This window comes from Pseudomonas sp. GW821-FHT01D09 (assembly GCF_059422465.1).
Genome location: NZ_JBWKWY010000016.1, coordinates 1 through 57,671, shown reverse-complemented (window position 1 = coordinate 57,671; position 57,671 = coordinate 1). Strand labels below are relative to the sequence as shown.

General features: G+C 61.9%; 48 protein-coding genes, 1 other RNA gene, 2 pseudogenes and 1 riboswitch (1 of these 52 running past the window's edge). Of the genes and pseudogenes, 17 read left to right on the top strand and 34 right to left on the bottom strand.

From position 1 onward, the window contains the following. Both AC07W7_RS15810 and AC07W7_RS15805 read left to right on the top strand, forming a co-directional pair. Positions 1-145, top strand: the end of a protein-coding gene (locus tag AC07W7_RS15810; RefSeq protein ID WP_495039652.1) for a GNAT family N-acetyltransferase. Its footprint begins 338 nt before the window's first position; only the last 145 of its 483 coding nucleotides appear in the window; the start codon falls outside the window, past its left edge; its stop codon occupies positions 143-145. Between the two features lie 108 nt (positions 146-253). Further along, the gene (locus AC07W7_RS15805; protein WP_495039651.1) at positions 254-997 is read left to right on the top strand and encodes a YkgJ family cysteine cluster protein; all 744 of its coding nucleotides are present in this window, start codon (positions 254-256) and stop codon (positions 995-997) included. Here AC07W7_RS15805 and AC07W7_RS15800 read toward each other — a convergent pair. From AC07W7_RS15800 to AC07W7_RS15785, 4 genes and pseudogenes are all read right to left on the bottom strand, one after another. After that, entirely contained in the window at positions 994-2,133 is a 1,140-nt protein-coding gene (locus tag AC07W7_RS15800) for a methyl-accepting chemotaxis protein (protein ID WP_415640228.1), read from the bottom strand. The genes AC07W7_RS15805 and AC07W7_RS15800 overlap by 4 nt on opposite strands. Positions 2,134-2,286: 153 nt before the next feature. Further along, positions 2,287-2,568, bottom strand: a pseudogene (locus tag AC07W7_RS15795) (PAS domain-containing protein); the annotation flags it as partial. Between the two features lie 96 nt (positions 2,569-2,664). Beyond that, on the bottom strand, positions 2,665-3,879 hold the full coding sequence (locus AC07W7_RS15790) for a transporter substrate-binding domain-containing protein (RefSeq protein ID WP_495039650.1): 1,215 nt from the start codon (positions 3,877-3,879) through the stop codon (positions 2,665-2,667). Positions 3,880-4,025: 146 nt separating this feature from the next. Continuing rightward, positions 4,026-4,259 (bottom strand): hypothetical protein, encoded by a 234-nt coding sequence (locus AC07W7_RS15785; protein WP_076963491.1) that lies wholly within the window; start codon positions 4,257-4,259, stop codon positions 4,026-4,028. Between the two features lie 215 nt (positions 4,260-4,474). Here AC07W7_RS15785 and AC07W7_RS15780 point away from each other — a divergent pair, with 215 nt between their 5' ends. The 5 genes from AC07W7_RS15780 to AC07W7_RS15760 all read left to right on the top strand — a co-directional run bounded on the left by AC07W7_RS15780 (position 4,475) and on the right by AC07W7_RS15760 (position 12,428). Continuing rightward, the gene (locus AC07W7_RS15780) at positions 4,475-5,638 is read left to right on the top strand and encodes an efflux RND transporter periplasmic adaptor subunit (protein WP_495039649.1); all 1,164 of its coding nucleotides are present in this window, start codon (positions 4,475-4,477) and stop codon (positions 5,636-5,638) included. Next, on the top strand, positions 5,635-8,727 hold the full coding sequence (locus tag AC07W7_RS15775; RefSeq protein ID WP_495039648.1) for a multidrug efflux RND transporter permease subunit: 3,093 nt from the start codon (positions 5,635-5,637) through the stop codon (positions 8,725-8,727). The genes AC07W7_RS15780 and AC07W7_RS15775 overlap by 4 nt, the downstream gene beginning before the upstream one ends. Before the next feature lie 9 nt (positions 8,728-8,736). After that, positions 8,737-9,414, top strand: a complete 678-nt coding sequence (locus AC07W7_RS15770; RefSeq protein WP_076963494.1) for a heavy metal response regulator transcription factor — start codon at positions 8,737-8,739, stop codon at positions 9,412-9,414. Then, on the top strand, positions 9,404-10,768 hold the full coding sequence (locus AC07W7_RS15765) for a heavy metal sensor histidine kinase (RefSeq protein WP_076963495.1): 1,365 nt from the start codon (positions 9,404-9,406) through the stop codon (positions 10,766-10,768). The genes AC07W7_RS15770 and AC07W7_RS15765 overlap by 11 nt, the downstream gene beginning before the upstream one ends. A 337-nt stretch (positions 10,769-11,105) precedes the next feature. Further along, entirely contained in the window at positions 11,106-12,428 is a 1,323-nt protein-coding gene (locus tag AC07W7_RS15760; protein ID WP_495039647.1) for an OprD family porin, read from the top strand. 216 nt (positions 12,429-12,644) lie between these two features. On the opposite strand, the gene lpxC is transcribed toward AC07W7_RS15760, so the two are convergent. From lpxC to rsmI, 18 genes are all read right to left on the bottom strand, one after another. Beyond that, positions 12,645-13,556: a UDP-3-O-acyl-N-acetylglucosamine deacetylase gene (gene lpxC, locus AC07W7_RS15755; protein WP_029297841.1), complete on the bottom strand. Its 912-nt coding sequence runs from the start codon at positions 13,554-13,556 to the stop codon at positions 12,645-12,647. 112 nt (positions 13,557-13,668) lie between these two features. Then, positions 13,669-14,859, bottom strand: a complete 1,191-nt coding sequence (gene ftsZ / locus AC07W7_RS15750) for a cell division protein FtsZ (RefSeq protein ID WP_057444456.1) — start codon at positions 14,857-14,859, stop codon at positions 13,669-13,671. Positions 14,860-14,923: 64 nt separating this feature from the next. Further along, positions 14,924-16,183, bottom strand: a complete 1,260-nt coding sequence (gene ftsA / locus AC07W7_RS15745) for a cell division protein FtsA (RefSeq protein WP_029297837.1) — start codon at positions 16,181-16,183, stop codon at positions 14,924-14,926. A gap of 15 nt (positions 16,184-16,198) precedes the next feature. Next, positions 16,199-17,065 (bottom strand): cell division protein FtsQ/DivIB, encoded by an 867-nt coding sequence (locus AC07W7_RS15740; RefSeq protein WP_495039646.1) that lies wholly within the window; start codon positions 17,063-17,065, stop codon positions 16,199-16,201. A 4-nt stretch (positions 17,066-17,069) separates the two neighbouring features. Next, positions 17,070-18,029, bottom strand: coding sequence for a D-alanine--D-alanine ligase (locus AC07W7_RS15735; protein WP_099167637.1), 960 nt, complete (start codon positions 18,027-18,029; stop codon positions 17,070-17,072). Then, positions 18,026-19,477 (bottom strand): UDP-N-acetylmuramate--L-alanine ligase, encoded by a 1,452-nt coding sequence (murC, locus tag AC07W7_RS15730; RefSeq protein WP_076963499.1) that lies wholly within the window; start codon positions 19,475-19,477, stop codon positions 18,026-18,028. Before murC ends, AC07W7_RS15735 begins: the two co-directional genes overlap by 4 nt. After that, positions 19,470-20,540: an undecaprenyldiphospho-muramoylpentapeptide beta-N-acetylglucosaminyltransferase gene (murG, locus tag AC07W7_RS15725; protein WP_169866234.1), complete on the bottom strand. Its 1,071-nt coding sequence runs from the start codon at positions 20,538-20,540 to the stop codon at positions 19,470-19,472. Before murG ends, murC begins: the two co-directional genes overlap by 8 nt. Continuing rightward, on the bottom strand, positions 20,530-21,753 hold the full coding sequence (gene ftsW / locus AC07W7_RS15720) for a putative lipid II flippase FtsW (protein ID WP_057958504.1): 1,224 nt from the start codon (positions 21,751-21,753) through the stop codon (positions 20,530-20,532). The genes murG and ftsW overlap by 11 nt, the downstream gene beginning before the upstream one ends. Further along, on the bottom strand, positions 21,750-23,096 hold the full coding sequence (murD, locus tag AC07W7_RS15715) for a UDP-N-acetylmuramoyl-L-alanine--D-glutamate ligase (protein ID WP_495039645.1): 1,347 nt from the start codon (positions 23,094-23,096) through the stop codon (positions 21,750-21,752). Before murD ends, ftsW begins: the two co-directional genes overlap by 4 nt. Positions 23,097-23,102: 6 nt before the next feature. Continuing rightward, positions 23,103-24,185 carry a phospho-N-acetylmuramoyl-pentapeptide-transferase gene (mraY, locus tag AC07W7_RS15710; protein WP_029297824.1) on the bottom strand — a complete coding sequence of 361 codons (1,083 nt, stop codon included), beginning with the start codon at positions 24,183-24,185 and terminating at the stop codon, positions 23,103-23,105. Beyond that, positions 24,185-25,555 carry a UDP-N-acetylmuramoyl-tripeptide--D-alanyl-D-alanine ligase gene (locus AC07W7_RS15705; RefSeq protein ID WP_169866232.1) on the bottom strand — a complete coding sequence of 457 codons (1,371 nt, stop codon included), beginning with the start codon at positions 25,553-25,555 and terminating at the stop codon, positions 24,185-24,187. The genes mraY and AC07W7_RS15705 overlap by 1 nt, the downstream gene beginning before the upstream one ends. Further along, positions 25,548-27,011: a UDP-N-acetylmuramoyl-L-alanyl-D-glutamate--2,6-diaminopimelate ligase gene (locus AC07W7_RS15700; RefSeq protein WP_076963504.1), complete on the bottom strand. Its 1,464-nt coding sequence runs from the start codon at positions 27,009-27,011 to the stop codon at positions 25,548-25,550. The genes AC07W7_RS15705 and AC07W7_RS15700 overlap by 8 nt, the downstream gene beginning before the upstream one ends. Then, positions 27,011-28,753 (bottom strand): peptidoglycan D,D-transpeptidase FtsI family protein, encoded by a 1,743-nt coding sequence (locus AC07W7_RS15695; protein WP_162843722.1) that lies wholly within the window; start codon positions 28,751-28,753, stop codon positions 27,011-27,013. The genes AC07W7_RS15700 and AC07W7_RS15695 overlap by 1 nt, the downstream gene beginning before the upstream one ends. After that, positions 28,753-29,046: a cell division protein FtsL gene (ftsL, locus tag AC07W7_RS15690; protein WP_076963506.1), complete on the bottom strand. Its 294-nt coding sequence runs from the start codon at positions 29,044-29,046 to the stop codon at positions 28,753-28,755. The genes AC07W7_RS15695 and ftsL overlap by 1 nt, the downstream gene beginning before the upstream one ends. Further along, positions 29,043-29,990: a 16S rRNA (cytosine(1402)-N(4))-methyltransferase RsmH gene (rsmH, locus tag AC07W7_RS15685; RefSeq protein WP_076963507.1), complete on the bottom strand. Its 948-nt coding sequence runs from the start codon at positions 29,988-29,990 to the stop codon at positions 29,043-29,045. Before rsmH ends, ftsL begins: the two co-directional genes overlap by 4 nt. Next, positions 29,987-30,442, bottom strand: a complete 456-nt coding sequence (mraZ, locus tag AC07W7_RS15680) for a division/cell wall cluster transcriptional repressor MraZ (protein ID WP_003171868.1) — start codon at positions 30,440-30,442, stop codon at positions 29,987-29,989. Before mraZ ends, rsmH begins: the two co-directional genes overlap by 4 nt. A gap of 354 nt (positions 30,443-30,796) precedes the next feature. After that, an RNA gene (gene rnpB / locus AC07W7_RS15675) (RNase P RNA component class A) lies at positions 30,797-31,150 on the bottom strand. A gap of 95 nt (positions 31,151-31,245) precedes the next feature. Further along, a complete protein-coding gene (rsmI, locus tag AC07W7_RS15670; RefSeq protein WP_076963508.1) occupies positions 31,246-32,118 on the bottom strand; it encodes a 16S rRNA (cytidine(1402)-2'-O)-methyltransferase in 873 nt (290 codons plus the stop codon). A gap of 219 nt (positions 32,119-32,337) precedes the next feature. Here rsmI and AC07W7_RS15665 point away from each other — a divergent pair, with 219 nt between their 5' ends. The 4 genes from AC07W7_RS15665 (at position 32,338) to AC07W7_RS15650 (ending at position 35,796) form a co-directional block, all read left to right on the top strand. Next, the gene (locus tag AC07W7_RS15665; RefSeq protein WP_169866228.1) at positions 32,338-34,149 is read left to right on the top strand and encodes a penicillin-binding protein activator; all 1,812 of its coding nucleotides are present in this window, start codon (positions 32,338-32,340) and stop codon (positions 34,147-34,149) included. Next, entirely contained in the window at positions 34,149-34,520 is a 372-nt protein-coding gene (locus AC07W7_RS15660; RefSeq protein ID WP_076963510.1) for a YraN family protein, read from the top strand. The genes AC07W7_RS15665 and AC07W7_RS15660 overlap by 1 nt, the downstream gene beginning before the upstream one ends. Before the next feature lie 104 nt (positions 34,521-34,624). Then, entirely contained in the window at positions 34,625-35,218 is a 594-nt protein-coding gene (locus tag AC07W7_RS15655; RefSeq protein ID WP_003171862.1) for a phosphoheptose isomerase, read from the top strand. Continuing rightward, positions 35,215-35,796, top strand: a complete 582-nt coding sequence (locus tag AC07W7_RS15650) for a BON domain-containing protein (RefSeq protein WP_076963511.1) — start codon at positions 35,215-35,217, stop codon at positions 35,794-35,796. Before AC07W7_RS15655 ends, AC07W7_RS15650 begins: the two co-directional genes overlap by 4 nt. Positions 35,797-35,865: 69 nt before the next feature. Here AC07W7_RS15650 and AC07W7_RS15645 read toward each other — a convergent pair whose 3' ends face one another. The 8 genes from AC07W7_RS15645 to AC07W7_RS15610 form a co-directional block, all read right to left on the bottom strand. Continuing rightward, entirely contained in the window at positions 35,866-36,627 is a 762-nt protein-coding gene (locus AC07W7_RS15645; RefSeq protein ID WP_076963512.1) for a YiaD family glycine zipper/OmpA-like lipoprotein, read from the bottom strand. A 166-nt stretch (positions 36,628-36,793) separates the two neighbouring features. Continuing rightward, a complete protein-coding gene (locus AC07W7_RS15640) occupies positions 36,794-37,438 on the bottom strand; it encodes an MBL fold metallo-hydrolase (protein ID WP_076963513.1) in 645 nt (214 codons plus the stop codon). Between the two features lie 12 nt (positions 37,439-37,450). After that, a complete protein-coding gene (locus AC07W7_RS15635) occupies positions 37,451-39,640 on the bottom strand; it encodes an OsmC domain/YcaO domain-containing protein (RefSeq protein WP_495039644.1) in 2,190 nt (729 codons plus the stop codon). A 72-nt stretch (positions 39,641-39,712) separates the two neighbouring features. Then, the gene (locus AC07W7_RS15630; RefSeq protein WP_495039643.1) at positions 39,713-42,451 is read right to left on the bottom strand and encodes a winged helix-turn-helix domain-containing protein; all 2,739 of its coding nucleotides are present in this window, start codon (positions 42,449-42,451) and stop codon (positions 39,713-39,715) included. A 274-nt stretch (positions 42,452-42,725) separates the two neighbouring features. After that, entirely contained in the window at positions 42,726-44,090 is a 1,365-nt protein-coding gene (locus AC07W7_RS15625) for a DUF1329 domain-containing protein (RefSeq protein ID WP_099167619.1), read from the bottom strand. 42 nt (positions 44,091-44,132) lie between these two features. Further along, the gene (locus AC07W7_RS15620; RefSeq protein WP_076963517.1) at positions 44,133-46,004 is read right to left on the bottom strand and encodes a DUF1302 domain-containing protein; all 1,872 of its coding nucleotides are present in this window, start codon (positions 46,002-46,004) and stop codon (positions 44,133-44,135) included. A 335-nt stretch (positions 46,005-46,339) separates the two neighbouring features. After that, positions 46,340-48,022 (bottom strand): fatty acid--CoA ligase, encoded by a 1,683-nt coding sequence (locus AC07W7_RS15615; RefSeq protein ID WP_495039642.1) that lies wholly within the window; start codon positions 48,020-48,022, stop codon positions 46,340-46,342. Between the two features lie 146 nt (positions 48,023-48,168). Further along, a complete protein-coding gene (locus tag AC07W7_RS15610; RefSeq protein ID WP_076963519.1) occupies positions 48,169-48,798 on the bottom strand; it encodes a LysE family translocator in 630 nt (209 codons plus the stop codon). 84 nt (positions 48,799-48,882) lie between these two features. Here AC07W7_RS15610 and AC07W7_RS15605 point away from each other — a divergent pair, with 84 nt between their 5' ends. The 3 genes from AC07W7_RS15605 (at position 48,883) to AC07W7_RS15595 (ending at position 51,722) form a co-directional block, all read left to right on the top strand. Beyond that, complete coding sequence (locus AC07W7_RS15605) at positions 48,883-49,848, top strand: 2-hydroxyacid dehydrogenase (protein ID WP_495039641.1); 966 nt, start codon at positions 48,883-48,885, stop codon at positions 49,846-49,848. A 30-nt stretch (positions 49,849-49,878) separates the two neighbouring features. Then, the gene (locus AC07W7_RS15600) at positions 49,879-50,877 is read left to right on the top strand and encodes a methyltransferase (RefSeq protein WP_495039640.1); all 999 of its coding nucleotides are present in this window, start codon (positions 49,879-49,881) and stop codon (positions 50,875-50,877) included. Positions 50,878-50,927: 50 nt separating this feature from the next. After that, positions 50,928-51,049, top strand: a riboswitch (yybP-ykoY riboswitch). Positions 51,050-51,137: 88 nt separating this feature from the next. Next, positions 51,138-51,722: a TMEM165/GDT1 family protein gene (locus AC07W7_RS15595; RefSeq protein WP_038443301.1), complete on the top strand. Its 585-nt coding sequence runs from the start codon at positions 51,138-51,140 to the stop codon at positions 51,720-51,722. Between the two features lie 122 nt (positions 51,723-51,844). On the opposite strand, the gene AC07W7_RS15590 is transcribed toward AC07W7_RS15595, so the two are convergent. Beyond that, on the bottom strand, positions 51,845-52,663 hold the full coding sequence (locus tag AC07W7_RS15590) for a M48 family metallopeptidase (protein ID WP_076963522.1): 819 nt from the start codon (positions 52,661-52,663) through the stop codon (positions 51,845-51,847). A 192-nt stretch (positions 52,664-52,855) separates the two neighbouring features. Here AC07W7_RS15590 and AC07W7_RS15585 point away from each other — a divergent pair. Further along, positions 52,856-54,163, top strand: a pseudogene (locus tag AC07W7_RS15585) (methyl-accepting chemotaxis protein); the annotation flags it as partial. 15 nt (positions 54,164-54,178) lie between these two features. Beyond that, positions 54,179-55,021 carry a methyl-accepting chemotaxis protein gene (locus AC07W7_RS15580; RefSeq protein WP_373562105.1) on the top strand — a complete coding sequence of 281 codons (843 nt, stop codon included), beginning with the start codon at positions 54,179-54,181 and terminating at the stop codon, positions 55,019-55,021. 127 nt (positions 55,022-55,148) lie between these two features. Here AC07W7_RS15580 and AC07W7_RS15575 read toward each other — a convergent pair whose 3' ends face one another. The 3 genes from AC07W7_RS15575 to AC07W7_RS15565 are packed head-to-tail and all read right to left on the bottom strand — an operon-like array spanning position 55,149 to position 56,261. Then, entirely contained in the window at positions 55,149-55,769 is a 621-nt protein-coding gene (locus AC07W7_RS15575) for an SOS response-associated peptidase (RefSeq protein WP_076963524.1), read from the bottom strand. A 36-nt stretch (positions 55,770-55,805) separates the two neighbouring features. After that, positions 55,806-56,066, bottom strand: a complete 261-nt coding sequence (locus AC07W7_RS15570; protein WP_495039639.1) for a putative signal transducing protein — start codon at positions 56,064-56,066, stop codon at positions 55,806-55,808. A gap of 12 nt (positions 56,067-56,078) precedes the next feature. Beyond that, positions 56,079-56,261, bottom strand: a complete 183-nt coding sequence (locus AC07W7_RS15565) for a CPXCG motif-containing cysteine-rich protein (protein WP_076963526.1) — start codon at positions 56,259-56,261, stop codon at positions 56,079-56,081. A gap of 143 nt (positions 56,262-56,404) precedes the next feature. On the opposite strand from AC07W7_RS15565, the gene AC07W7_RS15560 reads away from it, so the two are divergent. Beyond that, positions 56,405-57,571, top strand: coding sequence for a 1-acyl-sn-glycerol-3-phosphate acyltransferase (locus tag AC07W7_RS15560; RefSeq protein ID WP_076963527.1), 1,167 nt, complete (start codon positions 56,405-56,407; stop codon positions 57,569-57,571). Positions 57,572-57,671 lie beyond the last annotated feature (100 nt).

Here is a 57,671-nt window from a genome sequence, read left to right as displayed (position 1 = left end):
GTTGCTGCACAGCTTCCAGGTGTTCAAGCAGCGCGGCGAGCCCTATGTGGACCTCAAGGTGTTGGAGGGCAATCTGCGCGCACGCCAGCTGTATGAGAGTGCCGGCATGGTGTTTGTGCTACGCGACGCGGTCAGCGAAGACTGAGCGGTGCTGGCGCATAATTTGCTTCCAGAGTTCCTGAACGGCAGATAGAGGTCAAAACCCGTCACCGTTCAAGAGAGCCCTCTGACCTGGCCTGGTAGCAGATCCTCCATGAATACTCAGTTTTCCTGCGTTGGTTGCGGCAAATGCTGCACCGACCATCATGTCCCCCTGACCCTCGACGAGGCCCGCCAGTGGGCGGCGGACGGCGGTAATGTCATCGTGCTGGTGGAGGGGTTCCTGGGCAACGGCCTGGGCCTGCCACTGCAACAGCGCGAGCATGCCGAACGACGTTCGGTGGTGGTGCCCAGCGGCACGACCCAGGCATTTGTGGCAATCACCTTTGCCGCCTACAACGCCGGGCCCTGCCGGAATCTTGACGAAGACAACCGCTGCGGCATCTACGAGCGGCGGCCGCTGGTCTGTCGCATCTACCCGATGGAGATCAACCCGCATATCCCGCTGAACCCGGCCGCCAAGGACTGCCCGCCGCAATCCTGGGAACAGGGCCCGGCGCTGATCGTCGGCGGCGAGCTGGTGGACCGGGAACTGGCCGAGTTGATCCGCCGCTCGCGCCAGGCCGACCGTGACGATGTGCAGACCAAGGAGGCGGTGTGCGCCCTGCTGGGGATTCGCACCACGGCGCTCAAGGGCGATGGCTTTACCGCGTACCTGCCGGACATGGGCGCCTTTGCCCAGGCCATTGCGCTGGCGGTGGAGCAACCGGCCGTGGCCAATGAGTGGGTGTTTCATGTGTCCGGGATGGATATCGCCGAACAGTTGCTCGAGGCCGGGGCGCAGATAGCCACCGAGGTGCCGGCCAACTATGCGTTTATCTCCCTGCGCGCCGCCTAACGGCGCTTGCCCCAGAACTCTTCCGCCAGCCGCCGCAGGTCTTCTGCCAGTGCCGCCACGTCGCCCGAACTGAGCTGGCTCTGCTGGCCGGCGCTGACGGTGGCCTCGCCGGCATCGCGAATGCCGACGATATTGCGATTGATGTCCTCGCTCACCGCGCTCTGCTCCTCCACCGCCGTGGCGATCTGCACACTCATGGCGGTGATCTGGTTGACCCGCTGGCTGATGCCATCCAGGGCCGACGCGGCGCGCTGGGCATGCTCAACACTGGCTTCGACATGCTGGCTGCTTTGCTCCATGACCATCACCGCATCGCGGGCGCCGCCCTGCAGGGTGCTGATCATGCGCTGGATTTCATTGGTCGATTGCTGGGTACGTTGCGCCAGGCCGCGCACTTCGTCAGCCACCACCGCAAAACCACGCCCCTGCTCGCCCGCCCGCGCCGCCTCGATGGCCGCGTTGAGGGCCAGCAGGTTGGTCTGCTCGGCAATCGCCCGGATCACCTCCAGCACGCTGGAAATATCCCCGCTGTGGCTTTCCAATTGATGGATCACGCTGGTGGCCCTGGCCAGTTCCTGGGACAGGCGCAGCACCGCATCACGGCTTTCGTCCACCCGTTGATGGCCTTCGCGGGTCTCGCTGCCGGCCTGGTCCGCCGCCTTCGAGGCTTGTTGGGCATGGCTGGCGACTTGCGCCACACTGGCCGCCATCTCCTGGATGGCGGTGGCCACTTGGTCGGTCTGACTCTGCTGGCCCAGGGTGCTGGCGTGGCTGCTGTCCAGTTGCTGGACCAGGGCCGCCGCGTGCCCGGATAAACGCTGCGACGCATCGCCAATCCGGCCGACCACCGCGCCCACCTGGGCTTCGAGCATCTGCATGGCGAATTCGATTTGCCCCAGTTCATCCGCACGCCCGGTATAGATCGCCTGGCTGACGGGGTTGTCGGCAATCTGCCGCGCCCGCTCGCTCAATTGCCTCAGGGGGCGCAACAGCAGATTGATGCCCAATACGCCCGCCGCACCCACCGCCGCCAGGCCCAGCACTTGCAACGCCCACGAATAACTGGCCAACCCGGCCCCCACGCCCCAGGTCAGGGCGCCTGTGGCGCCGGTGACCAGCGACAGCTTCAAGGGCATCTCCAGCACTGGCCGCACGCGCCGAGTCCCCGCGCGCAGGCGGGCATAAGCGCGCTCTGCCGCCAACACCCGCCGTGCATCGGGCTTGGTGCGCACCGACTGGTATTCCACCGCCACACCGTCACGGGTAACCGGCGAGGCATAGGCGCTGACCCAATAGTGATCGCCGTTTTTGCAGCGGTTCTTCACCATGCCCATCCACGAGTGGCCGCTTTTGAGGGTCTGCCACATATGGGCAAAGGCCGCCGACGGCATGTCTGGATGGCGTAGCAGATTATGTGGCGCGCCCAGCAGTTCCTCGCGGCTGTAGCCGCTGACGTCGATAAAATCCTGGTTGGCATAGGTAATCGAACTGCCTAAATCAGTGGTCGAGAGGATGTTGGCGTCTTGGGCAATGTCCACACTTCGACCCGTGACCGGGAGATTGATCTTCATGAAAAGCGCGCTCGGGGTTGTTGAGGGAGTCGGCAGGGGCACCGACTCTAAGCGCACCGGTTGAGCAAATACTGATCCAGCTCATGTTCCACGCATTTAGTTGCCCACGCCCCGCCGCATCGCAGGCCCAAGGGGCTCCTCGGTCAGGGCCACGCACTCCATCGCCACCCGCGCCCCGTGTGGCAGCCTACGGATGGCCAGTACGCTGCGGGCCGGCAACCGGCTACGGGCGAAGTAGCCCAGGTACACCTGGTTGACCAGGGCCAGGTCATCCAGGTCAACCAGCATCAAGGTGCACTTGACCACCCGGTCCAGCGACGACTGATGGCGTTCCAACAGGTCGTGCAGGGTGGTCATCACCTGTGTCATCTGCGCGCCCGTGCCCCCTTTCACCAGGTTGCGGTTCGCGTCCACGCCCAAAATAGTCGAGATATACAGCATGCTCCCCACCCGCACGGCCTCGGAAAAGGGCAGCTCCAGCTCACTGGGATAAAATTGCGGCCCGTGCGTGTCTTGCACAGTGGCGGCCTCGGGTTCTTCCTGCTGATAGCTCTGGAGAATGCGCTGGTGCTCGCCACTCTGCTTGAGCTGCTCCAGTGCCCGGTTAAGGTCACGGCGCAACTCGGGGTCGGACTTGCGCACGCCAATGGCCACGGCGGTGCCCAGTTGTTGGCCGGTGACCGGCGGGCCGACGAAATCGAAAGATTGCCCCTGCTCGGTGTCGAGCAGTTCCTGGCGGATTTCTGCGGTGCCTTGCAGCGTTGCATCGATATCACCGGCCACCAGGCTGCGGATCAACTGGTCGTTGAGCCAGAAACTCTTGATGATCACACCGGCCGGCGCCCATTGCGCCAGGGCGAACGCTTCGCGATTGCTGCCGGTCAACACCCCCACGCGCTTGCCCTTGAGGGCACGTACCGTGGGCATCAGCCCGGAATACCGGCGTGCCACCAAGTGAGTGGTCAGGGGGTACAGATCATCGCTGAAGTCGATCAACTGCCGGCGTTGTGGGGTAGACGCCATACCCATGATTGCATCGAAACGCCGGCTTTCAAGGGCGCCGATGCTATGGGTGAACACTTGATCGACCCAGGTGCAGCGAACATCGAGTTGCGCACACAAGGCATTGCCCAGCTCGATGTTCAAGCCAACCAATTGCCCTTGGGCATTGCGGCTTTCATAGGGCGGAAACAACGGGGAGATCGCAAAGCGGATCTCGCTGCGCGGCGCTGCACCTGCCGCCGCCCCTACCAGAAAGCTGCCCGACAGCAGCGACCCAATGGATAAAACGAAGATCTTTGCCCAAGCCATGAAGACATCCCTTTCTTGAAAGACCCACTCCTTCACCCCATGCGGCTGCCAACCAGGCGCGGCGCAGGGGGTATCGAGCAGCTTTCAAGAAAAGGTCATGGGCCGACAAGGCGAAAAGTCAGCAATGGCTGTAGGCACAACTGCCGTCAGCGTTTACCCATCGAACGGCGGGTGCCGGGCGGCGCCATGCCGGGGGTCTTGGTGTGGCCGTTCTTGGCGCCGTTTTTGTACCACGGCTGATTGCTGTCCTTTGCCCCGGCCAGTTCACCCGGTTTGAAGGGGAACTTGAAGGCCGGGATCGCCGGCTTGGCTTCACTGTCGAGGCAGTCTGGATCAGCGAGTTCGGCGCTTTCAACAGGCGGTTGGGTCGGGCAATTCATGGAAGCTCCGGGGCGTGCAAAAAATGACGCGGGCCCGACTTGCGGGCCACACTGGCGCGCAGTATACCTGCGCGCCCTGGTTCTTTAACCACTGCCGGTACGAATGGTCGACCTTTGCTGACCGCGCTGTCAGTTAACGGTCACTTTGCTGACCGGGTTTGCAGGCTATAAAGAGCCTCCACTCTTCCCATTCCCTGTCTGGACGCCGCAAGCCCATGCCCATGCATCGCAAAACCACCTGGATTGTGCTCGCCGTCGTGGCCCTGGCGGTCGTGGCCTGGGTAGCGACCCGACCGGCCAAGACCAAGCTGGCGGCCTCCAGTGCAGTCCCGGTGCGGGTGGTCAGTGTCGCGCAGCAGGATATCCCGCGGTTTGTCAGCGGCATCGGCTCGGTGCTGTCGCTGCACAGTGTGGTGATTCGCCCACAGGTCGACGGCATCCTCACCAAACTGCTGGTCAAGGAAGGACAATTGGTAAAAACCGGCGACCTGCTGGCGAGCATCGATGACCGGGCGATCCGCGCCAGCCTCGACCAGGCCAAGGCTCAGTTGGGCGAAAGCCAGGCGCAGTTGCAGGTGGCGCAGGTCAATCTCAAGCGCTACAAGGAATTGAGCATCGACGACGGCGTGTCGAAGCAGACTTACGACCAGCAGCAAGCCCTGGTCAACCAGCTCAAGGCCACGGCCCTAGGCAACCAGGCGGCGATTGATGCGGCCCAGGTACAGCTTTCCTACACACAGATTCGCTCCCCCGTCAGCGGCCGGGTGGGGATTCGTAATGTGGATGAGGGCAACTTCCTGCGCACCACGGATGCCCAGGGCCTGTTCTCGGTGACGCAGATCGATCCCATCGCCGTGGAATTCTCCCTGCCGCAACAGATGCTGCCGACCCTGCAGGGCCTGATCGCCGCGCCACACCCGGCCAGTGTCGATGCGTTTCTCGGCGCCGACACCGATAGCCCGGCGGCGCTCTTGCTCGGCGAAGGCCGCCTGAGCCTGATCGATAACCAGATCAGCGCCAGCACCGGCACCATCCGCGCCAAGGCGGTGTTCAGCAATGCAGCGCAAACGCTGTGGCCGGGGCAACTGGTCACGGTGAAGATCCAGACCGCCCTCGACAAGGCCGCCTTGGTGGTGCCACCCACCGTGGTCCAGCGCGGTATGGACTCGCACTTCGTGTACCGCCTCAGTGGCGACAAGGTGGACGTGGTGCCCGTGCACGTGGCTTACCAGAACAGCGACCTGACGATTGTCACCGGCGTGCAGCCCGGTGATGTGCTGGTCAGCGACGGCCAGTCACGCCTCAAGGCCGGCGCCCGGGTGGAGGTGCTCAAGGAGCCGCCCCGGATCCAGACGGCCCAAGCGCAGGCCCAGCCATGAAGGGCGGCGCGGTATCGGCCTGGTGCGTCGACCACCCGGTCGCCACCCTGCTGCTGACTTTTGCCCTGGTGCTGCTAGGGTTGATCGCCTTCCCGCGCCTGCCCGTCGCGCCCTTGCCGGAGGCCGAGTTCCCGACGATCCAGGTCACCGCCCAACTGCCCGGCGCCAGCCCCGACACCATGGCGTCCTCGGTGGCCACGCCCCTGGAAGTGCAATTCAGTGCCATCCCCGGCATGACCCAGATGACGTCCAGCAGTGCCTTGGGCTCCACCCTGCTGACCCTGCAATTTACCCTCGAAAAAAGCATCGACACCGCCGCCCAGGAAGTACAGGCGGCGATCAACACGGCCGCCGGCAAGTTGCCCAGCGATATGCCCAACCTGCCGACCTGGCGCAAGGTCAACCCGGCGGACAGCCCGGTGCTGATCCTCAGTCTCAGTTCCAACAATATGCCCGGCACCGAACTGAGCGACTACGTGGAAACCCTGCTGGCCCGGCAGATCAGCCAGATCGACGGCGTCGGCCAGATCAGCATCACCGGCCAGCAGCGCCCGGCGATTCGCGTGCAGGCCTCGCCGGACAAACTCGCCGCCATCGGCCTGACCCTGGCCGATATCCGCCTAGTGTTGCAGCAATCGAGCCTGAACCTGGCCAAGGGCGCGCTGTATGGGCGCGACAGCGTGTCGACGCTGTCGACCAACGACCAACTGTTCCACCCCGAGCAATACGGTGAGTTGATCGTCTCCTACAAGGACGGCGCGCCGGTGCAACTGCGCGATGTGGCGCGAGTGGTCAATGGCTCGGAGAACGCCTACGTGCAGGCCTGGTCCGGTGATAGGCCGGGGGTCAACCTGGTGATCTTCCGCCAGCCGGGGGCCAATATCGTCGACACCGTGGACCGCATCCTGGCCGAACTGCCGCGCTTGCAGGCGATGCTGCCGGCGTCGGTGGAGGTCAGCCCGCTGTCGGACCGCACCAAGACCATTCGCGCCTCGCTGCATGAAGTGGAAATCACCCTGTTGATCGCCGTGCTACTGGTGGTGGCGGTGATGGCGCTGTTCCTGCGCCAGTGGTCGGCAACCCTGATTGTCTCCAGTGTGCTGGGGGTGTCGCTGGTGGCCACTTTTGCCTTGATGTACGTGATGGGTTTCAGCTTGAACAACCTGACCCTGGTGGCCATCGTGATCGCCGTGGGGTTTGTGGTGGACGATGCGATTGTGGTGGTGGAGAACATCCATCGTCACCTTGAGGCGGGCCTGGACAAGCGCGAAGCGGCGATCAAGGGCGCCGGCGAGATTGGGTTTACCGTGGTCTCCATCAGCTTCTCGCTGGTGGCCGCGTTTATCCCGCTGCTGTTTATGGGCGGCGTGGTCGGGCGCCTGTTCAAGGAATTTGCCCTGACTGCGACCTCGACCATCCTGATTTCGGTGGTGGTGTCCCTGACCCTGGCGCCGATGCTGGCCGGGCAGTTTATGCGTGCCCCCAGCCACCGTCCCCACGACAAACCGGGCTTTGGCGAACGCCTGCTGGCCGGTTACGCGAAGAACCTGCGCCGGGCCCTGGCCCATCCGCGCACGATGCTTGCTCTCTTCACCGTGACCCTGGGCCTGGCCGTGGCCGGCTACGTGTTTATCCCCAAGGGGTTTTTCCCGGTGCAGGACACCGGTTTTATCCTCGGCACCAGCGAGGCGGCGGCCGATGTGTCCTACCCGGACATGGTGGCCAAGCACCAGGCCCTGGCCGAGATCATCAAAGCCGACCCTGCGGTGGAAAACTTCTCCCACGCCGTGGGCGTGACCGGCAGCAACCAGACCATTGCCAACGGCCGCGTCTGGATTGCCTTGAAGGATCGGGGCAATCGTGATGTGTCCGCCAGCCAGTTTATCGACCGGATCCGCGCCAAACTGGCCCAGGTGCCGGGGATCGTGCTGTACCTGCGCGCCGGCCAGGACATCAACCTCAGCTCCGGGCCCAGCCGCAGCCAGTACCAATACGTGCTCAAGAGCAACGACGGCGCGACCCTGAACACCTGGACCCAACGCCTCACCGAAAAACTGCGCGCCAACCCGGCCTTCCGCGATCTGTCCAATGACCTGCAACTGGGCGGCAGCATTACCCACATCAGTATCGACCGCCAGGCCGCCGCGCGTTTTGGCCTGACCGCCACCGATGTCGACCAGGCGCTGTACGATGCGTTCGGCCAACGCCAGGTCAATGAATTCCAGACCGAGACCAACCAATACCAGGTGGTGCTGGAACTGGACAGCCAGCAACGGGGCAAGGCCGAGAGCCTGAACTACTTCTACCTGCGCTCACCCCTGAGCGGCGAGATGGTGCCGTTGTCGGCGCTGGCCAAGGTCGATCCGCCAACCGTCGGGCCGTTGTCGATCAGCCATGACGGCATGTTCCCGGCGGCCAACCTGTCGTTCAACCTGGCGCAGGGCGTGGCCCTGGGGGACGCGGTGATCATGCTCGACCAGGCCAAGAACGAGATCGGCATGCCGAGCACCCTTATCGGCAACTTCCAGGGCGCGGCCCAGGCGTTCCAGAGCTCATTGGCCAGCCAGCCGTGGCTGATCCTCGCGGCGCTGGTGGCGGTCTATATCATCCTCGGCGTGCTGTATGAGAGTTTCGTGCACCCGCTGACCATCATCTCGACCCTGCCCTCCGCCGGCCTGGGTGCGTTGATCATGCTGTGGCTGCTGGGCCAGGACTTTTCCATCATGGCCTTGATCGGCCTGGTGTTGTTGATCGGCATCGTCAAGAAAAACGGCATCCTGATGATCGACTTTGCCCTGGAGGCCCAGCGCGTGCGCGGGCTGGCGCCTAGCGATGCGATTTACGAAGCCTGTATCACGCGTTTTCGGCCGATCATCATGACCACCCTCGCCGCGCTGCTGGGCGCGGTGCCGCTGATGCTCGGCGCAGGCCCCGGCGCGGAGCTGCGCCAGCCCCTGGGGATCGCGGTGGTCGGCGGGTTGCTGGTGAGCCAGGCACTGACGCTGTTCACCACGCCGGTCATATACTTGTACCTTGAGAAACTGTTCCACAGACCCACACCGGCCCTTGGGCTTACGACCACACAGTGAGGCGGGGTCATGCGCGTCCTGATTATTGAAGACGAAGAAAAAACCGCCGACTACCTGCATCGCGGGCTGACGGAGCAAGGCTACACCGTGGACGTGGCCCGCGACGGCATCGAGGGCCTGCACCTGGGCCTGGAAAGCGACTACGCGGTGATCGTGCTCGATGTGATGCTGCCCAGCCTCGACGGTTTTGGCGTGCTGCGCGCGCTGCGGGCGCGCAAGCAGACCCCGGTGATCATGCTCACCGCCCGCGAGCGCGTGGAAGACCGCATCCGCGGCCTGCGCGAAGGCGCCGACGATTATCTGGGCAAGCCGTTCTCCTTCCTCGAACTGGTGGCGCGCCTGCAAGCCCTGACCCGCCGCAGTGGCGGGCATGAGCCGGTGCAGGTGACCATCGCCGACCTGTGGATCGACCTGATCAGCCGCAAGGCCAGCCGCGCCGGCCTGCGCCTGGACCTGACCGCCAAGGAGTTCTCGCTGCTCAGCGTCCTGGCGCGGCGCCAGGGCGAGATCCTGTCCAAGACGGCGATTGCGGAAATGGTCTGGGACATCAACTTCGACAGCGACGCCAATGTGGTCGAAGTGGCGATCAAGCGCCTGCGGGCCAAGCTCGACGGGCCCTTCGAGCATAAGCTGCTGCACACCATCCGTGGCATGGGCTATGTGCTGGAGAACCGCAGTGTCGAGTAACTCGATTGCCCTGCGCCTGAGCGGCATGTTCACCCTGGTGGCGCTGGTGATTTTCCTGCTGATCGGCGGCGCGTTGTACCAGCAAGTGGACCGTGGCCTGGGCTTGTTGCCGGGGGCCGAGCTGGATGCGCGCTACAGTGTGCTGGAGTCGTCGATCAAGCGTTTCGGCACGCCGGATCACTGGGTGAAGATGACCAGCAAACTCAAGCTGCTGGGGGAAGAGGACACGCGGATTCGTTTCTGGGTGGTGAGCAGTGACCCGACCTACGAGTACGGCAACCCGGACGCCCGCCTGCGCAAATTCGCCGCCGGGCCCACGGGCATGCGCGACTTGTACCTGCCAGGGCATGCCTACCCGTTCAAGGTGCTGGTCAGCCAGTTTCCGGCCAAGGACCAGCGCCCGCCGCTGCGCTTTATGATCGCTATCGACACCGCCAACTTCCGCACCACCCAGCACCATCTGCTGATGGCCTTGATCAGCCTGGCGTTTGTCGGCGTGGTGCTGGCTTCGCTGCTGGGCTTCTGGGTCGCGCGTATCGGCCTCAAGCCGCTGATCAAACTCTCGGATGAAGCGCAAAAACTGGCACCGCCGAAACTGTCCGGGCGCTTGCAACTGTCGCCACTGCCGCCGGAACTCAAGCAGTTCGTCAATGCCTTCAACTCGACCCTGGAGCGCGTGGAAACCGCCTACTCACGCCTGGAATCCTTCAATGCCGACGTGGCCCACGAACTGCGCTCGCCGCTGACCAACCTGATCGGCCAGACCCAGGTCGCCCTGACCCGTGGCCGCTCGGCCGAGCATTACTTCGAGGTGCTGCAATCGAACCTGGAAGACTTGGAGCGCCTGCGCTCGATCATCAATGACATGCTGTTCCTGGCCAGCGCCGACCAGGGCAGCAAGGCCACCAAGCTGATCGAAAGCTCCCTGGCCGATGAGGTGGCGACCACCCTCGACTACCTGGACTTTATCCTCGAAGACGCCCAAGTGCAGGTGACGGTGAGCGGCGATGCCCAGGTACGGATCGAAAAGGCCCATTTGCGCCGGGCCCTGATCAACCTGCTGAACAATGCCGTGCAGCACACCTCGCCGGGGCAGGTGATCGCGGTGCGGATTGAAGCGCAGGCGCAGCAGGTGCTGATTGGCGTGACCAACCCAGGGGAGATGATCGCCAGCGAGCACCTGCCCCGCTTGTTCGAGCGCTTCTACCGCGTGGACGCCTCACGCAGTAACAGCGGGGCCAATCATGGGCTGGGCCTGGCCATCGTCAAGGCGATCGCGCTGATGCATGGCGGGGATGTGTTTGTGCGCAGTGAGCACGGGGGCAATACCTTTGGTATCACCCTGCCGATCTGAATGTTAAAACCGCCATACCATCAAAATGTGGGCTTGCTCCCACACAAGCCCATCCCCATAGGTGGATCCTCGTTGTCTTGACTGTTGCGATTTGGGCAATAGTTATTATCTTGTTACACTCTGTACCGTACCGCTCGCCTGCGCCACTATGTCGCATCGACGAGCGAGACGGCAAAGACAGCCGACCCGCCCTGCCATTTCCCTCGACTTATTCCAGGGCTCTACACTGGGAATCTGTCTTAAAGCCGCTGACTCCAGCGGCTTTTTTTTGCCGTAAAAAAGGCCAGGAACGCCCCACAACATTGGCCATTTAGACTGACCCAAAGGAGCTCCCCCGGTGAAAACCGCGCTGACACTCACCCCGTTATTCCTCGCAATTGCAGCAACTATCTCCCCACTCGCCCATGCAGCAAACGCCCCAGCCGCTGACGGTTTTGTCGAAGGCTCCAGCCTCACGATCAACACTCGCAACTACTACATGAACCGCGATCGCCGTGACATCCATACCGACGACAGCAAAGAGTGGGGCCAGGGTTTGCTCGGGATCTTCGAGTCCGGCTACACCCAGGGCACTGTGGGTTTTGGCCTGGACGCCCATGCCATGCTCGGCCTGAAACTGGACGGCGGCGGCGGCACCGACGGCTCCAGCATCCTGCCGTACGGCAGCGGCAACGGCAAAGCGCCGGGCTCGTTTTCCACCGGTGGCGGCACCCTGAAAATGCGCGCCCTGGATACCGAACTCAAAGCCGGCGACCTATTCCTCAACAACCCGGTGATTGCCGGTGGCATGACCCGCATGCTGCCCGAGACCTTCCGTGGTGTCAGCCTGACCAACCACAGCCTTGACGGCTGGATGCTCGAAGGCGGCCAGGCCAGTTTTGCCAAGCTCTACAACCAGAGTGGCCACGGGCGCATCGGCACCAGTTATGGCGTGCTGCCCAAGGGCCAGGACAGTCAGCATATGACCTGGGCCGGCGTGGCCTGGAGCGGCCTGCCAGGGCTGACCAGCAACCTGTACGCCGCCGAACTCAAGGACGTGTGGAACCAGTACTACTACGACCTGGACTACACCTACGCACTCAACGACCTGGTCAGCCTCAACCCCGGCCTGCACTTCTACCATACCCAAGACACCGGCCATGCCCTGTTGGGGGATATCGACAACAACACCTACAGCCTGCACTTCACCGTGGGCGTGGGCAATCACAGCGTCACCGCCGCATACCAGCGGGTCAACGGCAACACCCCGTTCGACTACATCGTCCAGGGCGACAGCGTGTACCTGGACAACTCCCAGCAATACTCGGACTTCAACGGCCCCAACGAGCGCTCGTGGAAACTCAAGTACGCCTATGACTTCGCCGGCCTTGGCGTACCCGGCCTGACCTCGGCGGTGTCGTATATCAGCGGCAAGACCGACCTGACCAAGGTCGATCCCAACAGCCGGGGCTATTCGGCCTGGTACAGCGCCGATGGCAAGAACGCCAAGCACTGGGAACGGGATATCGACCTCAAGTACGTGGTACAGGGCGGCAAGGCCAAGGACCTGGCCGTACGCCTGCAATGGGCCACCAATCGTGGCAGCAATGGCTACTCGGCAGTGGACCGCGATGTGGATGAGTACCGGGTGATTGTCGATTACCCGATCAATGTGTTCTGACGGCCCATTATCTTTTTTGCCAATGCGGGCCGCTTGCCCCTGAAATGGGAGCGCGCCCGCCGCTCGACCGAGCCCTGGGCCCTGTTGATGATTGACGTCAATCACTGCAAGGCCTTCAACGACCACCAGGTCGGCGGCGAAGCATGGCCAGAACGCAGAAATAAAAAAAGGCCACCCGAAGGCAGCCTTTAAAAACTAAAGAAAGAGAGTGGTTACTTACACCGCCGCAACGGGACGCATGTAAGAGATCGGTGCAGTGCTGGCATCTTCAAAGGTCACGACTTCCCAGGCATCTTTCTGCTCAATCAACTTGCGCAGGAGCTGGTTGTTCAGTGCATGGCCCGACTTGAAGCCTTTGAACTCACCTATCAGGCTATTGCCCAGCAGGTAGAGGTCACCAATTGCATCGAGGATCTTGTGCTTCACGAATTCGTCTTCATAGCGAAGGCCGTCTTCGTTCAGTACACCATCCGCGTCGACCACGATGGCGTTTTCCACACTGCCGCCGAGTGCGAGGTTGTGCTTGCGCAGGTACTCGATGTCACTCATGAAACCAAAGGTACGGGCGCGGCTGACTTCTTTTACGAACGAAGTGCTGGAAAAATCCACGCTTGCACTTTGGGTGCGGTCACGGAATACCGGGTGATCGAAATCGATCTCAAAGCTCACTTTAAAGCCTTCAAACGGGACGAAGGTGGCGCGCTTGTCACCGTCTTCTACTGTCACTTCCCGCAGAATGCGAATGAACTTCTTGGCTGCGTCCTGTTCTTCCAGGCCGGCAGATTGAATCAGGAATACGAAAGGTCCAGCGCTACCATCCATGATCGGGACTTCAGACGCGGAGAGCTCGACGTAGGCGTTATCGATGCCCAGGCCAGCCATGGCCGAGAGCAAGTGCTCCACCGTGTCCACTTTGACGTCACCGTTGACCAATGTGGTCGACATGGTGGTTTCGCCAACGTTTTCCGCGCGAGCAGGAATCTGCACCACAGGGTCCAGGTCGGCACGAACAAACACGATGCCGGTGTCGACAGGTGCGGGCTTGAGGGTCAGGTATACCTTCTCCCCGGAGTGCAGACCTACACCTGTGGCACGGATAATATTCTTCAGGGTGCGTTGTTTAATCATGGCTTGGACCGCTTCAGCGCAAATTGCGAACTGGTATCAACAAAGGCTGGCGATAATAACAGACCAGACCTTTGCTGAACACCAATCACCTTCATAGCCCTGATACATTCCATTAATCGGCCTGACGACGCAGGAAAGCCGGGATGTCCAGGTAGTCCAGATCATCTTGCGGATTCGGGCTACGGGACGCCGCAGCACCGGCCTGGGCCTGGTTGCGCATCACGGTCGGACGATCCAGGTCACGGTAGTTCACCGACGGCAGTTCCTGGCGAGCAGGTGCTGGAGCGGCGGCCGAGGCCTGGCTGGTGTGCACGGTATTGTCGATAACCTTCACAGGCTTCTCGATTTTTGCGCCCAGACCCGTGGCAACCACGGTCACATGCAGTTCGTCGCGCATGTCCGGGTCGATAACGGTACCGACCTTGACCATCGCGTGCTCGGAAGCGAAGGCTTCGATGATGCTACCCACGTCGGAGTACTCACCCAGGGACAGATCGGGACCGGCGGTGATGTTCACCAGGATGCCGCGGGCACCTTGCAGGTTCACGTCTTCGAGCAACGGGTTGCGGATGGCCGCTTCGGTCGCTTCACGTGCACGGTTAGGACCGCTGGCGCAGCCAGTGCCCATCATCGCCATGCCCATTTCGCTCATGACCGTACGTACGTCGGCAAAGTCGACGTTGATCATGCCCGGACGCTTGATGATGTCGGAGATACCGCGAACGGCACCGGCCAGTACGTCATCGGCCTTGGCGAAAGCCGACAGCAGGCTGGCGTCTTTACCGAGGATGGTCAGCAGTTTCTCGTTGGGGATGGTGATCAACGAGTCCACGCTTTCAGACAGCAGACGGATGCCTTCGTCGGCGATCTGCATGCGCTTGCGGCCCTCGAACGGGAACGGACGGGTCACGACCGCAACGGTCAAGATCCCCATTTCCTTGGCCACTTCGGCAATGATTGGCGCCGCACCGGTACCGGTACCGCCGCCCATGCCGGTGGTGATAAACACCATGTTGGTGCCTTGCAGCACTTCGGCAATACGCTCGCGGTCTTCCAGGGCGGCTTGACGGCCGACTTCTGGATTGGCGCCAGCGCCCAGGCCCTTGGTCACGGCTGTGCCCAATTGCAGGATGGTCCGCGCGCCGATGCTTTTGAGCGCCTGGGCATCAGTGTTGGCGCAGATGAATTCAACGCCTTCAATGTTGCTCTTGACCATATGATTGACAGCGTTGCCGCCGCCACCGCCAACACCGATTACTTTAATAACCGGGCTTGCGGGGATGTTGTCTACGAGTTCGAACATTTTCCCTCTCCTTCATTTCTCTAGTTTTTTCGCCTACTACTTGAAACGGTGTTGCGGTAAATCGTTAGAAATTGCCTTTCACCCAGGCTTGCAGGCGCTCCAGCAACGGCGCTTTGGGCTCGTCACTGCTATAGCTTTCGCGGCTGCCAATGCCCGACAGGGAAATGCCGTCGGTCTGCTTTTGCAGGCCATACAACAGCAAGCCCACACCGGTGGAATAAATCGGGTTGCGCACCACGTCGCCCAGGCCCTTGACGCCATGGGGCACGCCCAGGCGGACCGGCATGTGGAAGATTTCCTCGGCCAGTTCAACCGCGCCTTCCATCTTCGAGGTGCCACCGGTCAGCACGATGCCGGCCGGGATCAAATCTTCGTAGCCGCTGCGGCGCAGTTCAGCCTGGATCAGGGTGAACAGTTCGTCGTAGCGCGGCTCGACCACTTCGGCCAGGGCCTGGCGCGACAGTTCGCGCGGTGGGCGGTCGCCCACGCTCGGCACCTTGATGGTTTCACCGGCACCGGCCAGCTTGGCCAGGGCGCAGGCGTAGCGGATCTTGATTTCTTCGGCGTACTGGGTTGGTGTACGCAGCGCCATGGCGATGTCGTTGGTCACCTGGTCGCCGGCAATCGGGATCACCGCGGTGTGACGGATCGCACCTTCGGTAAAGATCGCGATATCGGTGGTGCCGCCGCCGATGTCCACCAGGCACACGCCCAGCTCTTTTTCGTCGTCGGTCAGGACCGAATACGCGGAAGCAAGCTGCTCAAGAATGATGTCGTCGATTTCCAGGCCGCAGCGGCGCACGCATTTTTCAATGTTCTGTGCGGCATTCACGGCGCAGGTCACCACGTGGACCTTGGCTTCCAGACGTACGCCCGACATGCCCAGGGGCTCACGCACGCCTTCCTGGTTATCGATCACGTAGTCCTGTGGCAGGGTGTGCAGCACACGCTGGTCAGCCGGGATCGCCACGGCCTGGGCGGCGTCGAGGACGCGCTCCAGGTCGGCCGAGCTGACTTCACGGTCGCGGATCGCCACGATGCCGTGGGAGTTCAGGCTGCGGATGTGATTGCCCGCCACACCGACGAACGCCGAGTGAATCCGGCAGCCGGCCATCAGTTGCGCCTCTTCGATGGCGCGCTGGATCGATTGCACGGTGGACTCGATATTGACCACCACGCCCTTCTTCAGGCCCCGGGACGGATGCGTGCCGATTCCGACGATTTCCAGCGTGCCGTCGTCCGCGACCTCGCCTACCAGCGCCACCACTTTGGAGGTGCCGATATCGAGACCGACGATCATTTTGCCGCTTTGCACGTTTGCCATGGGTCCTGCCTCTTCTTAATTCTTCGCGACAGCGGGTTGCGCTGCCGTGGGCGCAGCCGGTTCGCGCCAGCTAACGGCCAGGCCGTTGGCGTAACGCAGGTCGATGCTCGCAATGTTCGTAATCTGTTCTTTCAGGGTTTTGTCGTAGATGGCGATAAAGCGGCGCATCTTCTCCACCAAGTGGTCGCGTCCCAGCAACAACTCGATGCCCGGGCCGGAACTGCCTGCCCCGGTGGTCAAGAACCAGCTGCCCCGCTCGCGCAATTCCAGGCGCGCAATGGAGAAGCCCAGTGGCCGCAGCATCTGGCTCAACGCCTGGTACTGCTGCATCACTTGCTGCTGTGCCCGTTGTGGTCCGAACAACTGCGGCAAATGCTCGTAGTTGGCCAGCTCACGCGGGTTGAACGCCTGGCCCTGGTTGTTCAACAGCGCTTCGTCGCCCCAACGGGCCACGGGCAGTTGTTCTTCCAGGCGGATCGTCACTTGATCCGGCCACACGCGCCGTACTTCGGCGTGGGCAATCCACGGCATCTGTTCCAGTTCGGCACGCATGCCGGCCAGGTCGATGGTGAAGAAGCTCGCCGCGACAAAAGGCGCGATCCGCTGCTGCACCGCTTGCTGGCTGATGTAGCTCAAGTCGCCCTGCACGCTGATCTTGCTGATCGGGCGGTCGGCATACGGCAACAGGCGCTGCGCACCTTCATAGGTGCCAAAGCCCAACGCCACCAACAACACCGGCCAGAACAGGGCCTTGAGAAAACCAAAGTTGGCTTTCGGCAGGCGCGCCGACATCGGCTCTTTAGCCACCATTCGACTGGCACCCCGCGGCACCGGCTTGCGGCCGGGAGCGGGTGGCTGATGACGAAGCGATGCGCCTTGCATGGTCTTAACCTCGTGCCTCTATATAGCTAGCCGCCAGAATCGCCAGCACCAACTGCTGGAAGTCCAGGCCGGCTGCGCGTGCAGCCATGGGCACCAGGCTGTGGTCGGTCATGCCCGGTGCGGTGTTGACTTCCAGGAACCAGAAGTTCCCCTGGTCATCCTGCATCACGTCTGCCCGCGCCCAACCGGCGATACCCAACGCCTCACAGGCTTGCGCCGTGAGGTCCATCAATTCCTGCTCTTTGGTTGCATCGAGGCCGCATGGGATCCGGTACTGGGTATCGGAAGCCAGGTACTTGGCGTCGTAATCATAAAAGGTGTGAGGCGTGCCCAATGCGATGGGCGGCAATACCTGGCCACGCAGGGTGGCGATGGTGTACTCGGGACCCTGGATCCACTGTTCCACCAACACTTGCGAATCGTAGGTACTGGCCGCTTTCCATGCGTCGATCAATTCGGCGGCCGAGTTCACTTTGGCCATGCCGATACTGGAGCCTTCATGGGCTGGTTTGACGATCAAAGGCAGGCCCAGTTCCTTGGCCGCCGAAATACAATCGTCTTCACTGCACAACACGCGGTGACGCGGCGTCGGAATGCCCAGGCTGTGCCACACCTGCTTGGTGCGCAACTTGTCCATGGCCAGGGCCGAGGCGAGGATGCCACTGCCGGTGTAGGGAATGCCGGCGCACTCCAGCAGGCCCTGCATGCTGCCGTCTTCACCGCCACGGCCATGAAGAATGATGAAGGCGCGGTCGATCTTCTCGGCCTGCAGGCGGGCGAGGAAGTCATCGCCCACGTCGATGCCAAAAGCGTTCACCCCGGCGCTTTGCAGCGCCTGGAGCACGGCATTGCCGGACTTGAGCGACACTTCGCGCTCAGCGCTCTTGCCGCCGAACAGCACGGCTACGCGGCCGAAGTCGGCAGGCGCGATGGTGGAGAACAGGGAGCCGTAGTTCGTAGTCATTTCGACTTCCCCTGTACAGCGGCGGCAGCAAACAGCGGGCTCGCCAGCAATTTAGGGGCAAGGCCGCCGATATCACCGGCACCCTGGCACAGCAGGATGTCGCCGGCACGCAGCAGCGGCTTGACGATCGGCGCCAGGTCCACACCCCGCTCGATATAGATCGGGTCCAGTTGCCCGCGCTGGCGGATGCTGTTGCACAGCTTGCGGCTGTCGGCACCGGGGATCGGTTCTTCACCGGCCGGGTAGACTTCCATCAGCAGCAACACGTTGGCATCGGCCAATACATTGACAAAATCGTCGTACAAATCGCGGGTGCGGCTGTAGCGGTGCGGCTGGTAGACCATCACCAGGCGACGCTCCGGCCAGCCACCGCGCACAGCCTTGATCACGGCCGCGACTTCGGTCGGGTGGTGACCGTAGTCGTCCACCAGCATCACGTCGCCGCCGTCTACCGGCAACTGGCCGTAGACCTGGAAGCGCCGGCCCACGCCGGCAAAGCCCGACAGGCCTTCGACGATAGCTTCATCGCTGACGCCCTCATCGGTGGCGATGCAGATGGTCGCCAGGGAATTGAGCACATTGTGGTTGCCCGGCATGTTCACCGACACATCCAAGGGTTCACGATCCGGGCGCAGCACGGTAAAGAAGGTCTGCATGCCTTGCTGACGGACATTGATCGCACGTACGTCGGCGTCTTCGCTGAAGCCGTAGGTCACGGTAGGACGCTTGACCAGCGGCAGGATTTCTCGCACCACCGGATCGTCCAGGCACACCACGGCCAAACCGTAGAACGGCAGGTTATGCAGGAACTCGACGAAGGTTTTCTTCAACTTGTTGAAGTCACCGTCGTAGGTCGCCATATGGTCGGCGTCGATGTTGGTGACCACGGCCACCAGCGGCTGCAGGTGCAGGAAGCTGGCATCGCTCTCATCGGCTTCGGCGATCAGATAGCGGCTGGTCCCCAGTTGTGCATTGGTACCTGCTGCATTCAGCCGGCCACCGATCACGAAGGTCGGGTCCAGGCCGCCGGCGGCGAACACCGAGGCGATCAGGCTGGTGGTGGTGGTCTTGCCGTGGGTGCCGGCGACCGCGATACCGTGGCGGTAGCGCATCAGCTCGGCCAGCATCTCGGCGCGGGGCACCACGGGAATGCGCCGCTCAAGGGCAGTGGCCACTTCCGGGTTGGTGGTGTTCACGGCACTGGAAACCACCAGTACATCGGCCTGCGCGGCGTTCTCGGCACGGTGGCCGATAAAGATCTGCGCGCCAAACGACTCCAGGCGCTCGGTGACCGGCGAGGTCTTGAGGTCGGAACCGGAGACCTGGTAACCCAGGTTCAGCAACACCTCGGCGATCCCGCACATGCCCACGCCGCCGATACCGACGAAGTGGATGCGCCGGATGCGGCGCATTTCTGGTTGTGGCATGGCTTTTTGATTCTCAACCATGGGCCACCTCCAGGCAGATATCGACCACGCTGCGGGTGGCGTCGGGTTTGGCCAGGCGGCTTGCGGTACTCGCCATGCTGTTCAGTCGTTCGGGTTGCATCAAAACCTCAGTCAGGCGTGCGGCCAGGTCGGCGGCGCCAGTCGTTCTTTGCGGCAGCAGGAAGGCAGCGCCCTCCCCGGCCAAATATTCGGCGTTGCGGGTCTGGTGATCGTCGATGGCATGGGGCAAGGGCACCAGCAAGGACGGCAGACCGGCGGCAGCCAGTTCACTGACGGTCAACGCACCTGCGCGACAGACCACCAGGTCGGCCCAGCCATAGGCATGGGCCATGTCTTTGATAAAGGGCTCGACCGTCGCCTCGACCCCGGCCTCGCGGTAGCGGCCAGCGGTCACTTCATCGTGGTGCTTGCCAGCCTGATGGAAGATCTCGGGACGCAGGTCCACAGGCAGTTGCGCCAGCGCCTCAGGCAGCAATTTGTTCAACGGCTCGGCGCCCAGGCTTCCACCCAGGATCAGCAGGTGCGCCTTGCGCCCGGTCAGGGCCTGGCGGGCAATGTCCATAAACAGTTCGGTACGCACCGGGTTACCGGTGGTGCGGCGCTTGTCCATGGCTGCAAAGGTATTCGGGAATGCCTCGCAGACCCGCGCCGCCAATGGCGCCAACAGGCGGTTGGCAGTACCGGCCACAGCGTTTTGTTCGTGGACGATCACCGGCACACCGGCCAACCGCGCGGCCACACCGCCGGGACCGGTGACATAGCCACCAAAACCCAGCACGCAGACCGGCTTCAACTCACGGATGACCTTACGCGCCTGCCACACCGCCTTGAGCAACACCAACGGTGCCTTGAGCAACGACAACTTGCTCTTGCCGCGCAGGCCGCTGACGTTGATCAGGTGCAGGGGCAAACCGGCCGCCGGGACCAATTCATTTTCGATGCCACGGGGCGTCCCCAGCCAATGCACGGTGTAGCCGCGGGCCTGGAACTCACGGGCACAGGCCAGCGCCGGGAACACGTGGCCGCCGGTGCCACCAGCCATGATCAGCACGTTAGCGCCCATGGGTCGGCTCCTCGGCAAAATCGCTCTCGCTAAATTCCATCTCTTCGCTGCCCAAATGGGTTCGACTCTCCCACTCGATACGCAGCAACAAGCCCAGACAGGCACAGCAGATCACCAACGAACTGCCGCCATAGCTGAGGAACGGCAGGGTCAAGCCCTTGGTCGGCAGCAGGCCGACGTTCACGCCGATGTTGATCAGGAACTGGCCGATCCACAGGAAGGCCAGGCCGTACGCCACATAGGCGGCAAAAAACTGTTTGGCTTTCTCGGCCCACAGGCCGATGTACATGGCCCGCACGCAGACGAACACGAACAACCCGACGGTGGCCAGGGAGCCAACCACGCCCAGTTCTTCGGCAAGTACCGAGAACACGAAGTCGGTATGGGCTTCCGGCAGGTAGAACTGCTTCTGCACGCTGTTGCCCAGGCCCACGCCCAGCCACTCGCCGCGACCGAAGGCAATCAGCGCCTGGGTCAACTGGTAGCCGGAGCCGAACTGGTCGGACCACGGGTCGGTAAAGGTGATCAGGCGTGCCATCCGGTAGGGTTGCGCCTGCACCAGGATGGTCACGGCCGCCACCGCCAGGCCAACCATCAGGGCAAAGCGGAACAAGCCAACGCCACCCAAGAACAGCATCGCGGCCGCAGCGCCCATCATCACCACGGTGGCGCCGAAGTCCGGCTCCATCAGCAACAGGCCAGCCATGGGCAGCAGCACGATGAACGGCTTGAAGAAGCCCATCCAGCTTTCCCGCACTTCTTTCTGGCGACGCACCAGGTAACCGGCCAGGTAAATCACCACGAACACCTTGGCGATTTCCGAAGGTTGTACGTTGAACGCGCCGAAGCCGATCCAGCGCATCGAACCGTTCACCTCGCGGCCAATGCCGGGGACGATCACCATCACCAGCAGGCCGAAGGCACCGAGCAGCATCAGCCACCCCAGGCGCTGCCAGGTGGCGATAGGGATCATCATGGTGACGATGCACGCCCCGAGGCCGATCACCAGGTAAATCAGGTGGCGGATCATGTGGTACAGGGTGTTGCCCGACTGCACGGCGGCCACTTCCGAGGACGCCGAGGTGATCATCACCAGGCCCAGGCCCAGCAGCGCCAGGCAACCGGCAAGCATCGGGAAGTCGAGGTCGATCCCGCGCCCGGTAATGATCGGCGATGGGTACGGCTTGATGATGTTCTTCAGGTCCAGACTCATGCCAAGCCCTCCACGGCACGGGCGAACAACTGGCCGCGCTCTTCGTAGTTCTTGAACATGTCGAAACTGGCGCACGCCGGCGACAACAGCACGGCATCACCGGGCTGGGCCAGGGCACGGCACTGGGCAATGGCCTCGTCCAGGGAGGTGGCGCGCACTTGCGGCACTGCGTCGCCCAGGGCGGCGGCGATCAAGTCGCTGTCACGGCCCATCAGCACCACGGCGCGGCAATGGGCAGCCACCGGGCCCTTGAGGTCCTTGAAGTCGGCGCCCTTGCCATCGCCACCAGCGATCAGCAGCAGCTTGCCGTCGATATCGGCACCCAGGCCTTCGATGGCGGCCAGCGCGGCGCCGACATTGGTGGCCTTGGAATCGTTGTAGTAGCTCACGCCCTCCAGGTCGCGCACCCACTGGCAGCGGTGTTCGAGGCCGGCAAAGGTGCGCAGGCTCGACAGCATCGCGTCGAACGGCAAGCCGACCGCATGCCCCAACGCCAAGGCCGCCAGGGCATTGGACTGGTTGTGGGCGCCACGGATCTTCAGTTCACGCACCGGCATCAGGTTCTGGAATTCAAAGGCCAGGTATTTCTCGCCATGCTCTTCACGGATACCAAAGGCCTTGAAATCGGGTTTGCTCAGGCCAAACGTCCAGCATGGTAGGCCCTCGCCCATCAACGGACGGCTCAGAGCATCCTGGCGATTGACCACCACTTGCCGCGCACCACGGAAGATCCGGTGCTTGGCCAGGTGATAAGCCGGCAGGCCGCTGTAGCGGTCCATATGGTCTTCGCTGACGTTCAACACGGTGGCCACTTCGGCGCCGAGCTGATCGGTGGTCTCCAGCTGGAAGCTCGACAGTTCCATGACGTACAGCTCGATATCGTCGCTGAGCAAATCCAGGGCCGGCGTGCCGAGGTTACCGCCCACCGCCACGCGCTTGCCGGCCGCAGCCGCCATTTCGCCAACCAGGGTGGTGACAGTGCTCTTGGCGTTGGAACCGCTGATTGCCACGATGGGCGCCTTGGCGTTACGCGCAAACAGCTCGATATCGCCGGACAATTTCACGCCACGCGCCGCTGCCGCTTGCAGGGCCGGGGTTGCCAGGGCCAGGCCGGGGCTCACGTAGAGTTCGTCGGCACGGCACAGAAATTCCACATCCAACTCGCCACAACGCACTTCCACGTGCGGGTAGTCACGGCGCAGCGTGACCAGCTCCGGTGGATTTTCCCGCGTATCGGCCACGGCAAACGACGTGCCCCGGTTCGCCAGGAAGCGAACCAGGGACATGCCGCTCTTGCCGAGGCCGACAACGATGCGGAAGTGGTCTGAAGCGATCAGGGACACTCGTTTCTACCTCAGTTTCAGGGTGGCAAGGCCAACCAGCACAAGAATCACGGTGATGATCCAGAAACGGACGATTACCCGTGGCTCCGGCCAGCCCTTGAGTTCAAAGTGATGATGAATCGGCGCCATGCGAAACACGCGGCGGCCGGTCAACTTGAAGGACGCCACCTGGATCACCACCGACAGGGTTTCCATCACGAACACACCGCCCATGATGAACAGGACGATTTCCTGGCGCACGATCACGGCAATGGTGCCCAGGGCCGCACCCAGCGCCAGGGCGCCGACGTCGCCCATAAACACCTGGGCCGGATAGGTGTTGAACCACAAAAAGCCCAGCCCGGCACCGATCAGCGCGCCGCAGAACACAATCAATTCACCCGCGCCCGGGACATAAGGGATCAGCAGGTATTCGGCGAATTTCACGTTACCCGACAGGTAGCAGAAGATGCCCAGGGCGCCGCCCACCATCACCGTCGGCATGATCGCCAGGCCGTCGAGGCCATCGGTCAGGTTGACCGCGTTGCTGGAGCCGACGATCACAAAGTAGGTCAACACCACGAAGCCAATGCCCAACGGGATGCTGGCATCCTTGAGCATCGGGAAAATCAGGGTGGTTTCCACCGCGCTTGGCGCCGTCATATAAAGGAAGATCGCCGCGCCCAGGCCGAACACCGATTGCCAGAAGTACTTCCAGCGGCTTGGCAGGCCCTTGGAGTTCTTCTCGATCACCTTGCGGTAGTCATCGACCCAGCCGATGGCACCGAACAGCAGGGTCACCAGCAACACCACCCACACATAGCGGTTGGCCAGGTCGGCCCAGAGCAAGGTGCTGATGCCGATGGACGACAGGATCAACGCGCCGCCCATGGTCGGTGTGCCGGACTTGGACAAGTGCGACTGCGGGCCGTCATTGCGCACGGACTGGCCGATCTGCAGGTTTTGCAGAGTACGGATCATCCATGGCCCGAGGAACAGCGACAAACACAGCGCGGTCAGCACACCCAGGATCCCGCGCAGGGTCAGGTACTGAAAGACCGCGAAGCCTTTGTGGAACTGTTGCAGATACTCAGCCAGCAGCAGCAGCATTAATGTTTCTCCGTACTTGAGCCACACAAGGCCGCGACGACGTTTTCCATCACCGCGCTGCGCGATCCCTTGATCAAAATGGTTGTGTGTTTGTCGTGTTCGGCCGCGCCCAGCGCCTGGATCAATTCGGCCTGGCTCGCGAAATGCCGCGCGCCTGCACCGAACGCAGCGACGGCATGGGCCATGTTCGGGCCGACGGCGTAGAGGGCGTCGACTTTGCCACTGGCGTAGGCACCCACTTCACGGTGGGACTGTTCGGCCCAGTCGCCCAGTTCGGCGATATCGCCCAGTACCAGGACCTTGCGCCCGGCGAAGCCTTTGAGCAGGTCAATGGCCGCGCAGACCGAGGACTGGTTGGCGTTGTAAGTGTCGTCAATCACGCGCATGCCGTTGCTCGCCAGTTGCGCCACGGTGCGGCCCTTGACCGGCTGCACTGCGCCAAGGCCGGTGGCAATGCCGAACAGCGACACGCCCAGGGCATAAGCCGCGGCGGCGGCGGCCAGGGCGTTGGCAACGTTATGGTTGCCCAGCAGGTTCAGTTGCACGTGCTCGTCACCCTGCGGGCTGTGCAGGGTGAAGGCCGGGCAGCCACGGGCGTCGAGCGTGATGTTCGAGGCATGGAAGTCGGCTGCGGCGTTGTGCACGGCAAAGCTCAAGACCTTGCGCCCGGCGGCACGTCCACGCCAGGTTTCAAAGGCCTTGTCATCGAGGTTCAGGACTGCGGTCCCGGAAGCGTCCAGGCCTTCAAGGATTTCACCCTTGGCCTGGACGATCTTCTCGGGGCCGCCAAACTCGCCAACGTGGGCGGTCCCAGCGTTGTTGATAATGGCGACGTGCGGCCGGGTCATGGCCACGGTGTAGGCAATCTCGCCAATGCGCGACGCGCCCAGCTCGATCACGGCGGCGGTATGTTCCGGGGCCAGTTCCAGCAAGGTCAGCGGTGCGCCAAAATCATTGTTGAGGTTGCCACGGGTGGCCAGCACCGGCCCGCGCGTACGCAGGATACCGGCGAGCAGTTCCTTGACCGTGGTCTTGCCGCTGGAACCGGTGATTGCCGCCACCGGGTTGGTAAATGCAGCACGGTTCAGCGCGCCCAATTGGCCAAGGGCCAGGCGGGTGTCGGCCACCAGCAACTGCGGCAGTGTCGAGTCAGTGACTTCACGCTGCACCAGGGCGCCGACCGCGCCTTTGGCGGCCACCTCATTCAAGTAGTCATGCCCGTCGAAACGCGGGCCGGCCAGGGCGACAAACAGTTGCCCCGGCTTGATGTTGCGACTGTCGATACTGACACCGTCGAAGCTGCAATCGCTCGACAACACACGGGCCGACAAGGCCTGGGTCAGTGCGCTGAACGTCATGGCCTTAAGCATGGGCCACCTCCCACGCGGTCAAGGCGCGATCAGCCTCGACCAGATCGGAGAAGGCATGGCGCTCGCCGTTGATTTCCTGGTAGTCCTCATGGCCTTTGCCGGCCAGGACTACCACATCGTCAGCGCTGGCGCTGGCAATCAATTGGGCAATGGCCGCGCCACGACCGGCCACAAACGTCACGTGGGCGGCGTCTTTGAAGCCGGCGCGGATATCCTCGAAAATCTGGCTCGGCGCTTCGCTGCGAGGGTTGTCATCGGTGACCAGCACGCCGTCGGCCAGGCGCTCGACGATCTCGGCCATCAGCGGGCGTTTGCCGCGATCGCGGTCGCCGCCGCAGCCGAACAGGCACAGCAACTTGCCCTTGGCATGAGGGCGCAGGGCTTCGAGGACTTTTTCCAGGGCATCCGGGGTGTGGGCGTAGTCGACCACCACCAGTGGCTGCGTCCCGCCACCCAGGCGCTGCATGCGCCCGGCCGGGCCTTCGAGCTTGGGCAATACACGCAGGATCTCATCCAGGGCGTAATCCAGGCCCAGCAAGGCGCCGATGGCCGCGAGGACGTTGCTCAGGTTGAAGCGACCGAGCAAGGTGCTGCGCAAATGGTGCTCGCCCTGGGGCGTGACCAGCGTAGCGAGTACGCCTTCGTCATTGAACTGGGCTTCGCGGCAATACAGGTAGGCGCTGGCGTCTTCCAGGCTGTAGCTGATCAGGCGCGCTTCGCTTTTTTCGGCGGCCAGTTGGCGACCGAATGCGTCATCGAGGTTCACCACGCGGCACTTCAGGTCAGTCCAGCCGAACAGCTTGGCCTTGGCGGCGGCGTACGCCTGCATGCTGCCGTGGTAATCCAGGTGGTCGCGGGACAGGTTGGTCATCACCGCCACGTCGAACGCCAGGGCACTCACCCGGCCCTGGTCCAGGCCGTGGGACGACACTTCCATGGCCACCGCCTTGGCCCCGGCCTTTTTCAGGTCGGCCAGGGTCGCCTGTACGGCAATCGGGTTCGGCGTGGTGTGCAGGCCGCTTTGCAGCGCGCCATAGAAACCGGTGCCCAGGGTGCCAACGATGCCGCAGTGCTGCCCCAAGAGGTCCAGCGCCTGGGCCACCAGTTGGGTAACGCTGGTCTTGCCGTTGGTGCCGGTGACGCCAATCAGGTTGAGCTGGCGGCTCGGGTCGCCATAAAAACGCCCGGCGATATCCGACAGCTGCGCTGCCAGGCCCTTGACCGGAATCAACGGCACATCGGTCATCGGTAATACAGTGGCGCCTTCGACTTCATAGGCCACGGCCGCCGCACCGCGTTGCAAGGCGTCGGCAATATGGGCCCGGCCATCGAGCTTACCGCCCGGCACGGCCAGGAACAGGTCGCCGGCGCGTACGCTACGGCTGTCCAGGCTCAGTTCGCGAATCAACAGATCGCGGCCAGCGTGGGCGAAAATCTTGTTCAGGCTAAGAGACATCAGCCGCGCCCTCCATTGGCTTTTACAGCAGCAGCCGGTGGTCCGGCGTTGGCTTGTTGGGTCGGCGGCAGGTTATCCGGCGTAATGTTCATCAAACGCAGGGTGCCGGACATGACTTTGCTGAAGACCGGCGCCGAGACCAGGCCACCGAAGTAGCCGGCCTTGCTCGGTTCGTCGATGACCACCACGATGGCGTAGCGCGGGTCGCTCATAGGACCGAAGCCGGCGAACAGCGAGCGGTAGGAGTTTTCCGCGTAGCCCTTGGTGCCTACCGAGGTCTTGCGCGCAGTACCAGACTTGCCGGCCACGTGATAGGCCGGCACCTGGGCACGGAACACGCCGCGTGGCGCCTCGATCACTTGTTGCAGCATGGTCTGCATGGTCTTGGCGACGTTTTCCGGGATGACCTGTTCGGATTTCGGCGCTTCGTCCACGTGGATCAGGCTCAACGGCGTCATACGGCCATTGTTGGCCAGCACGGAAAAGGCGTGGGCCAGCTGGATCGCGGTCACCGACAGGCCATAGCCGTAGGACAGGGTCGCGGTCTCGGCCTTGCGCCATTCACGGTAGTTGGGCAGGTTGCCGACGCGCTCGCCCGGGAAGTCCAGGCCCGTGGGTTGGCCCAGGCCGATCTTCTGCGCCAGGTGGTAGATGGTCTCGCCGCCGATATCAAAGGCGACTTTACTCATGCCCACGTTACTGGAGTTGATCAGGATGCCGGTCAGGTCCAGCACCGGGCCTTCGCTACGGGAGACGTCGCGAATGGTGTATTTGCCCAGTTGCAGGGTGCCTGGATAGACCTCGACCTTGTCGGTAGGCTTCCAGCGCCCGGACTCCAGGGCCGCACTCATGGAGATAGCTTTCATGGTCGAACCCGGCTCGAACACGTCGATCATCGCGCGGTTGCGCATCATCGCCGGTTGCAGGTTGCGACGGTTATTCGGGTTGTAGGTCGGCTGGTTGACCATGGCGAGGATCTCGCCGGTCTTCACGTCCATGATCACCAGGCTGCCGGCCTTGGCGCCGTTCTCGATAATGGCGTTGCGCAGCTCGCGGTTGGCCAGGTATTGCAGGCGCAGGTCAATCGACAACGCCAAGGGCTTACCGGCCTTGGCGTTTTTGGTGACCTGGACATCCTTGATCAGTCTGCCGCGCCGATCCTTGATGACCTGCCGCTTGCCGGGAACCCCGGCCAGCCACTCGTCGTAGGCCAGTTCCACCCCTTCGCGGCCATGATCGTCAATGTCGGTGAAGCCCACCATATGGGCAGTGGTCTCACCGGCCGGGTAGAAACGCCGAAACTCCTCAATGCCGTAGACACCGGGGATTTTCAGGTCGAGCACGCCTTGACCCTGTTCAGGGGTGAGGCCGCGAACCAGATAGATGAATTCTTTATTGGCCTGGGCTTCAAGACGGTCCTTGAGGGCCTTGGGGTCCTGGCCGAGGGCGTGGGCCAGCTCGGTCCATTTGTCCTTGGCCACTTGCAGTTCCTTGGCATTGGCCCACAGGGTGGTCACCGGAGTACTGACAGCCAGGGGCTCGCCGTTACGGTCGGTGATCAGCCCGCGGTGCGCAGGAATCGGGATATGCCGCAGGCTGCGGGCATCGCCCTGGCCGATCAGGAAGTCGCGATCCACCACTTGCAGGTCGATGATGCGCCAGGCAATCGCGCCCACCATCAACGCGAGCAAGCCCAGCACGACGCGGAAGCGCCACGGGTAGAGTGCGCCTTCGAGTTTCATCATGGCGCCACCATGCGGACTTCCGCGGCGCCAGGAATATGCATCTTCAGCTGTTCGGCGGCCAGCACTTCGATGCGGCTGTGGGCCGTCCAGGTGCTTTGCTCCAGGATCAACCGGCCCCATTCCGCCTGGGCCTTGTCGCGCACGCTCAATTCGCCGTACAGGCTATTGAGCAACTGGCGATTCCAGTGGGCGCTGTAGGACACCGCAATTGCGGACACCAGCACGCCGACGTACAGCAGCATCATAAAGAAGCTGCCGCCCGGCAGGGGCTTGGCGAAAAGCCTGCTCACCGCAGCTTCTCCGCAACGCGCATGACGGCGCTGCGCGCACGTGGGTTGGCCTTGAGTTCGGCTTCGGATGCGAACTGCGCTTTGCCATGGACTTTGATTTTCGGCACAAAGGCTTCAAACCGTACCGGCAGGTTGCGCGGCAGGTTATCGGTTTCGCCCTTGACCAGACGCCGCATAAACAGTTTGACGATACGGTCTTCCAGGGAGTGGAAGCTGATCACCACCAGGCGACCACCCACTTCCAGGGACTCCAGGGCCGCCTCAAGGCCAGCCTCCAGGTCACCCAATTCGTTGTTGACGTGAATGCGCAAGCCCTGGAATGCGCGGGTTGCCGGGTTCTTGCCCTTCTCCCACGCCGGGTTGGCGACTTTCAGCACTTCAGCCAGGTCGGCGGTGCGCTCGAACGGCTGGATTTCCCGGCGTTCGACCACGGCACGCGCCATGCGGCCGGCGAAGCGCTCTTCGCCGTATTCCTTGAACACACGGGTGATTTCTTCGTGGGGCGCGGTGGCGATGAACTGCGCGGCGCTGATGCCACGGCTCGGGTCCATGCGCATGTCCAGCGGGCCATCATTCATGAAACTGAAGCCGCGCTCCGGGTCGTCCAGCTGCGGCGAGGACACGCCCAGGTCCAGCAGGACCCCGGCCACCTTGCCCGCCATGCCCCGCTCGGCGACTTCCGCGCCCAGCTCGGCGAAGCTGCGCTGCACAACGACAAAGCGGCCGTCTTCGGCCGCTAGCGCTTGCCCGGTGGCAATCGCCTGGGGATCCTTGTCGAACCCAAGGAGTTTGCCCTGCGGGCCGAGCCGGCTGAGGATCAACCGGCTGTGCCCACCGCGCCCGAACGTGCCATCCAGATAGCAGCCATCAGGGCGCACGGCGAGAGCCTCGACGGCTTCGTCAAGCAGCACGGTGATGTGGTTAAAGCCGCTATCAATAGTCACAGGATCAAATCACGCAGTTCATCAGGCATGGCGCCCGGTTGTTGAATAGCAGCCAGGTCAGCTGCAGACACAGCATCCCAGGCATCTTCGTCCCACAATTGGAACTTGTTCAGTTGGCCTACCAGCATCGCGCGCTTATCGAGCTTGGCGTATTCGCGCAGACGCGGTGGAACCAGGAAACGACCACTGCCATCGAGTTCGAGATCGACGGCATTACCAATCAGCAAACGTTGCAGGCGACGGTTTTCTTCACGCAACGAAGGCAGAGCGCGCAACTTGGTTTCAATCAACTCCCACTCATCGAGGGGGTAAACACACAAACAAGGGTCAACGGCATCAATCGTGATGATTAATTGCCCGGAACTTCGCGAAATGAGCTCGTCACGATACCGGCTCGGCATGGCGAGACGGCCTTTTGCATCGAGACTGATAGCGTTAGCTCCGCGAAACACAGGTGCGTTTCTCCAAATTTTAGCGTTTTACGTTCAAAAAACCCACTTTGTGCCACTTTCCGCCACTTGCGCACACTATAGGAATGCGCCCACCACACCGTCAAGGCGCGGATTAAAGGAAAAGCCTTACAGAACGGAGATTTAGGAGCGTAAAAGGAGGAGAAACGGGAGTTCGGCGATGTTTTTGACTCAACAACCCCAAATAGCTCAAAGAGCTAGAGCTGGAACTTAAAGTAATTTATTAAGAGTAAGATTTTTTCGGTATTACGAAGACGCATCTGCCAATGATTTGGCAGGGAGGGATTCTTGCGTTACTACCTGGTTTCTGCCCGAGACTCGTGCAAAAGGAAAAAGGTGGAGAGTCGATCTATAAGCCGGGTTCTGTCTTGAACAGTCATTCGTCTACGATGGCCATCACTGGACATCTTTAGCAACCTACCCGGTTCCAGCGCGGGCCACGCCTTGGAACCCTATTTGGTCTTGCTCCAAGTGGGGTTTACCTAGCCACGAACTGTTGCCAGTCGCGCGGTGCGCTCTTACCGCACCTTTTCACCCTTACCGGCACCGAAGTGCTTAGGCGGTTATTTTCTGTGGCACTTTCCGTAGGCTCACGCCCCCCAGGCATTACCTGGCACTTCGCCCTATGGAGCCCGGACTTTCCTCCCCCCCCTAATTTTCATAGAGGGCAGCGACTGTCCAATCGACTCTCCGCCGCGAAGGTTAACGGCACGGCGGCCTTAGAACAAGTATTAAAAGACAGCATTGCCATCATGTTCCGACGCCGTGCGCGTTAAACCCTGGAACTATTCGCTCTTTTGCTTATCAAGCGCGGCCTGATACAACACGTTCTTGCGCACCCCGGTGATTTCTGCGGCCAGGGCCGCGGCGCGCTTGAGTGGCATTTCCTTGAGTAGCAGGTCCAGCACGCGCATTGCTTCGCTGCCCACGGCATCTTCACTTTCCGGCGCCGTCCAGCCCGCAACCAGCACTACGCACTCACCGCGCTGCTGATTGCTGTCACCCTCGACAAACGCCCGCAGCTCTTGCAGCGGCAGGCCCTTGAGGGTTTCAAAGGTCTTGGTCAGCTCCCGCGCCAGCAAGGCCAGGCGCTCACCACCAAAGACCAGCTCCATGTCCTGCAGGCATTCGAGGATACGGTGCGGCGCTTCATAGAAGATCAGGGTGCGCGGCTCTTCCTTCAACAGTTCCAGGCGCGCCCGGCGCCCCACGGCCTTGGCCGGCAGGAAACCCTCGAAGATAAAGCGGTCGGACGGCAAGCCCGCCGCCGACAAGGCCGCAATCAACGCGCACGCCCCGGGAACCGGGACTACATTGATACCCGCGGCACGTGCCTGGCGGACCAGGTGGTAGCCCGGATCGGAGATCAACGGCGTACCGGCATCGGAAATCAACGCCACGTCATCGCCTGCGAGCAGGCGGGTAATAAAGCGGCTGCCCTCGTCACGCTCATTGTGCTCATGGCAGGCAGCCAAGGGCGTGGCGATACCGAAGTGCTGCATCAGGCGCAGCGAGTGCCGGGTGTCTTCCGCCGCAATCAACTTGGCTTCGCGCAACACTTTCAGCGCCCGCGCGCTGATGTCGTCCAGGTTGCCAATGGGCGTCGCCACCACAAAAAGCGAGCCAGCAGTGGAATTCAAAGGACCTGGAGCAGTCAAAGCGCACACCTCGATGATTGGCAAAAGCCATATTGTAGCGCGTAGACGTCAAGAAAATGCGCCAACGGGGTCGCGTCCAGACGGTCTGTTTGCGGTGGTTACTGACACCCTGCAACATTTAAACGATCTAAATAGACGGTTTCACGCCAGTAACATCGCGCCCCGGCCAGTGCTTGGGTACAATTCCACGCTAATTTGATCGGTATCAGGAACACTTACATGATCGCTTGCCTGCGGCTGTTCTCTGCCCTCTGCCTTGCTGCCCTGTTGGCGGCTTGCGCCAGCTCGCCCTCCTCCAGCCTTGGCGAACTCCCACGGACCCCGGATGCCACCATCGAGCAGTTGCTCGAACAGGCAACTTCGGCCAAGACCCCGGAACATGCTGCACTGCTGCGCCTGAGCGCGGCAGACATGGCTTTCCAGCAGAACAATCCAGCACGCTCCGCGCAGATCCTCGCGCAAGTGCCACTGGACAGCCTCAAGCCAGCCGCCCAGATCTTTGCCAGCACCCTCACGGCAGAACTGGCCATGGGCCGCAACCAGCCCAAGGCAGCGTTGGCGGCGCTGAGCCACCCAAGCCTGCAAAACCTCAAGGAATTGCCGCCGGAGCAGCAGATCCGCACCGGCACCGTGCATGCCCGCGCCTATGAAGCCGACGGCCAGACCCTGGCCGCCGCCCGCGAACGCGTGGCCATGGCCCCGTTGCTCACCGGCGATGCCGCCGCGAGCAACCACGAAGCCATCTGGAGCCTGATTGCCGCCGTGCCTGGCGAGCAGCTGCAGGCCAGCGGCAACCCGGTGCTCGACGGCTGGATCACCCTGGCCCAGGCCATCAAGAACGCCGGCACCCTGGAGCAGCAGCAAGCTGCCATTGATACCTGGCGTGCGCAGAACCCTGCACACCCGGCGGCGGTGCAACTGCCGACGCCGCTGACCAGGCTCAAGGAGCTGGCCAGCCAGCCCCTGAATAAAATCGCCCTGCTGTTGCCGCAACAAGGCCCGCTGGCCAGCGTGGCCAAGGCCCTGCGCGAAGGCTTCATGGCCGCGCACTACCAGGCGCAACAGGCCGGGCAGAAGCCACCGGTCATCGAGATCTATGACAGCTCACGCGTCAGCTCCCTCGATGAGTTCTACAAGAAGGCCCAGGCTGACGGCGTGCAACTGGTGATCGGCCCGCTGGAAAAGCCGCTGGTCAAGCAACTCAGCGCCCGCCCGCAATTGCCCATCACCACCCTGGCGCTGAACTACAGCGAGGGCGACCAAGCCCCGGCGCAACTGTTCCAGTTCGGCCTGGCGGCCGAAGACGAAGCCCGCGAAGTATCGCGTCGCGCCCGCGCTGACGGCCTGCACCGCGCCGCTGCCATGGTGCCCAAAGGCGAATGGGGCGAGCGCGTGCTCAAGGCCTTCCGCCAGGACTGGGAAGCCAACGGCGGCACCCTGATCGGCGTCGAATATGTCGACCAGCCTGTGGCCCTGGCCCAGCAGATCGCCGATCTGTTCAAGCTGCGCCAGAGCGAAGGTCGCGCCAAGAGCCTGCAAAGCACAGTTGGCGCGGATGTCGCGGCACAGCCCTCGCGTCGCCAGGATATCGAGTTCATCTTCCTCGCCGTGACGCCGCAACAGGCCCAGCAGATCAAGCCGACGCTGAATTTCCAGTACGCAGGCGATGTGCCGGTGTATGCCACGTCCCACGTGTTCAGTGCCAGTGGCGACAAAAACCAGTACAACGACATGAACGGCATTATGTTCTGTGAAACGCCGTGGCTGCTCAACACCACCGACCCGCTGCGCAACCAGGTCACCGCACAATGGCCACAAGCCAATGGCAGCCTGGGCCGCCTCTATGCGATGGGCGTAGACGCCTACCGCCTGGCACCACGCCTGGGTCAACTCAAGGCGCTGCCCGATACCCGTATCGATGGCCTTTCCGGCAACCTGGGCATGAGCCCAAGCCAGCGGATCGAACGCCAGATGCCGTGGGCCAAGTTTGTCAGCGGCCAGATCGAACGCCTGCCCGATACCCCGCGCTGATGCCCCCACGCTCCAGCGCACAAAGCGGCAAGGATGCCGAACAACAAGCACTTGAACACTTGCAGCAACAGGGTCTGCGCCTACTGGCGCAGAACTGGTTATGTAAACGCGGCGAGCTTGATCTGGTCATGCTTGACGGCGATACAGTAGTATTTGTCGAAGTCCGCTACAGAAAATACGCACAATGGGGTGGTGCGCTCGCCAGTATCGACGCGCGTAAACGCCAAAAGCTGATACTCGCCGCGCAGTTTTTCCTGCTCAGTGAACAGCGCTGGGCTGACGCACCCTGCCGTTTCGATGTGGTTGCCATACAAAGCACGCCCCACGGAACCGCTGATCTGCACTGGCTGCGCAATGCCTTCGACGGCTGAGCACCACCTGGGCAGGTCGGACATCTTCACCGCACACTTTTGCTCTTTGCTTTGCGGGCTGCACATTCGTGTGCCATACAGCCGCGCTACTTAAGGTCACACAGATGGACATGCAATCCCGAATTCGCCAGCTTTTCCAGGCCAGTATCGATACCAAGCAACAGGCGATGGACGTACTTGCACCGCACATCGAGCAAGCCAGCCAGGTCATGGTCAACGCCCTGCTCAACGAAGGCAAAATGCTTTCGTGCGGCAACGGCGGCTCGGCCGGCGATGCCCAGCACTTTTCCTCCGAGCTGCTCAACCGCTTTGAGCGCGAGCGGCCGAGCCTGCCGGCTATCGCCTTGACCACCGATTCGTCGACGATCACCTCGATCGCCAACGACTACAGCTACAACGAAATCTTTTCCAAACAAATCCGTGCCCTGGGCCAACCGGGTGATGTGCTGCTGGCGATTTCCACCAGCGGCAACTCGGCGAACATTATTCAAGCGATCCAGGCCGCACATGATCGCGAAATGATTGTCGTAGCCTTGACCGGGCGCGACGGTGGCGGCATGGCCTCGCTGCTGCTGCCCGAAGACGTGGAGATCCGCGTCCCGGCCAATGTCACCGCACGTATTCAGGAAGTCCATCTGCTGACGATCCACTGCCTGTGCGATCTGATCGACAGCCAACTGTTCGGGAGTGAAGAATGACCGTTAACCGCCTCAGCCTTTTGGCCATCACGCTGTGCCTCGCTATCAGCGGCTGCACCTCGGCCATCACTGCGACCCGCGACACACCGATCCAGGACGACCGCGGCACACGTACCTTTGGTAGCAAGATCGATGACTCGCTGATCGAGACCAAGGTCGGCGTCAACGTGGCCAAGGCCGCCCCCGACCTGGGCAACGGCGCATCGCGTATCGTCGTGACCAGTTTCAACGGCATCGTGCTGCTTGCCGGGCAAACCCCGCGCGCCGAGCTCAAGACCCAGGCCGAACAAGCCGCTTCGACTGTGCAACGGGTCAAGAAAGTCCACAACGAATTGCAGGTCGCGCAGCCCATCACCCTGCTGGCAATCAGCAATGACGCCGTGCTGACCACCAAGATCAAGGCACAGATGCTCACCGACAGCGCAATTCCCGGCTCGCGGATCAAGGTCGTGACTGATAACGGCATCGTCTACCTGATGGGCCTGTTGACCCAACAGGAAGCCACCCGTGCGACCAACCTGGTACAGGGTGTGTCCGGGGTACAGAAAATCGTGAAGCTGTTCGAGTACATCGACTGATGTAATCACCAGCCACAAAAAAGGGCGCCGTGCATTGACTGCACGGCGCCCTTTTTTTGTAGCTGGCGGTTACTGGTACTGCTGGTACGGATTGCCCTGGAACTGGTTGTTCTGCTGCTGTTGCTGCGCAGGCTGGCCATACTGTTGGCCCGGGATCGGACCGAGGTTGACCTCCACGCGGCGGTTCTGCGCACGACCGTTGACGTCGGCGTTGCTGGCAATCGGGTTATCCGGGCCGGCTCCACGGGTGGTCAGGTTGGTCGGGCTCACACCTTGGGACGTCAGGTAGTTGGCCACGCTTTGCGCACGCCGCTGGGACAGGTCCATGTTGAGCTGGCGGCTACCGGTGCTGTCGGTATAACCCACAATCTGGATGGTGTTCTGGTTGAACTGCTTGAGCGACCCCGCCAGGTTGTTCAAGGGGGTGTAGAAGCTGCTGGCGATCGCATCGGAGTTGGTCGCAAACGTGATGTTACCCGGCATGATCAGCTTGATCTGGTCACCCTGGCGCTGCACCTCGACGCCGGTATTGGCCATGCTTTCACGCAGTTTCTTTTCCTGCTGGTCAGCGTAATAGCCATAACCCGCAGCACCGATACCGGCCACGGCGGCGCCGATCAGCGCCCCCTTGCCACGGTTATCGTGGTCAATGGCGGCCCCCGCCAACGCGCCAGCCAGCGCGCCGAGGCCGCCGTACTTGGCGGTTTTGCTCATACCTTGTGAACCGCTGCCTGCCTGTCCCTGGCTGCCATCGTAAGGGTTAGGGGAAGCACAGCCCGACAACAGGGCTACCGCAGTGGCAACAACAAGCAGACGACGCGAAGTGAACATGAAGGAAGCTCCTACTTTTGCATTCTGTGATGCAGAGGACATTGGCAATGGACCTGTGCCGAGTTTGGAACACGACAAACGGCAAAAATTCCGTGACCGGCCCCTGCCCTGTAACAAAAGATGGAGGCCGGCACACTTACCTAAACCCTAGCAGAGCCTCGCCAGATCAGGCCCTGACAAACGGATTTTCGCGCATTTCATCCCCCAGGCGCGTATCCGGGCCGTGCCCTGTCACCACGGTCGCGTCTTCGTCCAGGGTATACAGGCGCTGCTGGATCGAGCGCACGATGGTCGCCTGGTCGCCGCCCCACAAATCCGTACGCCCTACCCCGCGCCGGAACAAGGTATCCCCGGCGATCAGCAGCTTGGCATCGGCAAACCAGAAACTCATGGAGCCCGGTGTATGCCCGGGCGTGTGCAAAGCCACGCCGCAGCCACAGGCCAACTCTTCATCATCGGCCAACCAGCGATCCGGCGACGGCACCGGGGTGTAGGGCACACCGAACATCTGGCACTGCATTTCCAGGTTATCCCACAGGAATTGATCGTCCTTGTGCAGGTGCAGTGTGGCGCCGGTCTTCTCTTTTAATTGGCCAGAGGCCAGGAAATGATCGAGGTGCGCATGGGTGTGGATGATGCTCACCACCTTCAGGCCCAGCGCGTCGAGCCGCGCCAGGATCAGCTCATGGTTGCCACCCGGATCGACCACGATAGCCTTCTTGCTGATTGGATCACCGATGATCGTGCAGTTGCACTGCAACGGGCCGACGGGAAAAGTTTCGCGGATCAGTCCAGGGGTTGCGATTTGCATAAGGAATCCCTTCTAGCTGTTGGCGCGTGCGGCGTGCAGTTTTTTGTAGCTGTCGATCAACCGCAGGTGCCGGTCCAGGCCTTCGAGTTTCATGCTGGTTGGGGTCAGGCCATAAAAGCGCACGCTGCCCTCCACCGAACCAATGGCGGCATCCATGCGCTCGTTGCCAAACATCCGACGGAAATTGGCCTCGTAGTCTTCCAGTTCCAGGTCCTCGTCCAACTGCATCTCCAGCACCGCATTCACCGCCTGGTAGAACAGCCCGCGTTCGACGGTGTTGTCGTTGTATTGCAGGAACATCTCCACCGCCTCTTTCGCCTCTTCAAACTGCTGCAAGGCCAGATAGATCAGCAGCTTCAGCTCCAGGATCGTCAGCTGGCCCCAGGCGGTGTTGTCGTCGAACTCGATGCCGATCAGGGTGGTGATATCGGTGTAGTCATCCAGCTCGCTTTCCACCAGGCGCTCGACCAGCGCTTGCAGGCCGTCTTCATCCAGGCTGTGCAGGTTCAGGATATCGGCGCGGAAGAACAACGCCTTGTTGGTGTTATCCCAGATCAGGTCGTCCACCGGATAGATTTCCGAATAGTCCGGCACCAGGATCCGGCAGGCCTTGGCGCCGATATGCTCGTACACCGCCATGTAGACCTGCTTGCCCATGCCTTCGAGAATGCCGAACAGGGTCGCGGCCTCTTCGGCGTTGGAGTCTTCGCCCTGGCCGGAGAAATCCCACTCCACGAACGCGTAATCGGACTTGGCACTGAAGAAGCGCCACGACACCACGCCGCTGGAGTCGATGAAGTGTTCGACAAAGTTATTCGGCTCGGTCACCGCATGACCTTCAAAGGTCGGCTGCGGCAAGTCATTCAGGCCTTCAAAACTGCGGCCCTGGAGCAACTCGGTCAAGCTGCGCTCCAGCGCCACTTCCAGGCTTGGGTGGGCACCGAACGAGGCAAACACGCCCCCGGTGCGCGGGTTCATCAGGGTCACGCACATCACCGGGAACTCGCCGCCCAGGGATGCATCCTTGACCAACACCGGGAAGCCCTGCTCTTCCAGGGCCTGGATACCGGCAAGGATGCCTGGGTATTTGGCCAGTACGTCGGCCGGTACATCCGGCAAGGCGAATTCGCCTTCGATGATTTCGCGTTTCACCGCGCGCTCGAAGATCTCCGACAGGCACTGCACCTGGGCTTCAGCCAGGGTATTGCCGGCACTCATGCCGTTGCTCAGGTACAGGTTTTCGATCAGGTTGGAGGGGAAATACACCACCTCGCCATCCGACTGGCGCACAAACGGCAGCGAGACGATGCCACGCTCTTCATTGCCGGAGTTGGTGTCGATCAGGTGTGAGCCACGCAATTCGCCATCGCGGTTGTAGATTTTCAGGCAGTACTCGTCGAGGATTTCCACCGGCAGTGCATCTTTGCGGCCCGGCTTGAACCAGCGCTCGTCCGGGTAATGCACAAACGCCGCATTGGCGATGTCTTCGCCCCAGAACTGGTCGTTGTAGAAGAAATTGCAGTTCAGGCGCTCGATAAATTCGCCCAGGGCCGAGGCCAGCGCGCCTTCCTTGGTCGCGCCCTTGCCGTTGGTAAAGCACATCGGCGAATGGGCATCGCGGATATGCAGCGACCAGACATTGGGCACGATATTGCGCCACGAGGCGATTTCAATCTTCATGCCCAGGCCCGCGAGAATGGCCGACATGTTGGCGATGGTCTGCTCCAGCGGCAGGTCCTTGCCCGCGATATAGGTGCCCGCGTCTGAAGCCGCAGCCGGCATTAGCAACGCCTGGGCGTCGGCGTCGAGGTTTTCTACCTCTTCGATGACAAACTCAGGCCCGGCCTGTACCACTTTCTTGACCGTGCAGCGGTCGATGGAGCGCAGGATGCCCTGGCGATCCTTATCGGAAATATCGGCAGGCAACTCGACTTGAATCTTGAAGATCTGGTTGTAGCGGTTTTCCGGGTCGACAATATTGTTCTGCGACAGGCGGATATTGTCCGTGGGGATATTGCGCGTGCTGCAATACAACTTCACAAAGTAAGCCGCACACAACGCCGACGAAGCCAGGAAGTAGTCGAACGGACCGGGGGCCGAGCCATCGCCCTTGTAGCGAATCGGCTGGTCGGCCACCACGGTGAAGTCATCGAACTTGGCTTCGAGCCGGAGGTTGTCGAGAAAATTGACCTTGATTTCCATGCGGGATTACCAGAATAGCGGAGCAAACGAATTGGCCGCCATTATCCGGCTTTTGCGGCGCAAGTCTCCCCCTTACCCCAACAACCCCATCTCCTGCGCCCGTGCGACCGCCTGGGTACGGCGCTCGACCCCCAGTTTGCTGTTGATATGACTGGCGTGGGTCTTGACGGTGTGCAACGAGATAAACAGTTGGTTGCTGATCTCCTGGTTGGAACAGCCCTGGGCGATCAACTGCAATACCGCCAGTTCCCGGGTGCTCAGGGTTTCGCCGGTATGGGTGGTTTCGGCCGGTTCACGCGGGGCAACCGCCGGCAGCAGGGCCCACAGGCTTTGTCGCAACCTGTCATTCGGCGCCTGGCCCAGTTGCTCGCGCAGCCAGTCGGGATAACGTTCCAACAGGCGCTGGAAGGGTTGCAAGGCGCCGCCGCTGGCCATTTGCAGGGCGCGGGCAAAAACCGGCCGGGCGGACGCTGCCTGGCCGTCGTCCAGTAACAACAGCACGTGCTGGTTCAGGGCCATCACCGCAATCATCTGCTGGCCTTTGCCTTCGGCTTGCCGCGCCAGCCTATCGAGACGACCCATGGCGCTGTCGGATTGGCCGCGAATGGCATCCAGGGCCGCCTGTTGCAGCTCGATATGTTGCGGCAGGTGTGGATGAAACTCCGGGGCGGCGGCGGCCTGCTCGCCGTTATAGGTCTGCCCCAGGCGCGCCAGCCAGGCATCGGCCAGGTCGGTACGGCCCTGGGCCAGCCACAGCTCGCATTTGATCAGGGTGATCATGGCCAGGTAGTAGATCGGCGGCACGTCCCAGATATGCATCAACCGCTCGGCTTCGGCCAGCTCGGCAAAGGCCTTGGGGAAATCGCCACGGCGCCCCTCAAGGTTGGCGATGACACAGTGGCCGATCAACACACTGATATCCCGGCAGGCGCGGGCTTCGGCCAACCCTGTGCGCAGGCGCAGCAGGCCGGTCTCCGGCTGGCAACGCATCAGCAGCAGGAAGCCTTCATACAATGACAGGCGGGCACGCACCGCATACAGGCGCTGGGACGCCAGGCCCTGCAAGCGTTGCAGGCCCTCGCGCACCTCGTCCAGGGAGCGCAGGATTTCCCCACGGGCCTGCAGCACCCGCGCCCGGTCGTAATGGGCCAGGGCCTCGAACAACGGGTTGCCGACGCGTTGCGCCAGTTCCAGGGATTCGCGGTTCAAGCCCCGCGCACGCCACAGGTCGGCGTCGACGATGGCCAGGTTCGACAGGGTCGACAGGCACATCAAGCGCTGGCCGTAACGCTTGTGCGGCAGGCTTTCCAGGGCTTCTGTGCAATACAGCTGGGTCAGCTCGCGATTGCCGCGCCCCCGGGCGATGATACCGCTGAGGGCCAGCCACTGGGCCAGCATCGACTTCTGCGCCGTGGCCGACGGTGCCGGCAGGAAGCGGCTGAGATGGCTGGACAACTCTTGCGCCGCATCCAGTTGGCAGGCCAGCCCCAGCGCCCAGCTATAGAGCACGATCAAGCGCGGCGTGCTGATCAACAGGCTGTCGGGCAAGTCCATCTTCCAGCGCAGGAGCATGCCGACATTCTGCTCGGCCAGCAGCTGTTCTTCGGACAGGTTCTGCACCAGGTTCGCCGCCACATCCAGGTGCCCCGCGCGCAGGGCCTGCTCCACGGCTTCATCGAGCAAGCCCTGGGCATTGAACCAGCGACAGGCGCGCAAATGCAGGCTGGCGGCCGGCAAGATCGCATTCGGTGAGCGGCGGGTGCGCAGCAAGTCGGAAAACAGGTGGTGATAGCGATACCAATGGCCCTGCTCGTCCAACGGCACCAGGAATACCTGGTGGGCTTGCAGGTAACGCAGGATTTCCGCGCTGTCATGGGCCTCGCGCACCGCATCGCACAGCTCGCTGCAAAAGCGCTCCTGGGAGGCGGTGTCGTAGAGGAACCCCTGGACTTCCGGCGGCAGGCAATCGATCACCTCTTCCAGCAGATAGTCACGGATCAACCCTTCCCCGCCATGCAGGCCCTGGGGCAGGTCGGCCTCGCTACCGGCTTCAGAGGCAGCCAGCAACCAGAAGCGCAAGCCGGCCACCCAACCTTCGCTACGGCGGATCAGGTTGTCCAGGGCCTCACCGCGCAGCGAGCTGCTATGGCGGTCGAGCAAGGCCAGGGATTCGTCGTTGGTCAGGCGCAGGTCCTGTTCATGCAGCTCCAGCAAATGCCGGGACAAGCGCAAGCGCGCCAAATGCCAGTCGGGGCGCTGGCGGCTGGTGACCAGCACCAACAGGCCATCGGGTAAATGGTTGAGGAAAAACTGCAGGCAACGATCCAGCACCGGGCCCTGGGCCAGATGGTAGTCATCCAGTACCAACAATAACGGGGTGCGTGTGGACAGGTGGACGGTCAATTCGTCGAGCAAGCCATCGAGCCATTCTTCAAAGGCAAACGGCTGATGGCGCTGGCGCATTTTCAACAAACCCAGGGCTTGGGCGCCGACCTGCGGGAAATACTGCTGTAAACCTTCCAGCAGGCGCTCAAGGAAGCGCCCCGGATCACTGTCCCGCGAACTGAGGCCCAGCCACAGGCTTTGCCAGTGAGCCGGCAAGCTTTGGCAGAACTCCACCGCCAACGAGCTCTTGCCAAACCCGGCCGGGGCGCTGACCAGCAATAGACGCCCGTCCAGGCCCGCGCTCAAACGCTCGCACAAACGTGGGCGCAGCACATAGCCATCGGGCAGCGGGGGTCGGTAGAAGCGCCCTTCCAGCGTGGGGATTACCGCACTGGCAGGCCCTTGGATTGGGGACAGATCAGTCATCGCCGGGCTCTTGTAATAGGCTGTGGTCGGCATTGCAGATGTCCGCAGACTAGCGTTAAAAGCTGCCGCTTTGTAGATCTTTGCAACATTTGTCTGAAAAAGACTACAACAAGAAATAACCAACTATTTTCCGACTGCCCCAAAACAAATGTGGGAGCGGGCTTGCTCGCGATGGCGGTGTTTCAGTCTGAGTTGCATTAACTGACCCACAGCCATCGCGGGCAAGCCCGCTCCCACACAAGTCCTCTCCAAGCCCGGACTTGCTTACCGCCAGTTAGCGAACACCATCCTGACGCAGGGCCGCCGGGGTGAAGTCGTTGGTGGTGGCGGTGAAGCCGAAGTCATAGGCTTGCTTCTCTTCGTTCTTCATGCCCAGGGCCAGGTAGCGGCCGGACTGCAGGTCGTAGAGGGTTTCGAGGGCGTACCACGGCACTTGCTTGTCGTAGTAGTTCTCGCCATGGGCTTCGGCCACGCGCCACAGTTGGCCACGACCGTCGTAATGGTCGATCACGGCGGCCTGCCAGGTATCTTCGTCGATGTAGAAGTCACGCTTGGCGTAGATATGGCGCTGGCCTTCCTTCAAGGTCGCGACCACGTGCCACACGCGGCGCAGTTCATAGCGCGCCAGGTCCTGGTTGATGTGGCCGGCCTTGATGATATCGGCGTACTTGAGCTTCGGATCGTCGAGCTTGTAGCTGTTGGAGGCGATGTAGATTTCCTTCTTGCCTTCCAGCTTCCAGTCGTAGCGATCCGGGGCGCCGTTGTACATGTCGAGGTTGTCGGAAGTGCGCAGGCCATCGGCGGCAGTACCCGGCCCGTCGTAGGACACTTGCGGCGCACGGCGCACACGGCGCTGGCCGGCGTTATAGACCCACGCGGCGCGTGGTTCCTTCACCTGGTCGAGGGTTTCGTGTACCAGCAACACACCACCGGCCAGGCGCGCCGGGGCCGTCACTTTCTGCTTGAAGTAGAACAGGATGTTACCCGGGTTTTTCGGGTCGAAGTCCTTCATCTTGTCGCGGAACACGAACTGGTCCTGGAAGTACACCAGGCTGTACGAACCGTTGGCCTGCGGCGTGGCCTGGGTCACCAGGCGCGTCACGCTGCCGCCGCGATAGCGGGTGATGTGGTTCCAGATCACCTCGACCCCGCTTTTCGGGATCGGGAACGGAATCGCGGTCTCGAAGTTTTCCAGGCCGTTACCACCGCCTACCAGGTTGGTGCTGGTGGCGTTCTTTTTGATGGAGGCGAACACTTCTGCCGGCACGGTGGCGCCGCGATGGGTGGCGTACACCGGCATCTTGAAGGTTTCGGGGTAGCGCTTGAACATCGCGTACTGCCCCGGTGCCAGCTTGTCTTTGTACTGCTCGACGTTCTGCGCGGTGATGGTGAACTGCGGTTGCTCGCTGGCATACGGGTTGGCCAGGAAGCCCTTGGCATCCACGGCGCCGGCGTTGGTGGGCATCGCCTTCCAGGCCGGGATGGTGCCGGCGGCGTTGCCGGCCATTTCCGCGCCCATCGGGGTCAACGTGGTGCCCAGCTTGGCGGCTTCATCCGCCGAGACGGCCGCCATGACGCTACTGGCCATGATCGACAGTCCCAGCACACCCACGTGCAACAGACTTTTGGTTATTTTCATGTTCTGGTCTTCCTGAAAATACTGACTGCTTAAAGAGTGTGCTTAGAAGTTCACGCCGGCGCTCAAGGCGACGAAATCGCGGTCATCCACCGTGCTGAAGTCGCCACCAAAGAAGTTGGTGTAGTTCAGGCTGACGGTATAGGTGTTCTGGTATTCAGCATCCACCCCCAGGCTGACGGCCTTGCGGCCCTCTTCAAAGTTGCCGCCAGGGCCTGGCGAGTAACCTTTGACGTCATGGGACCAGGCCACGCTTGGCTTGAGGTTGACGCCAGCGAAGACGTCCGGGTATTCCCAGATGGCACGGGCACGGTACCCCCAGGAAGTGGCGGTGGTATAGCCGTCCTGGTTGCAGTTGGTGTTCAAGCCGGCAGTGCTGCCGCCCAGCCCGGCACCCGCGGATGTCGAAGCATTCAGACGGTTGCAGAAACCGCCGGGCAAGCTGCCTGGACCAAACACCGGGTCACGCCCATAACGCGCCTCGGACTTACTCTCAAGCCCGCCGACATGCGTCACACCGATCTCACCCACGGTCGTCAGGCGGCTTGCCCCCATGACCTGGTCGAAGAAGTGCGTAAAGGTCGTTTGGAACTGGCTGACTTCCTTGCGGCGATAGCCATGCAAGTCCTGCCCAGGCTGCCCCTTGAGTACCGAGGCGTTGTTATACCCATTAACCCCAGTCACCCCGGCAAACAGGATATCTGTGGTGTTGAGTTGTACCGGCGCATTCGGACGGTAGCTCAACTCACCACTCCACGCCGTACCCGTAGGCAAGGTGGTGGAGAAACTCAAACCGTAGAGGCGGATGTCTTCCGGGTATTCAACAAAATAGTTGGAGTTACCCGCGACGATAACCGGCGCCAGGCCGGCCAACGGGGCTGGCAGGTTATTGGCAATGTTGAACACACGCTGGGAGGCGCCCTGGCCACTGAAAATCGGCGCACGGCTGTGATAGTTCATGAAGTACGCGCCGAACTCGGTATCCAGCGGTTCAAAGTTGTAGTGGAACGCAAAACCGAACTGCCCACTGTCACGTGCATCGCGGTCAGGTCCACGGGCGACTTTCACACCCTCTTCGTTCATGTCGACCCCTTGGGACGTCAGGAACGGGATGGCTGTTGCCGGAAATTGCGAACGCTTGTTCAGCACCCGCAGGTTGTCGCTGCAACCATCGGAAATAACATCCGGCTGCGAGAAGAAAGTCCCACAGTTATCGGTAACCGTCTGGTCCCACTCCAACTGATAGAAGGCTTCTGCCGACAGGTTGTCAGTCAACGATTGGGACACGTAGAACATATTGACCGGGATCAGGCCTTCCTTGATCTCGGCCCCCGGACGACGGAACGCCGACACGTCGATCGGGTTGACCGAGTTGATGCCGCCACCGATGAAGGTACTTTCACCCCAGCTCACGACCTGCTTACCAAAGCGCACCGAACCCGGCGCATCGGCAATGGAGTAGTTGTGGTAGACGAACGCATCGAGAATCTGCCCGCCCGAGGACTTGGCGCCTTCTTTGCGGTTGTTGTCGCTGATGTCCTTGAACTCGCGGCTTTCGTCCTTGAGTTCAAAGTCGTACCAGTATTTGCCACGTACGAATACGCCGGTATCGCCGTACTTCAGTTCCAGGTCATGGATGCCCTTGAAGATCTTCGAGAACGTCTCCCCACGCTTGAAGTTCAAGTGACCGTCATCGGAGGTCTGCGACAGCCCCCTGCCGCCGTTGTTGGCGCCGATCAGGTCCTTGTTGGGCTTGGACGTGCCCCAACTGGCCCCCACCGACAGGGACGAGTCGAAGCTGCCTTCGATTTCACCGATGTTGAAACTGACGCCGAATGCGGGCCCGGCGAGGGTCGAGGCAAGACTGACCGCCAGGGGTAATCTCGCCCGGCGCCAGAACTGGTTTACTGAGGTCATCGACGCTACTCCATGTGCATTTTATTGTTATGGCAGTGAGCCTTTTCAAACACGCTTGTAACAGCCGGAATACAACGATTCCAATGCCAGACAGCTGCCGGACCACCCAGGCCCGCAGCGCCGCATCCTTGAAAAACGCTGGGAGGGACTATAGCCAGCGGGGGGTATCGCTTGATCCCTCTAAAGTGTGATTTGCATCACCAACCCGTCTGCAACAGCCCTTTCGCCATGTCAGCGAGGGCTGACGCGAAAGAGGATGGCTGAAATTCACCAAATGACAAGGCGAAGGCTTGTAATAGAGCATTGCCGTGCCCGGACGGGCACGGCACGAGGGGTCAGAGCGTGGAGAGGAAGGTGCTGTTATTGGCCTGCCATTCGATGATGTCGATACGGATACGTTTCTTGTCCAGCTTGCCGACGCTGGTCTTGGGAATTTCCGTAACAATGGCAATCTGACTTGGAATCGCCCATTTGCTCAAGTGGCCCTGCTCGACATACGGCTTGAGGTGTTCCTTGAGTTCGCGGGCGCCAATCCCGTGGCCTTCACGGACCACCAACAGCGCAAACGGGCGCTCGCCCCACTGCGGGTCGGCAATCCCGACCACCGCTACTTCGCGTACCGCCGGGTGACGGCTGACCAGGTCTTCGAGGGCCAGGGACGAAACCCACTCACCACCGGTCTTGATCACGTCCTTGATCCGGTCGCGAATATCGATCACGCCGAAGGCATCGAGGGTGGCCACGTCGCCGGTGTGCATCCAGCCGCCTTCCCAGAGCTCGGCGCCCTTTTGCGGTTCCTTGAAATAACCTTCGCTGAGCCACGGCGCACGCAGCACCAACTCGCCCTGGGACTCGCCATCGGCCGGGAGGAAATTGCCTTCACTGTCGACGATCGCAGCCTCCACCAACGGCCCGGGCACACCGGCCTTGATCCGATAGGTGGTGCGCTCGTCTTCGCTGCCGGCCATCAGTTCGTCATTGAGGTGGGCACAGGACACCAGCGGGCCGGTCTCGGACATGCCGTAGGCCGCCGTCAGCTGGATACCACGGGCCTTGGCCGCCTCATACAGCGAGCGGTTGAGGGCGCTGCCGCCGATGACGATCTTCCAGCCGGCAAAATCCACGCCCTGGGCGGCCTTGGCATTGAGCAGCATCTGCAGGATGGTCGGCACGCAGTGGGAGAACGTGACCTTCTCCTTGCGCCATAGCTCCACCAGGTATTCCGGGTCGTAGCGCCCGGGGTAGACCTGCTTCAGGCCCAGCATGGTCGCCACATACGGCAGGCCCCAGGCGTGCACGTGGAACATCGGCGTGATGGGCATGTACACATCGTTGGTGCCCAGCAGGCGCACGCTGTCGACGCTGCCCATGATGGTCGCCACGCCGATGGTGTGCAGCACCAGTTGGCGGTGGGTGAAATACACCCCCTTGGGGTTACCGGTGGTGCCAGTGGTGTAGAAGGTGGTGGCCACCGAATGCTCGTCGAAATCCTCGAAGGTGTACTGCGTACTGGCGGCCGCCAGCAGGGTTTCGTACTCGCCTACCAGGTTGGGCAGGTCGGCGGTTTTTTCTGCGCCATCGGTCAACAGCAGGGTCTTGTCGACGGTGGTCAACTGCCCGGCAATCGCTTGGTACAGGCCGACGAACTCGCTGTTGACCAGCACAAAGCGGTCCTCGGCGTGGTTCATCGTGTAGAGGATCTGCTCTGGCGACAGGCGCACGTTGATGGTGTGGATCACCGCGCCAATCATCGGGATGGCGAACATGCATTCCAGGTAACGGTGGCTGTCCCAGTCCATCACGGCGACGGTATCACCGGCCTTGACCCCGGCGGCGGTCAACACATTGGCCAGGCGGGCGACGCGCTCGATCAGGGTGGGGTAGGTGTAGCGCAGTTGGTCGCGGTAGATGATTTCCCGGGTTTTTTCATAGCGCACGCCCGACATCAACAGGCGTTTGATCAACAGTGGGTATTGGTAGGCGCCTTCGGCGGGCGGGATAACACGAGTCTGCAACATACGAATCCCTTTTTATGACTGCACGGTCTTGGCTAAAGGATTTGCACTGTAGAGACCTTGCACGCCGGCCAAATCAGCCGAAGGAATGATTTGCGGGGCTGAATGAATGCTAGCTTTGCGCCAGCATTCATTCACGGATAACGCGATCAGCGCTCGGTAAACGCTACTTTCACACCGATGGCAATCAGCACCACCCCCATGCTCCGATCAAACCAGTGGCCCATGCGCGCAAAACCTGCGCGCACGCGCTGTTGGCTGAACAACATGGCCACCATGCAGAACCACAGGGCGGTGGCCACGGCCAGGTACAGGCCATAACCGGCCTGGATCGCCAGCGGCGTGTGGGGGTTGATCACCACGGTGAACAGCGACAGGAAAAACAGCGTGGCCTTGGGGTTCAGGCCATTGGTCACAAAACCCGAGGTAAAGGCGCCGCGGGCACTGCGCTCGCCCACTTCGCGGTGCAGCTCTTCTTCGCCGGCAGGCTTGGCCGGCTGCGCGCGCAGGGCCTTGAAGCCGATGTACAACAGGTAGGCCGCCGCCGCCCATTTCAAGGCGTTGAACAGCACGATGGACTGGGACACGATCAAGCCGATACCGAGCAACGAGTAGCCAACATGAAGGAAAATCGCCGAACCGACGCCCAACGCCGTCCAGGTGCCGGCACGCCGGCCATGGGTCACGCTCTCGCGCACCACCACGGCAAAGTCCGGCCCGGGGCTGGCCACGGCCAACAGGTGAATCAACGCCACGGTCAAAAACTCGGTGATGTACATGCACACTCCAAGAAGTAACTGATTATTTCATCTGGTAGGCTCGGCAGATTACGCTTTTGAACCCTGTCACAAAAGGTACAGTTGATGACGAACAATCGCCGCGCGGTCTTCCTCGATCACCCTTCCCTCGATCTAGGGGACCTGGACCTGAGCGGGTTGCGGGAAACCTTCAGTGACTTGCAGTTGTGCGAACAGACCCGCGCGGATCAGGTGATCGAGCGCTTGCAAGGCGCTCAAGTAGCGATCAGTAACAAGATCCTGATCAACGCCCAGACACTGGCCGCCTGCCCCGAGCTGAAGCTGATCCTGATCGCCGCCACCGGCACCAATAACGTCGACCTGGCCGCCGCCCGCGCCCAGGGCATTACCGTGAGCAACTGCCAGGGCTACGGCACGCCGTCGGTGGCGCAACACACGATCATGCTGCTGCTCAACCTCGCCACACGCCTGAAGGACTATCAAAAAGACGTCGACGCCGGCCTGTGGCAGCAAGCCAGGCAGTTCTGCCTGCTGGATTACCCGATTGTCGAACTGCAAGGCAAGACCCTGGGCTTGCTGGGGCATGGCGAGCTGGGCGGCGCCGTTGCGCGCCTGGCCGAAGCCTTTGGCATGCGCGTGATGCTGGGCGCCATCCCCGGCCGCCCGGCCCGTGCGGATCGGGTGCCACTGGACGAGCTGCTGCCGCAGATCGACGCCCTGACCCTGCACTGCCCCCTCAACGAACACACGCGGCACTTTATCGGGGCCCGCGAGCTGGCGCTGCTCAAGCCGGGCGCGTTCGTGGTCAATACCGCACGCGGTGGCCTGATTGATGAACAGGCCTTGGCAGACGCCTTGCGCAGCGGTCATCTGGGCGGCGCGGCCAGCGATGTGCTGAGCGTCGAACCACCGACCACCGGCAACCCGCTGCTGGCCGGTGACATCCCCCGGCTGATCATCACCCCCCACAATGCCTGGGGCAGCCGCGAAGCGCGGCAGCGGATCGTCGGCCAATTGACCGAAAACGCCCGGGGCTTTTTCAGCGGCGCCCCGCAGCGCGTCGTCAGTTGATAAACTGCGCTCCTTTTTCAGGAGCAGACCATGGATCCGCGCAGTGAAGTACTGCTTCGCCAGGCCGAACTTTTTCAAGGCAACGTGTTGCTGGCCGGCCTGCCCGCCGACGACCTGCTGGGCCGCCTGCCCAATGCCCATGGTTGGTGCTGGCATGCCGGTGACCAGGCGGCGCTGGATGCGCGGTTTGCCGAGCGCAGCCATTTCGGGGTGAATGTGCCGCAGCGTGCATTCGACACGGCCGTGGTGTTCCTGCCCAAGTCCAAGGATCTGGCCGACTACATCCTCAAGGCCGTGGCGGCACGGCTGCCGGGGGCCGAGCTGTACCTGGTGGGCGAAAAACGCGGCGGCATCGAAAGCGCCGCCAAGCAGCTGAACGCCTTTGGCAAGCCGCGCAAGCTCGACAATGCGCGGCACTGCCAACTGTGGCTGGCTACCGTGGCCGACGCCCCGCCAGCCCCCGAACTGGCGAGCCTGGCCCAAGTCTTTGAAGTGCCACTGGCCGACGGCCCGCTCAAGGTCGTCAGCCTGCCCGGCGTGTTCAGCCATGGCCGCCTGGATCGCGGCACCGCGCTTTTGCTCGAACACCTGGACAAGCTGCCCAGCGGTCATCTGCTGGACTTCGGCTGTGGCGCCGGCGTGCTTGGCGCGGCGGTCAAGCGACGCTACCCGCACAACACCGTGACCCTGCTCGATGTGGACGCCTTCGCCACGGCCAGCAGTCGCCTGACCCTGGAGGCCAATGGCCTGGAAGGCGAAGTGCTGACCGGTGATGGCATCGACGCCGCGCCCATGGGCCTGGATGCGATTCTGAGTAACCCGCCGTTCCATGTCGGGGTGCATACGGATTATTTCGCTACGGAAAACCTGCTGCGAAAAGCACGTCAACATCTGAAAAACAGTGGCGAACTTCGGTTAGTCGCCAATAGCTTCCTGAAGTACCAACCACTGATCGAAGAGCATCTGGGCGTGTGCGCAGTCAAGGCCGAGGGCCAGGGCTTTCGCATCTACCGGGCCAAACGCGGCTGACGGGCGTTTGAAAAAGAAGGCTTGCCGAATGGATTTTGCCAAGGCAGAATCCGCTCCGTCCTAGGGGAGTAGTCTCCCACGAGCAATATGCTCGTCCGGCATACGTCAACATACTTGGTCAGCAGACCATGGCGTATGCGACCCAGGAGTCCGCACAGACGGACCGGGGTTTGACAAGACCTATGACACGCACACCTTACCCGGGGCGGGAAGGCTGTACGTGTCATAGCCGTGTCGACCCGCCCCTGGAAACCTACCTGATGCTGGATTCACTGCTCGTTCCTACCGCAATCGTTGCCTTGGCCGAAATCGGCGACAAGACGCAATTACTCGCGCTCATTCTCGCCGCACGCTTTCGCAAACCCTGGCCGATCATCGCCGGCATCATCGCCGCGACCCTGGCCAACCACGCCGCCGCCGGTGCCGTGGGCGCCTGGTTTGGCAGTTTCTTCTCGGATGCGGTGCTGCACTGGATCCTCGCCGCGAGCTTCTGCGCCACGGCCCTGTGGACCCTGGTGCCAGACAAACTCGACGATGACGAAACCAGCACCTCACGCAAGTTCGGGCCGTTCCTGACCACCCTGATTGCATTCTTTATCGCAGAAATCGGTGACAAGACGCAGATCGCCACGGTGATGCTGGCGGCACAGTACCCGGAGTTGTGGCTGGTGATTATCGGCACCACCTTAGGCATGTTGATTGCCAACGTACCGGTGGTTCTGGCGGGGAATTTCGCGGCGGAAAAACTGCCACTGACCCTGATTCGGCGCCTGGCGGCCTCGGCGTTCTTCATCCTGGCGCTGGTGGCGGTGTACAAGGCCATGCAAAGCAGTGGCTGGATCTAATTGCAAATGTGGGAGCGGGCTTGCCCGCGATAGCGGTGGGTCAGTTAAATATATCTAACCTGGCACTCCGCCATCGCAGGCAAGCCAGCTCCCACATCTGGAGCTTCACAAGGCCTGGATTATCAGGATTTCTTGGCCTGCTGGTACAACGGCATCACCTTGGGAATCGCCGCCTGCAACGAGGCGATCCGGCTGCTGGAGGCCGGGTGGGTACTCATGAACTCAGGCGGCGCGCCTTCGGAAGCCTTGGCCATTTTGTTCCACAGCGTGATGGCGGCGTTCGGGTTGTAACCGGCACGGGCCGAGAGCTCCAGGCCGATCAGGTCGGCTTCGTTCTCATTGCTGCGGCTGTTGGGCAAGGTCATGCCGTAGTTGGCCACGGTGTCGGCCAGCGCCATGCTGTCCTGGCCCAGGCCCAGCAATGCACCGGCGCCCTGCTTGGCCATCTCGATGCCGTAGGCCTTGGACATGGCTTCGCGGCCGTGTTCGCGCAGGGCGTGGGCAATTTCATGGCCCATGACGGCCGCCAACTCGTCGTCGGTCAACTTGAGGTTTTCGATCAACCCGCTGTAGACAAAGATCTTGCCGCCAGGCCCGCAATTGGCGTTCATCTCGTCGCTCTTGATCAGGTTCACTTCCCACTTCCACTGCGCTGCATCCGGGCGGAAGGTGGGCGCCTGGGCGATCAGCCGCTTGGCGATGGCCTGCACGCGCTTGGCGTTGGTGCTGGTCTTGTCCACCAGGCCCTTGCCACTGGCTTCACCCAGGGTCTGCTGGTACGACTGCGCGTACATCTGGTCGACTTCCTGGCTCGACAACATGCTGAACATGTACTGCTTGCGTTCCACACCCACGGCACCGCCGCTGGTGGTATTGACCGACTGGCAACCGGCGAGCAGCAAGGCTGCGCTCAAGGCCGTGACCACCAATGATTTTTTCATGCACATTCTCCCTGAAAACATGGCGCGTATCGTAGGCGCTCCCTTGTATCCGCGCCAGATACTCCTGACGTTTAACCGCTAATTTTCAGACACTGCCCACGCCCACGACCATTCTGTTTACGACATTCCTGACGCTTTTACGGGGCACCCCCTCATGCCCGCCCGGTCTGTGGCCGATATAAAAAGCAGATCATGCCCCTTGCGTCTGGAGCTTCCATGAAATTCAAGTCGATTCAGTTTTCTGTCGCCGCACTGGCCGGGGCCATCGTCCTGAGTGTCGTCGCAGCCCTGGTGCTTTACGCACTGTTCGCCGGCGCACGGACCCAGGACATGGTGCAAGCGCGCACCCAGACACAATTCGAGCAGATCATCGAGCAACGCCTCAGCGCACTGGCGCAAACCCAGGCCACGCTGATCCAGCGCGAACTGGAGGCGCCACTGCTGATCGCCAAAGGCCTGGCCACCACCAACGCGTTGATGGGCATGAAGGACGCAAACGGTGCCGCGCCGTTGCAGGTCAGCCGTGAACAACTGATCAACCTGCTGCACGAAACCGTGGTGCGCAACCCGAAAATCCTCGGCTCCTATATCGCCTGGGAGCCCAATGCCATCGACCACAATGATGCCAACTACCTGAACACCGCCGTGGTCGGCGTGGAACCCACAAACGGGCGCTTCATGCCCTGGTGGTTTCGCAACCAGGACGGCAGCCTGGGCCTGGAGAAACTCGCCGACCTGACCGACCAGAAAATCCTCGCCACCGGCATTCGCGCCAGCGAGTACTACCTCTGCTCCAAGGAAACCCAGAAACCCTGCGCCATCGACCCGGCGCCCTATCGTGTGGGCAATACCACGGTGATGCTGGCGTCGTTTATCGAGCCGATCATGATCGACGGGGTGTTCCAGGGCATCGTCGGCGCCGACCTGTCAGTCAATTTCATCCAGGACATGCTGACCGCTGCCAACCAGAAGCTCTACAACGGCGCCGGTGAAATGGCACTGATTTCCAGCAACGGGCGCCTGGTGGCCTATACCAAGGACTCGAGCAAACTGGGGGAAAAGACCAGCGACCTGCTCGACCAGAATGAACTGGAGAACCTCGGCCAGCTGAAAGCCGGCGCCATGCGCTACGACATCGACCAGGCCAACGGGCATATCGAGTTGTTCCTGCCGTTCAATATCGGCCAGACCGATGCGCGCTGGACCCTGATGCTGCAACTGCCCCTGGACGCCGTGATGGCCGACCTGCACACCCTGCAAGGCGACCTGGACGCCCAGCGCAAGGCCGATATCTTCGGCATGACCCTGGTCGGCCTGCTGATTGCCGGTGTCGGCCTGCTGGTGATCTGGCTGGTGGGCCATGGCATTGCCCGGCCGCTCAAGCAAATGGTGGCGATGCTCAATGACATCGCCCAGGGCGAAGGCGACCTGACGCGCCGCCTGACCAGCGACCGCGCCGATGAACTGGGGGCAATTGCCGCGGGCTTCAATACCTTCTTGATCAAGCTGCAGGGCATGATTACCCAGGTGGTCAGCTCGGTGCAGAAGGTCAGCGACTCGTCGGAGCACACCGCCGATATCGCCATCCGCACCAACCAGGGCGTGCACAAGCAAATGGTCGAGATCGACCAGGTCGCCACCGCCGTGCACGAGATGACCGCCACCGCCCAGGACGTCGCGCGCAATGCCACCCAGGCGGCACAGGCCGCCACCCACGCCGACCAAGCCGCGAGCCAGGGCATGCAGATTGTGCGCGACACGTCCACATCCATTGGCGCCCTGGCCCTGGAGATCGGCAAGGCAGTGGGCGTGGTCCAGGCCCTGGCCAAGGACAGCGAGAACATCAGCGCGATCCTGATTGCCATTCGCGGCATTGCCGAGCAGACCAACCTGCTGGCCCTTAACGCTGCCATCGAAGCCGCCCGGGCTGGCGAACAGGGCCGAGGCTTCGCGGTAGTGGCCGATGAAGTGCGCAACCTGGCGCAGAAAACCCAGAAGGCCACCGAAGAAATCCAGGCCATGATCCAACAATTGCAGCAAGGCACGCGGGATGTGGTGCAGGTGATGGAGGACAGCCAGCAGCGCACCGATGAAAGCGTGCAACACGCGGCCAAGGCGGCCCAGGCCCTGGAGACCATCACCCAGGCCGTGTCGGTGATCAACGATATGAACACGCAGATTGCCAGTGCGGCGGAAGAGCAGAGCGCGGTGGCCGAGGATATCAACCGCAATGTGATCAATATCGGCCAGGTGGCCAATGAAGTGGCGGGCGGTGCGGATGAGTCCAGTGCCGCCAGCGCGGGGCTGACCCAACTGGCGGAGCAGCAGCGGCGGTTGATCAATCAGTTCAAGGTCTGAAGGTTTCAGTGGCCTTTAGGGCCTCATCGCAGGCAAGCCAGCTCCCACATTTGAAGGTATTCACACATCAAAATGTGGGGGCTTGCCGGCGATGGCACCAGCGAATCCCCCGCCCCCCCCCCCTGCCTCAACCCGGGGTCAAACACTCCGGCCCATTGAGCTTCGGATCATTGACCATATTGGCCAGCACCCGCTCACGCAACGCCGTCGGCTCACTGGCCAACAACCCCTGCAACACATGCAGCGGCGTCTCGGGATCCAGCCAGGCGGCCTGCCCCGCCGCATCGAGAATCAACGGCCGACGCTGGCTTTGCGCCGCCTGGGTCACCACCGCCGTGCTCAACCACACCTGCTCCTGCACCGGGTAAGCCTCCCAGATCGCCGCAAAAAACAGGGTCGACCCCTCTCCCGGCGTCAGCCAATACGGCCGCTTGCGCTGGGTGCCGCGCCATTCATAAAAGCCATTGGCCGGCAGCAGGCAACGGCGCAGGCGAAAGGCCTCGCGAAACATCGGTTGCTCGGCCAGGGTTTCGGCACGGGCGTGGGCCGGGGTGCGGGACAGGTCGGTCAGCCACGGCGGCGTCAGCCCCCAACGGGCCCGCGCCAGGGTGCGCTGGCCGTCGGTGGCGCGCTGGATCAGCACCGAATCATTGGGGGAAATATTCCACTGGGCCTGTTGATCCGCCGGGAAGCCCGGCAAGGCGGCAAACGTGGGATTCCAGCGAAACAGGGCATAACGTCCACACATGGGGCAACACGACTCTTGGGTAAACCGGTCGACAGCCTAACAGACCAGCACGTCGGGGAAGCTGTCGGGTTCATCGCCGGGCAGGGGCTGGGCACTGATATAGGCGGTAATCAGCTCGCGGGCCTCGGCCGCCTGGTCGTTCTCCACTTCCAGGCCCAGCAGGCCGAAGATCGGCAGTTCACCCGTGCCCCCCAGCAGATGGCGCCCCACCAGATGGGCATCGATGCCTTCGCTGGCGAGCATTTGTTGCAGCAGCTCGCCCTCCATCAGGTTCTCCGGCTCGTAGATTCGTTGCATGGTCGCCCCCCACTACTCATTCTCGCTGCGAACTTCGAGCATCCATTCATCGCCGTGGACCTGAAGATGGAAGTTGATCGGCCGACAGCACACCTGGCAGTCCTCTATATAGTTCTGGTCACCGCCAGACAAATCCACAGAGGTCTCGACCGCTTCACCACAATAAGGACAATCGTACAGCGCAGGTTCTAGCATCGCGGTCTCTCCCGGGTGACTTGTGCGTATAATCGCCGGCCTATTTGCAGGGTTTTTCGTTTGATGCCATTTGTTCAGACCTCACTCTGTCACTTATCGATCCAAACCTTTTTACTTACCCTAGCCATTTCTAACAAGAGAGCATGATGGGCCAATTCGATACCATCCGACCTTACAACGACAGCGAAGTCCCGGCAGTGTTGGCCCGGCTGTTCAGTGACAAGGCCTTTCTGGACATCCTGACCCACTTTCGCTTCCCGCGTTTTGCCGGCGCCTTTGGCTGGCTGCTCAAGCCGCTGATCGCGCAGAAGCTGCGCCGTGAGTTCGCCGGTGTCACCACCGTCGCCACCTTGCAGGACAAAGTCGAGCTGTACGTCGACCACACCATCGACCGGGCGACCGACGGCGTCACCTACACCGGGGTCGAACAGCTCAAGTCCGGCATGGCCTATGTGTTCCTGGCCAATCACCGCGATATCGTGATGGACCCGGCCTTCGTCAACTATGCGGTGTACCACGCCGGCCTGCCCACCCCACGCATTGCCATCGGCGACAATCTGCTGCAGAAGCCGTTCGTCAGCGACCTGATGCGCCTGAACAAGAGTTTTATCGTGCACCGCTCCATCAGCGGGCGGCGCGAGAAGATGGCGGCTTATCAACTGCTGTCGGCCTATATCAACCATTCGATCCGCAACGACTGCCAGTCGATCTGGATCGCCCAGGCCGAAGGCCGCGCCAAGGATGGGGATGATCGCACCGAGTCGGCGATCCTCAAGATGTTCCATATGAGCCGCAAGGACGAGCCATTCGCCGAGGTCATCCTGTCGCTGAACCTGACTCCGGTGTCCATCAGCTATGAGTACGACCCGTGCGACGTGGCCAAGGCCCGCGAACTGTATATCCGCGCCACCACCGGCACCTACACCAAGGCGCCCGGTGAAGACGACGCAAGCATTGCCCTGGGCATCACCGGCTACAAGGGCCGGGTCCACGTCAACTTCGCACTGCCCATTACCGAGCATTTTGAAGATACCAAGCAATTGGCCATCGAGCTGGACCGGCAGATCCTGGGAGGCTATCGACTGTTTCCCGTGCATTACCTGGCGTATGCACAGTGGAGCGGCGCCGACCCGCAATTGCAGGTGCCAACGGCTGCCGAGGTGTTCCCGGCGGACGAACTGGCCAAGGCAAAGGCGGAGTGGGAGCGACGGTTGAATGCCTGCCCGGCGGAACACCGACCGTATCTGGTGCTGCAATATGCAACGCCGGTGCGTAATCAGTACCGGGTCAAAGCCGGGATCGCCCTGTAACCCAATAGCGTGAACAACACACAACACAATGTGGGAGCGGGCTTGCTCGCGATAGCGGTGGGTCAGTTGATAACTACTTGACTGACCCACCGCTATCGCG

What these genes read in the sequence shown, in the direction of transcription:
- AC07W7_RS15805 (WP_495039651.1), top strand. Translation starts at nt 254, where the DNA reads ATGAATACTCAGTTTTCCTGCGTTGGTTGCGGCAAATGCTGCACCGAC.
- AC07W7_RS15800 (WP_415640228.1), bottom strand. Translation starts at nt 2,133, where the DNA reads ATGCCCTTGAAGCTGTCGCTGGTCACCGGCGCCACAGGCGCCCTGACC.
- AC07W7_RS15790 (WP_495039650.1), bottom strand. Translation starts at nt 3,879, where the DNA reads ATGGCTTGGGCAAAGATCTTCGTTTTATCCATTGGGTCGCTGCTGTCG.
- AC07W7_RS15785 (WP_076963491.1), bottom strand. Translation starts at nt 4,259, where the DNA reads ATGAATTGCCCGACCCAACCGCCTGTTGAAAGCGCCGAACTCGCTGAT.
- AC07W7_RS15780 (WP_495039649.1), top strand. Translation starts at nt 4,475, where the DNA reads ATGCCCATGCATCGCAAAACCACCTGGATTGTGCTCGCCGTCGTGGCC.
- AC07W7_RS15775 (WP_495039648.1), top strand. Translation starts at nt 5,635, where the DNA reads ATGAAGGGCGGCGCGGTATCGGCCTGGTGCGTCGACCACCCGGTCGCC.
- AC07W7_RS15770 (WP_076963494.1), top strand. Translation starts at nt 8,737, where the DNA reads ATGCGCGTCCTGATTATTGAAGACGAAGAAAAAACCGCCGACTACCTG.
- lpxC (WP_029297841.1), bottom strand. Translation starts at nt 13,556, where the DNA reads ATGATTAAACAACGCACCCTGAAGAATATTATCCGTGCCACAGGTGTA.
- ftsZ (WP_057444456.1), bottom strand. Translation starts at nt 14,859, where the DNA reads ATGTTCGAACTCGTAGACAACATCCCCGCAAGCCCGGTTATTAAAGTA.
- ftsA (WP_029297837.1), bottom strand. Translation starts at nt 16,183, where the DNA reads ATGGCAAACGTGCAAAGCGGCAAAATGATCGTCGGTCTCGATATCGGC.
- AC07W7_RS15740 (WP_495039646.1), bottom strand. Translation starts at nt 17,065, where the DNA reads ATGCAAGGCGCATCGCTTCGTCATCAGCCACCCGCTCCCGGCCGCAAG.
- AC07W7_RS15735 (WP_099167637.1), bottom strand. Translation starts at nt 18,029, where the DNA reads ATGACTACGAACTACGGCTCCCTGTTCTCCACCATCGCGCCTGCCGAC.
- murC (WP_076963499.1), bottom strand. Translation starts at nt 19,477, where the DNA reads ATGGTTGAGAATCAAAAAGCCATGCCACAACCAGAAATGCGCCGCATC.
- murG (WP_169866234.1), bottom strand. Translation starts at nt 20,540, where the DNA reads ATGGGCGCTAACGTGCTGATCATGGCTGGTGGCACCGGCGGCCACGTG.
- ftsW (WP_057958504.1), bottom strand. Translation starts at nt 21,753, where the DNA reads ATGAGTCTGGACCTGAAGAACATCATCAAGCCGTACCCATCGCCGATC.
- mraY (WP_029297824.1), bottom strand. Translation starts at nt 24,185, where the DNA reads ATGCTGCTGCTGCTGGCTGAGTATCTGCAACAGTTCCACAAAGGCTTC.
- AC07W7_RS15705 (WP_169866232.1), bottom strand. Translation starts at nt 25,555, where the DNA reads ATGCTTAAGGCCATGACGTTCAGCGCACTGACCCAGGCCTTGTCGGCC.
- AC07W7_RS15700 (WP_076963504.1), bottom strand. Translation starts at nt 27,011, where the DNA reads ATGTCTCTTAGCCTGAACAAGATTTTCGCCCACGCTGGCCGCGATCTG.
- AC07W7_RS15695 (WP_162843722.1), bottom strand. Translation starts at nt 28,753, where the DNA reads ATGAAACTCGAAGGCGCACTCTACCCGTGGCGCTTCCGCGTCGTGCTG.
- AC07W7_RS15665 (WP_169866228.1), top strand. Translation starts at nt 32,338, where the DNA reads ATGATCGCTTGCCTGCGGCTGTTCTCTGCCCTCTGCCTTGCTGCCCTG.
- AC07W7_RS15660 (WP_076963510.1), top strand. Translation starts at nt 34,149, where the DNA reads ATGCCCCCACGCTCCAGCGCACAAAGCGGCAAGGATGCCGAACAACAA.
- AC07W7_RS15655 (WP_003171862.1), top strand. Translation starts at nt 34,625, where the DNA reads ATGGACATGCAATCCCGAATTCGCCAGCTTTTCCAGGCCAGTATCGAT.
- AC07W7_RS15650 (WP_076963511.1), top strand. Translation starts at nt 35,215, where the DNA reads ATGACCGTTAACCGCCTCAGCCTTTTGGCCATCACGCTGTGCCTCGCT.
- AC07W7_RS15645 (WP_076963512.1), bottom strand. Translation starts at nt 36,627, where the DNA reads ATGTTCACTTCGCGTCGTCTGCTTGTTGTTGCCACTGCGGTAGCCCTG.
- AC07W7_RS15640 (WP_076963513.1), bottom strand. Translation starts at nt 37,438, where the DNA reads ATGCAAATCGCAACCCCTGGACTGATCCGCGAAACTTTTCCCGTCGGC.
- AC07W7_RS15635 (WP_495039644.1), bottom strand. Translation starts at nt 39,640, where the DNA reads ATGGAAATCAAGGTCAATTTTCTCGACAACCTCCGGCTCGAAGCCAAG.
- AC07W7_RS15630 (WP_495039643.1), bottom strand. Translation starts at nt 42,451, where the DNA reads ATGACTGATCTGTCCCCAATCCAAGGGCCTGCCAGTGCGGTAATCCCC.
- AC07W7_RS15625 (WP_099167619.1), bottom strand. Translation starts at nt 44,090, where the DNA reads ATGAAAATAACCAAAAGTCTGTTGCACGTGGGTGTGCTGGGACTGTCG.
- AC07W7_RS15620 (WP_076963517.1), bottom strand. Translation starts at nt 46,004, where the DNA reads ATGACCTCAGTAAACCAGTTCTGGCGCCGGGCGAGATTACCCCTGGCG.
- AC07W7_RS15615 (WP_495039642.1), bottom strand. Translation starts at nt 48,022, where the DNA reads ATGTTGCAGACTCGTGTTATCCCGCCCGCCGAAGGCGCCTACCAATAC.
- AC07W7_RS15610 (WP_076963519.1), bottom strand. Translation starts at nt 48,798, where the DNA reads ATGTACATCACCGAGTTTTTGACCGTGGCGTTGATTCACCTGTTGGCC.
- AC07W7_RS15605 (WP_495039641.1), top strand. Translation starts at nt 48,883, where the DNA reads ATGACGAACAATCGCCGCGCGGTCTTCCTCGATCACCCTTCCCTCGAT.
- AC07W7_RS15600 (WP_495039640.1), top strand. Translation starts at nt 49,879, where the DNA reads ATGGATCCGCGCAGTGAAGTACTGCTTCGCCAGGCCGAACTTTTTCAA.
- AC07W7_RS15595 (WP_038443301.1), top strand. Translation starts at nt 51,138, where the DNA reads ATGCTGGATTCACTGCTCGTTCCTACCGCAATCGTTGCCTTGGCCGAA.
- AC07W7_RS15590 (WP_076963522.1), bottom strand. Translation starts at nt 52,663, where the DNA reads ATGAAAAAATCATTGGTGGTCACGGCCTTGAGCGCAGCCTTGCTGCTC.
- AC07W7_RS15580 (WP_373562105.1), top strand. Translation starts at nt 54,179, where the DNA reads ATGATTACCCAGGTGGTCAGCTCGGTGCAGAAGGTCAGCGACTCGTCG.
- AC07W7_RS15575 (WP_076963524.1), bottom strand. Translation starts at nt 55,769, where the DNA reads ATGTGTGGACGTTATGCCCTGTTTCGCTGGAATCCCACGTTTGCCGCC.
- AC07W7_RS15570 (WP_495039639.1), bottom strand. Translation starts at nt 56,066, where the DNA reads ATGCAACGAATCTACGAGCCGGAGAACCTGATGGAGGGCGAGCTGCTG.
- AC07W7_RS15565 (WP_076963526.1), bottom strand. Translation starts at nt 56,261, where the DNA reads ATGCTAGAACCTGCGCTGTACGATTGTCCTTATTGTGGTGAAGCGGTC.
- AC07W7_RS15560 (WP_076963527.1), top strand. Translation starts at nt 56,405, where the DNA reads ATGATGGGCCAATTCGATACCATCCGACCTTACAACGACAGCGAAGTC.